This is a genomic window from Amycolatopsis sp. NPDC088138, assembly GCF_044741685.1.
Classification (GTDB): domain Bacteria; phylum Actinomycetota; class Actinomycetes; order Mycobacteriales; family Pseudonocardiaceae; genus Amycolatopsis.
Genome location: NZ_JBIUTB010000003.1, coordinates 669599 through 726529 on the forward strand (window position 1 = coordinate 669599; position 56931 = coordinate 726529).

The window sequence follows — 56931 nt, forward strand, 5'->3', positions numbered from 1 at the left end:
CCGTCGTAGGACTTGTCCGTGAGGCCGACGCCGAAGATGTACTCCGACGTCGACCGCGGGGCCTCGAGCAGCGCGTCCCACACCTTCGCGCGGCCGGTCAGGCTGGAGAAGTTGTCCGCGCTCTGGCCGCGGAGGAACCACGCCTGCAACGCCCCGGCCAGCACGATGCCGCCGACCCCGCCGATGCCCGCCGTCCAGGCGAACACCTTGCGGGCGCGGGCGCTGGTCAGCGCCATCGACAGGAACGCCACCAGGAGCCCGGCGATCAGGCCGAGCGTCGCCGTGCGGGTGTGCGTGAGCAGCAGCAACCCGAGCACCGGCACCACGATGACCAACGCGCTGCGCCACGTCGTGCGGCGGCCGAACCAGAGAAGGAGCGTGAGACCCGCGATGACCGCGGCATACTGGCCGATCTGCGGCGGGGTGAGCGGCCAGATCGCGCCCGAAAGCCGGCCGCCGTACTCCTCCGGCATCGCGTTGCCCGGCGAGACGACCAGGCCGATCGCGACCGACGCCAGCACGACCCCGTACGTCCGGATATGGGAGCGGACCAACGCGAACCCGCCGTCCCACCAGCGGGTCAGCAGCCAGAGCGTCGACACGAACACGGTCAGCCGGAAGCACCGGAAGAGCGCGCCCGCGCCCTCCTCCAGGTCGGCGCTGGCCAGGATGCTGGACAGCAGCAGCAACGTCAGCAGCAGCAGGTACGCGCTCGGCCGGATCCGCAGGTGCTTGTTCAGCGCCAGCGCGATCACGAAGGCCGTCATCAGCGAGCCCATCGTGACCAGCTGGCTGACCGAGCGCGGCAGCGGGATGACCGTCTTCGCGCCGGTCGAGCCGAGCGTGTTGATGATCAGCAGGGCCCACGCCACCGCCGCCCACTTCGGCGTCGCCGATCCGGGCTCCGTCACGGCCTCGCCGCGGATCCCCGCCGCCACTCCGGTGTGCGTCGCCATGTCAGCCCCCGCCCTGCGCGGTGAACGTGCTTCCGGTGTCCTGCGAGTACGGCGAACCTTCCCACTCGCCGATCTCGACGACGCGGTCGGTGGTGTAGGGGATGAACGTCCACGGCCCGGCGTAGCTGTTGTCGTGCCAGCGGTTGTCCTGCTTGTACGTGATCGCCTCCTGGACCACGTCACCCTTGTAGGGCGACCAGTCCGGGTAGGTGCCGAAGTTCGACAGCAGGGCCATCCGGCCGCACGAGGCCTGGCAGCCGACCACGGCCGGGTCCAGCACGAACTTGTTGTCGTGGATGTCGACGTGCTGGGTCTTCCAGCGGCAGTCGCTCAGCAGCGGCTCGGTGGTGATGGCCGGGGCCGCGCACGTCTTCACGTCGGGCACCAGCCGGGTGCAGTCGCCGGAGGAGGTGTTGGCCGGGCTGTTGCAGTACCGGTCGGCGTTCTCCCACAGGGTGATCCCGGACCAGTTGTTCTCCAGGTAGTTGCGGGAGATCTCGATCTTCGCGGTGCGCGCCTTGATCCGCGGCTCGCCGCCGGACTCGGAGATGTAGATCGCCGGCGTCGGGAAGTTGTCACCCTTGTCGGCGTACTTGTGGCCGTCGACCCAGTTGTTCTTCCGGATCGTGTTGTCGCGGATGATCGCGTTGTAGCTGATCTCGTAGATGATCGCGGCGCTGTCGTTGTTCTCGATGAGGTTGCCCTCGATGAGGAAGTCGTTGTTGTTGGTGTCGGCCCACAGCCCGGTGCCGTGGTTGTCGTGCACCCAGTTGCCGCGCACGTCGGCGCCGTTGACGTCCCAGAACTTGACGCCGCCGGTGCAGCCGCAGCCGTCGATCTTCGTTTCCCAGTCGCCCGTGTTGTTGCCGGCGATCTCGTTGCCTTCGACGACCAGCGCGGTGATCGGGGTGCTGCCGGAGAAGGCGTTGATCCCGTACTGGCCGTTGCGGCGCAGGCAGTTGCCGCGCACCTGCTGGCGCGCGCCCGCCATCAGCCCGGCTCCGTCGTTGTCCTGGATCGTGGAGTGCTCGATCAGCCAGCCGTCGCCCGAGTCGTGGTTGACGACGCCTTCGTCGCGGGGCGCCGCGAAGCCTTGCACGGTCAGGTAGGTGAGCTTGACGTTGTTCCCGTGCCCGGTGAACGCGTACTGGTTGATCTTCCGGCCGTCGAGGATCGCGCCGGGCGCGCCGACGTAGACGTCGTTGTCCTTCGGGGAGACCTGGTCGTACTTGTCGTCGCCGAGGACGTGCTTGCCCGGCTTGAGCCAGAACGTCGTGCCCGGGCCGGCCGCGCGGGTCTTCACGGCGAGGTCGTTCGGGACCGCCGGGTCGACGACCACCGCACCCGCCGGCGCCGCCGTCGGGCCGGCCGGCTCCTTGTCGCAGACCGCCGCGACCGACCCGCTGGGTGCCGACGTCGCCTGGGCCGGACCGCCGGTGTCGGGGCTGCTGGAACACGCCGCGAGCGTGAGCAGCACGCCGAGCAGCGGAGCGGCACGGCTGAGTCGGGAACGGCGGGCTGTCACGGGCGGGTCCTAACTGAAGCGGAGCAGGGTGGTCAGGTGTCCGGGGGTGCCGGAGCCGACCAGGGTGGTCGAGGGTTCCTTGCGGCCGAAGCCCGCCGAGTACCAGCCGAGCGGCGGGTCGAGCTCACCCCGGTGGGCCGTCCACGACAGCTCGGGCGGCAGTTCCAGCTCCGCGGTGTGCACCGGGGCCAAGGTACGGCCGTCGCCCGCCCAGCGCAGGTGCGCGACGTTGCCCTCGAGCGTGGCGGTGACGGCCGGGCCCAGGTGGAACGCCAGCCGCGCGGCCGGGCCGGTGTCGCCGAGCACCTCGTCGACGATCTTCAGCACGGCGCCGTCGAGCTCCACCGTGCGGCGGTGCACGGCCGGCGCGTAGCCGTCGTGGGCCGCCGACCAGCGGGACGCGCCGTCGTCCGGGGTGTGCACGCCGAGCACCTTCGTCACCGCGTGCCGGGTCCAGAGGAACGGGCCGCCGGACACGGACTGGTCGCTTCTGCCCAGCTCGAGGGTGTTGTGGCCGAGCGTGGACCGGAAGTACGACCGCCACTGCGGCTCGCCGTGGTAGCAGAAGGTGCCCGGGTCGGCGAGGACGTCGACACCGTCGTGGCGGACCTCCACCGACAGGGCGTCGGCGTGGGCGTGCGCGGCGATCGACAGGAAACCGTGCGGGCCACCGTCGCAGCGTGCCCAGACCTTGCCCGACCGCAGGATCGTCATCCCGGCGTCCCGCAGGTGGGCGGGGCGCCGGCCGGGGCGGACGCCGGTGACACGCGGCGTCCGGGCCGCGAGGGCGGCGAGCAGCGGGGTGCGGACGTCGTCGCCCGGCACCGGCCACCAGTCGAGGCGGCCGAACAGGGCTTCCCCGGTGGCCAGCAGCGACCCCCAGCGGCTGGTCTCGGAGCCGTCGACGATCAGGCCGAAGCCGTCGTCGGCGTCGCCCTGCCGCGGCGGCCGGAACCGGTTGTCCACAATGGACGCCAGGGCGTCGGTCATCCGGAGCAGGACGTCCCAGGTGGAGTCCGGCACCGGGGTACCCGCCGCGTCGGCTTCGAGCGCCGCCGCGAGCCCCAGCTCCAGCACCAGGCCGTGGTACTCGGACGCGAGTTCGGCGTTGAGCCCGGAGTCGAAGGTGTTGCGGCCCAGCTGGACGTCCAGCGAGCGGGTCGCCTCGGCCCTCCAGCGCGGCGACTCCGGGAACCAGCCGAACGCGCAGGCCGCGGCCAGCAGCCCGGCGTCCTCGGCGATGACGTGGTTGTTCGCCGACGAACCGTGGCTGTGCAGGGTCGCCAGCCAGTTCTGGTGGTACCACAGCTGCAGGTGGAAGTCCGGGTTCTCCTCGAACAACGCCGTGACGCCGGCCCAGCCGTCGAGCAGCCGGCGAACCCAGACCCACGACAGCAGCCGGATGCCCAGCTCGATGCCGCTCACCCAGTGCGGACCCTGCAGGGGCGGGTTCGCCGCCCACCAGGACCGCAGATGTGCGGCGACGCGCTCGGCGTAGGCCTCGGTGCCGGTCAGGGCGTACGCCGCGGCCAGCACGGTGAGGTGCTGGTGCCGCGACGGTTCCCAGATCTGCTTGATGTCGCCGACCGTGTCCTCCGACCGGTACGGCACGTCGAAGGCGTAGACGTCCAGCGGCGCGCGGCGGCCGGTCTTCGGGTCGAGCGCCCAGTCCGGGTCGGCCATGTCCTCGCGGAGGACACCGAAGTACTCGGCACGGCCGGCCATCAGGCTGTCGGCCGTGGCCAGCAGCCGCGTGACGGCCTCGCCGGAGACCTTGCCGAGAACGCCGTCCGGCAGCTGGGCGGTGAACCGTGGGTGTGACGGCCACTCGGGCGGCGTCGGCAGCGCCGAGCGCCACTGCCGCTGGACGACGGCGTGCCGAGCGCGGCCGACGACCTCCGCCGGCCCCATCCGGGACAGCCGGCGCAGGTACCAGCCGGGACCCATCATGCCGGGGCACCCGCCTTCCGCGGGAGCTCGATCCGGACCGGCGCCGAGTTCGCGACGCTGGTCTGCGCGGCGAGCGTGGCCAGCGTCGTCGCGGCCAGGGAGGCGACCGAGATCGGCATCGGGCCACCGGTGCGCACGGCTTCGAGGAAAGCGTCGACCTCGGCGGCCTGGCCCTTGTCGCGGCCCTTCGGGATCCGCGAACTGGCCCACTTCTTGCGGGAGTACACCGAGGCGCGGACGTAGTCGTCGAACTTCAGGACCTTGCCGTCGGCGGTGACGTCGAGGGTCTCCTTCGGGAAGCCCGACGAACCGCTCTCGGCGTAGGTGATGACCGCCGTGGAGCCGTCTCCGTAGCCGAGGGTGACCTGCAGGTCCGTGCCGCCGGTCGCGTACACCGAGACCGGGTCGGCGTCGAGCAGCCAGCTCACGGTGTCGATGAAGTGCCCGCCTTCACCGGCGAAGCGCGAGCCCTCGGTGGCGGTCTGGTTGTACCAGCTGCCGTGGTCGAGGCGGCCGGCGTTGACCAGGTACCGGACCGTCGCCGGGCCGACACGCGGGCCGAACTGGCCGCGGGCCTCGTGCAGCAGCGGCGCGAACCGGCGGTTGAAGCCGACCTGCAACCGGTCGTTGCCGGACTCCTCGATCGCGTCGAGCACCTTCTGCAGCTCGGCTTCCGACAGGGCGAGCGGCTTCTCGACGAACACCGTCTTGCCCGCGAGCAGCGCCTGGCGGGTCAGCTCGGCGTGCGAGCTGTGGCGGGTGACGACGAAGACGGCGTCGATCGAGTCGTCGCCGAGCACGTTGTCGATGTCGGTGGATGCTTCGGCGAAGCCGAACTTGCGCCGGGCGTTGGCACCGGACAGCGCCGACGTCGTCGCGACGTGCTCGAGGTGGACGTCCTCGCGCTCGGCGAGGTGCGGCAGCAGCATCGACGACGCGTAGTTGCCGGCGCCGATGAAGCCGAGGCGCACCGGCTGCCCGGCCGGGCGCGGCGCGGCCTTGTGCTCGACGAGCCCGACCCGCGCGGACGTCACGACCGGCTCGGTCTTCGCGACCGCGTCCGGGTAGCGGAACAGCACCGCGACGGCCTTCAGCTCGCCGTCGTTGAGCGCCTTGTACGTCTCGACGGCCTCGGAGAAGTCCGAGACGTGCGTGATCAGCGGCTCGACGTCGAGGCGGTCGCGGTCGATCAGGTCGATGACGCACTCGAGGTTGCGGCGCTCGGTCCAGCGGACCTGGCCGATCGGGTAGTCGCGGCCTTCGAGCTCGTACGACGGGTCGTAGCGGCCGGGGCCGTACGAGCGGGAGAACCGGACGTCCAGTTCCTTCTCGTAGTAGGCGTTCCACGGCAGGTCGAGCTTGCACTTGCCGATGTCGATCACGCGGCCGCGGTCGCGCGACAGCTTCGCGGCCAGCTCCACCGGGTCGTTCGTGTTGCCGCCGGCGGCGAGGTAGGTCTGGTCGACGCCCGCGCCGTGCGTCAGCTCGTCGACGGCGGTGTCGACCACGCCGGAACCCGGGTGGCTGCACACCAGCGCGCCCAGGCTCTCGGCGAGCTTGCAGCGGTCCGGGTCGGGGTCGACACCGAACACGCGCACGCCGGACGACACGAGCAGCTGCACCACGAGCTGGCCGATCAGGCCGAGCCCGATCACCAGGGCGACGTCGCCGATCTGCGGCTCGCCGCGGCGGACACCCTGCATCGCGATCGAGCCGACGGTGCCGAACGCGGCGTGCCGCGGGTCGACCCCGGCCGGGACGCGCGAGTAGAGGTTCTTGGGCACCCAGTTCAGTTCGGCGTGCAGCGCGTGCTCGTTGCCCGCGCAGGCCACGAGATCGCCGACCGCGACGTCGGTGATGCCGTCGCCGACCTGCTCGACGATGCCGCACAACGAGTAACCGAGGGGCGTGTATGAGTCCAGTTTGGACGTCACCTTGCGGTAGGTCGCCGAGAGGCCGTTGGTCGCCACGCTCTGGACGACCTTCGCGACCTGGTCCGGCCGGGCTCTCGCCTTGCCCACCAGCGACAGGCTCGCTTCGGACACCTTCATCATCTCGGTGCCGGTCGAGATCAGGGAGTACACCGTGCGGACGAGCACGCCGCCGGCCTTGCACGCCGGCTCCGGCACCTCGAGCAGTGCCAGTTCACCACTCTTGTAGTTCTGAACGACCTGCTTCACTTCGCTCCCGCCATCGCATTCCGGTACCAGTACTCAAGGGTCAAGATGTGCCAGAGGTGCTTGCCGCGGTCCTCCTGGCCGGCGGCGTCCTCGGCGACCATCCGCTGCAGCGCCTCGCGCTGCAGGAAGCCGGACTCGACGAGCACGCCCTCGTTCACGACTTCCCGCACCAGCGGCGCCAGGTCGCGGCTCATCCACGCCCGCAGCGGCGCGCTGAACAGGCCCTTCGGCCGGTGCACGATCTCGCTGGGCAGGATGTTCAGCGCCGCGTTCTTCAGCGCCACCTTGCCGGCGCGGCCGACGATCTTCTTGTCCCCCGGGATCCTGAACGCCGCCCGGACGACCTCGACGTCGACGAACGGCGTCCGCACCTCGGTGGACGCGGCCATCGTCGAGCGGTCGGTGTAGGTCAGGTTCAGGCCGGGCAGGAACAGCCGGGAGTCGGCCAGGCACATGCGGTTGACGAAGTCGTCGAGCGCCTGGTCGTTGTAGGTGTCGGCGTGCTCGGTGAGGACGTCGTCGACCGTCGGCGCGAGATCCGGGTTGAGCAGGCCGAGCAGCTCCGCCTGGTCGTACATCGTGTAGCTGCGCCGGAACGCCGTCTCCTCGGGCAGGCCGGCGAAGGAGAGGAACCGCTTCGCGAAGCGCACCGAGCGGTAGCCGCGCTTGGCCGACGCGACCGGCAGCCGGTCGACCAGGGACTCCACCGGACGCCGGACCGCGCCCGGCACCTTGTGGTAACGCAGGGCGATCAGGTTCGCGAGGTGCTTGCGGTAGCCGGCGAACAGCTCGTCGGCGCCCATGCCGGACAGCATCACCTTGACGCCGGCGTCCCGCGCGGCCGAGCAGATCAGGAACGAGTTGATCGCCGCCGGGTCGCCGATCGGCTCGTCGAGGTGGTAGGTCATCTTCGGCAGCAGGTCGAGCACCTGCGGCGCGATCTCGATCTCGTGCAGGTCGACGCCGAACTGCTGCGCCACGATCCGGGCGTACTTGAGGTCGTCCGGCATGGCCTCGAACTTGGCGTCCTCGGCGCGGAACCCGATGGTGTAGGCGGAGATCCCCGGCCGCGACCGCGCGGCCAGCGCCGTCAGGTAGCTGGAGTCCAGCCCGCCCGAGAGGAACGTCGCGACCGGGACGTCCGAGATCAGGTGCTTGGCGGTCGACTCGGAGATCACCTCGTGCAGGTCGACCTCGCCCTCGAAGGCCGCGCCCTCCTCGGCGACCTCCCGCAGCGACCAGTAGCGCCCGCGGTCGACCTGGCCGTCCGGCCGGCAGCGCAGCCACGTGCCCGGCTGCAGCTTCTCCGCGCCCTGGTAGGCGCAGCGGCTGTCCGGCACCCAGTAGTAGAGCAGCGACGCGACCAGCGCCGCGTTGTCGATCTGCAGCGACCCGCCCAGCTCACCGGCCAGCGCCTTCAGCTCGGACGCGAAGGCGACACCGCCGTTTCGCCGCACGAAGAAGAGCGGCTTGATGCCCAGCTGGTCGCGGACCAGGAACAGCTCGCCGGTGCCCTCCTCGAACAGCGCGAAGGCGAACATCCCGCGCAGCTTCGGCAGGCAGTCGGTGCCCCAGCGCCGCCACGCCTGCAGCAGCACCTCGGTGTCGGACGTGCCGCGGAAGCGCACGCCGGCGGCCTCCAGCTCGGTCCGCAGTTCCGGTGCGTTGTACAGCTCGCCGTTGTAGCTCAGCGCGAGGCCGTCGAGGACCATCGGCTGGGCGCCGGTCTCGGTCAGGTCGACGATCGAGAGGCGCCGGTGTCCCAAGTGGACTTCGCCGCCGCCGACGCCGTGGTCGTAGCGGCCGGAACCGTCCGGCCCGCGGTGGGCCAGCGTCTTCGTCAGCCGGTCGGTCAGCGGTCCGCCGTCCGGCCAGAGGTAGGTGCCTGCGATGCCGCACATCTCGAGTGGGTTCCCCTTCGTCGCGGCGCGCGGAGGTCAGGAGACCTCGGCGCTCTTTTCGGACTCGAGCTCGGCGTTCAGTTCGCCTTGGTGCGTCGGCTCGCCGTGGTCGCGCTTGAACGGCGTCGGCCGCGGCTTCGGCTTGACCGGAGCGAACTTCTTCGTCGGCGCGTCCGCGTGCGGGACGCTGACGGTGCCGGGTTCCGGGAGCTTCTGGCCCTGCTGCGGCTTGGCCTGCTGCGGCTTGGACTGCAGTGGCTTCGACTGCAACGGCTTGGCGACCGACGGGACCATCGGCCGGACCGGCGCGAACATGCGCGTCGGCGGATCCACCAGCGCGACGCGCTCGGCGACCCGGGCCGCCAGCTCGTCGATCCGGTCTTCGCGTTCGACGTCGACGCGCGGCGCCACGGGCGTCAGCCCGGCGCGGCCGCGCAGGGCGGTGTGCAGGCCGTCCCACAGCGTCCCGTCGGACTTGTCGCGCGGGTCCGGGTCGACCAGCACCACACCGAGGATCGGGATCTGCTGGTCGGCCAGCTGCCGCGCGACCGTGTGCAGCCACAGCGTGTTCGCGTGCCCGGCCTTGACGACCAGCACGGTCTCGGCGCCGAGGTGCTCCAGGTCGGTCCACGCGGTGCCCGGGGACACCGTGCCGACGCCGACCCGGCGTTCGCCGTCTTCGGCCTCCGGGTCGCCCGCGCCGAGCACGGTGACCTCGCTGCCGGTCTCGGTCGCCAGCCTGCGGACGTCCTCGCCCGGCAGATCGTCCACGACACTCGCGCGGCCATCCTCGCCGAGCTGCTCCACGACGTCGAGGGCGAGCGCGGCGGCGATCTTCGGCGCGCCGAGCTCCAGCAGCGACACCTCGGTGACGTCCTTCTGGATCGCGCGGACCAGTGTCGTGGCGACACGCCGGCGTTCCGAGACCGCGCGGGACCGCTGCCACAGCCGGGCCGGGCCGCGGCGCTTCGACGGCAGCTGGGCGATCACGGACGCGCCGAGGTGCGTCGAGATCTCGCGGCGCAGCACCGGCCGGTCACGCGAGACCGCGCCGATGGCGGCGAACGCGATCCCGAGGGCCAGGCCCAGCGCGAACCCGATGCCGGCGTTGGTCGCGGTCGTCTTGAGGAACGCCTTCGGCAGCGCGCGGGGCGCGTCGACGATCTGGGTACCGGCGGCGACCTGCGGGCTGCCGATGCCGGCCTGCTGCGCGCGGGAGTCGAAGTCCGAAACCTGCGACGCGAGCGCGGCGCGGCGGCCGTAGAGGCCTTCGAGGGTGCTCGCGTTCGCGTTGCGGCCCTTGCCGGTCTCGTCGGCGATCTGCGCGTCGACCTTCGTCAGCTCGTCCTGGGCGTTCTTGCGCTGGTCGAGGATGGCCTTCGACTGCGCGGCCGCGGCGGCCTGGCTGCGCTGCACGTGATCGGCGATGAAGGTGTCGGCCAGCGCCTTCGCCTGCGCGACAGCCTCTTCGTTGGTCTTGGCCTTGACGGTGATCTGCATGACGTTGTTCGTCACCGGCAGGCCCGAGTAGTTCTTCATGAACTCTTCGGGCGATTCGGTGCTGTTGAGCTTCTTCAGCGCGCCTTCGGCGATCTGGGTGGTCGAGAGCACCGCGACGTCGGTGCGCATCAGCGTGCCGCTGTCGGTCGGCGAGTCGTCCTGGTGGACCACGATCACCTTGGCGACGGCGGTCGGCGGGGCCGGCAGCAGGATCGCGACCAGCGCACCCGCGATCAGCCCGAGCAGCGCCGTGGCCAGCCAGAACCGCTTGCGGCGGCGGATGGCGACGAACACCCGCGCCAGGTCGACCAGCGGGGCGGCCGGGGTTTCCGATGTAGTCGTCACGCCGAACCTGCCAAGGCTTTCTCGGTGGTGTTTTCTGGGGCTTCCGCCGCGGGTTCGGCGACCGGCTCACGGGGCCGGACGGGATGGGTCAGGACCGCGCCGATGATCTCCCGCCCGGCTTCCGAACAGGCCTCGGCGAGCGCGACGAGCTCCCACGCGGTCCGGCTGGCCGTGCTGAGCACGACCAGCACGCCGGAGCTCGCCCCGGCGTCCGGGACGGTCGGGCGGCCGGGGGTGACTTCCTGGACGCGCAGCGGCAGCGACATCTCGTCGGCCAGTGCGGCCAGCTGCGTCGCGGCCAGCCGGGCCGTCTCGTCGTCGTCGGCCACCAGCACCAGGATGTCGGCGGGCCCGGTGGCCAGCCGGGCGAGCACCCGGCGGTACCGGATGCCGCGGTTGACGTCGTCGGCCGAGGTCGCCACCGGCGGGAGCACCCACGGCCGGTCGCCGCCGAGCAGGCGCCGCACCTTGCCGTACAGGCCGGTCGCCGGGAGGCGGTCGCCCTCCGGCGTCGGGACGTCCACGCCGGCGAGGATCGGCGAGCCGAGCGCGGACGCGATCTCCGGCTCGCCCCGCAGCCGCCGGTCGGCACGTGCGGTGAAGAGGTGCCCGAAGACCCCGATCAGGAAGAACAGCACGGCGCCACCGGCGGCCAGCTGCGTCATCGTCGGGGCGGCCGGGCCGGTCGGGCGCTCGGAGGGACCGAGCACCACGGTGTTGCCGATGCCGGTCGCGAGGTCGGCCTGGTTGAGGTCGTTGATGGCCTGCTCCAGCGACGTCCGCAGGCCTTCGAGCTGCGTGCGGACCTGGACGCTCTCGACGGTCAGGTCCCCGCCGACGGTCTTGGCGAGGTCGCTGATCTTCTGCGTCGTCAGCTGGACCTGCTGGCGCAGCGTCTCGCGCTGCTCCTGGGCCAGCTGCACCGAGGCGTCCGCCGAGTTGCTGGCCAGCTGCCCGGAGTACTTGACGAACTGCTGCGCGACCTGGTCGGCGAGCTGCTGGGCGTGCTCGGCGGTGTCCGCCGAGACGGTGACCGTGACGACGTTGCCGTTCGCCACCGACGCCGTGACCTGCTTCTTCAGGTCGGCACCACTCGGGTGCCACTGCAGCTGCGCGGCGGCGCGGTCGAGCACGACCGAGCTGGTCGCGACCTCGGCCTGGGTGAGCAGCTCGTCCGCCTGGCGCGGTCCTTGCAGCAGCACGCTGGACGAGGTCTGGTATCCGGGCGAGAAGAGCACCGAGGCGCCGGCGCCGACCGCCGCGCCCAGCACGGCGAGGGCCACCAGCAGCCGCCAGCGCCGGCGGAGAACCTGCCCGATGAGGCTCAGGCGCACCGTGTCGTCAGTCAACGGCGGGATCTCCATTCCTGGGGCGAGTACGCCGAACGGCTTCAGTGGATCGGCCGGTTACCCCAACCGTCGTCCGGCCGGGATCATTGGTTACACGTCCGGTGACTTCTTGACCGAACAGCGATCAGGAACCGAGTGCGTGCTCGTACGCGGCGATGAGTGCCTTCGCCGAGTTCTCCCAGGACAGCGGGCCCGCGACCCGGGCCTGGCCGAGCTTACCCATCCTGACCCGCTCCTCGGGGTCGTCGAGCAGGCGCGAGACCAGGGCCGCGAACTCCGTTTCGTCGTTCGCCGGGGCGTACACCGCGGCGTCGCCGGCGGAGACCCGCGCCTCCCGCAGCTCGAACGAGACGATCGGCTTGCTCATCGCCATGTACTCCATGACCTTGTTCATCGTGGAGACGTCGTTGAGCGGGTTGAGCGGGTCCGGCGACAGGCAGACGTCGGCGGTGGACAGGTAACGGACCAGGTCCTCGTCCGAGATCCGGCCGGTGAACTCGACCTGGTTGGCCAGCCCGAGCTTCGCCGAGAGGGCGACCATGTCGTCGAAGGCGTCACCGGAGCCGACGAACACGGCGTGCCAGTCGGTGCGGCCGACCTCGTCGCGCAGCTTCGCGAGCGCGCGCAGGGCGTAGTCGACGCCGTCCTGCGGGCCCATCACGCCGAGGTAGGCCAGCAGGTACGGCTTGCCCTTCTTCAGCTCGGGCTCGACGGGGACCTCGTGGAACCGCTCGACCACCGGGGCGCTGCGCACCACGAAGACGTCCTCGGGCCGCTTGCCGCCGCGGATCCGGGCGACCTGCTTGTAGCTCTCGTTCGTCGAGATGACGACGTCGGCGGCGCGGTAGGTGGCGCGCTCCAGCGCGCAGACCCCGCGGTACAGGAGGTCCTGCCCGCGGTCGAAGCGCGAGAGGTACAGCTCGGGGCAGAGGTCGTGCTGGTCGAAGATGAACTTCGCGCCCTGGCGCTTGAGCACCTTCGCCACCAAGTACAGCAGGTCCGGCGGGTTGCAGGCGTGCACGACGTCGACCGGGCCGATCTTCCGGGCCAGCCGCAGCGTGTGCCACAGCGCGCTGCCGTACTCCTGCAGGTACCCGGCCGGGCCGCCGGTCGCCGCCTTCAGCGGGTAGCGGTGGATGTGGACGCCGTCGATGACGGCTTCGGCCTCGGTGTCGCGTTTCGTGCCCTGCGGGCAGATCACGTGCACCTCCCACCCGGCGTCACGCAGGGTCGTGGACTCCTGCCAGACGCGCCGGTCGAACGGCACCGAAAGGTTTTCGACGAGGATGAGCGCTTTACCAGGCAAGGCCGGCGTATCCCTCTTCAAGGCGACGCTTCTCGGCGTCGGGCAGGCGGACGAGGTCGATCAGCACGCGGTCGCCGCCGTGCGGCAGGGCCGCCAGCACGTCCGGGTCCTTGCAGCCGACGATCACGACGTCGGCGTGGTCCATGACTTCCTGGACGGAGCCGGCGAGCAGTTGCCCGAGGTGCGGGAGCCGGCCCTCGATGTACTCGCGGTTCGCGCCCATCAGCCGCGAGAGGCTGACGTTCGCGTCGTAGATCTTGAGGTCGTAGCCCTTGCCGAGCAGCTTCTCGGCCAGCTCGACCAGCGGCGACTCGCGCAGGTCGTCGGTGCCGGGCTTGAACGACAGCCCGTACAGCCCGACCTTGCGCTTGCCGGTGCGCGCGACCAGGTCGAACGCCCGCTGCAGGTGCTCCTCGTTGGAGCTGAGCACGTGCGACAGGATCGGCACCTTCACGTCGGCGCGGTGCGCGGCGTAGACCAGCCCGCGCAGGTCCTTCGGCAGGCACGAGCCGCCGAACGCGAACCCGGGCTTCAGGTAGGCCGGGCTGATGTTGAGCTTGGTGTCGGCGAGGAAGACGTCGATCACCTGGTGCGAGTCGAGGCCGAGCGCGCGGCAGATCGAGCCGAGCTCGTTCGCGAACCCGATCTTCAGGCCGTGGAAGGAGTTGTCGGCGTACTTCGTCATCTCCGCGACCGGGATCGGCACCCGGAAGACCGGGCCGGGCAGGCCCTCGTAGAGCGCCGCGACGGCGTCACCACTGGTGGCGTCGATCTCGCCGATCACGGTCTTCGGCGGGTCGAAGAAGTCGCGGACGCTGGTGCCCTCGCGCAGGAACTCGGGGTTCACCGCGACGCCGAAGTCGACGCCGGCCGTGCGGCCCGACGCCTTCTCCAGGATGGGGACCAGCAGGTCCAGGCAGGTACCGGGCAGCATCGTGCTGCGGAAGACGACGGTGTGCCGCTCGGCCTTCTTCGCGATCGCCTCGCCGATCTCCTCGGCGACGCGCTCGAGGTAGACCGTGGAGAGGCTGCCGTTCGACGCCGACGGCGTGCCCACGCAGACCAGCGAGATCTCGCTGTCGGCGACGGCTTCCGCGACGTCGGTCGTGGCTCTCAGCGCCCCGCTCGCCACGACTTCGGCGGTCAGCTCGCCGATCCGCTCCTCGACCACCGGGGCCTTGCCCTGGGTGATGAGGTCGATCTTGACCGGGTTGACGTCCACGCCGACCACCCGGTGCCCCTGCCCCGCCAAGCACGCCGCGGAGACACATCCGACATAACCGAGCCCGAAGACACTGATCTTCACGCCAAAACCTCCGCTTTTCCCACGCGACCCATGAGTTGGTCGGCGGGCCCCCCTGGATCGTTACCGCGAGGGCCGCGAACGGGGTAATGCGTGAGACGGCCGTGAGGCGCAACAGTTTTCCGGTAAGAATCGCGTCTCGATTCGACCGGGAATTGCATCTTGCAGGTGGGCGGGCAACGCGTTCGGCGCGGTTCCGGTCAGCGTTCCCCGAGAAGGCGTTTCCGTTCCGGGGTGTATGTCCACCACGGCCGGGGCGGCGCCCCGTCAGCCTGGTCGACGGCCGACATGAAGGTGTCGAGCACGCACGGGTCGTGCCGGTGCCCGTCGGTCGCGCAGAGACGTTCGTACAGCTCGACGGGGTCGCGCCCGGCCAGCTGGGCGGGTTCGGTGATGCCGAGCCGGCTGAGGTCACGGACCATCGCCGGGCCGATGTTGGCCAGCTTCAGCAGTTCGCTCATGGGTCCAGCACAGCAGCCGGGGCCGACCCGTGTCTTGAACGGATCGGCCCCGGACACGCCAGTGTCAGTTGTTGTTCACGAAAGTCGTGGCGAGGCTTTCGCCCTTGCTGATCGCATTGGTGTGGTTCTCGATCGGCGAGACGGTCGAGTTCTTGAAGCAGATGTACGTCACACCGGAGTCGGTGCCACCGTTGGACGGGTCGGGGTTGATGCCGAGGTCCTTCGCCGTCGCGTAGGAGGCTTCACCGATGATCTGGGTCGGGCCGGTGTCGCCGATGACGGCGTACTCGATCTTGCCGTTGTAGACCACCGCGCAGGAGCCGCCGCCCTTCAGCTGCGACGAGGAGTACTTCCAGATGCTGCTCGAGCTCGGCACGACGATGTAGGGCAGCTTCGCGGCGCTGAGCGGCTTGCCGTCGGACTGGTGGAACGCCGTGTCGTCCTGGTAGCAGCAGTCGGTGTCCTCGTTGCACTGCGTCGTGCGCTGGCCGTCGCAGTCGATGTCCATGTCGGCCTTCCAGAAGACCGCACCGTTCGCGTCGCAGACGGCGACCGTCTTGGCCGAGACGTCCTCGTCGGTCTTGTACTTGCCGTTGGAGATCTGGTTGCAGCTGGTGGTCTTGGCCAGCAGCTGGGCCGCGGTCGGCCCCGCCTCGACGGAGGCCGGGGCTGCGGCGGGGGCCGGGGCTGCCGATGCGAGGGCCGAGGGCATCACGGCCGCGGCCAGCGCCATGGTCGCGAGCAGGATCAGTTTCCGCATTCCTGGTGCTCCCTTTAGTTAGGAAACTTTCCTTACGGCGGCGAGGCACACAGGATGCACCCGGACTGTGACGGGTTCAAGACCCAGAGGTACGAGAATTTCCCAGCATCCGGCGGGACTTGACGAAAACCCTGCTCACCGGACGCGGTCGCGCGGAAACCGTTCGCGACGTGTTCCGCCCATCGGGAAGTCCACTAACCGTCAGACCGCCGGAACAGCCGCCCCAGCCACCAGCCCTTGCGGCGGCCACCGGAGAGCACCTCGTCGAGCCAGGCGTCGTCGAGGTCGTGACGCAGCTCCGTGCGTGCCTGCAGCCAGCCGTCGCGGCTGGTTTCGCCGCCGTCGCTGGTGTAGACGCGGGTGGCGCCCGCCTGCTTGAGCCGCGTCAGCACCCGCCGGTCGTACGCGCCGAACGGCAGCGAATACCGCCGCACCGGTTTGCCGCACAGGTCGCCGAGCAGCTTCGGCGCCTCCGTCAGCTCTCGACGCGCGTGGCGGTCGTCGAGCCGGCGCCAGTCGCGGGGTTCCCAGCCGTGCGAGCCGATCTCCATCCCGGCGCGGGCGAGCTCGCGCAGGGCGTCGCGGTCGAGGTACCCGCGCTGCCCGAGACGGCCGGCGAGCGGGAAGAACTCCGCCGTCAGCCCGCGCTCGACGAGCCGGGGCAGGGCGATCTCGACGTCGGACTCGTTGCCGTCGTCGAAGGTGAGGTGCACGTCGACGCGGTCCTGGACCGCGTCGAGGATGGTCTCGAACTGCTCGACCGTCACCCAGCGCTCGTTCTCCCCCGGCTCGAGCTGGCGAGCCGGCCGGCCGATCCCGTGCATGGCGAGGTTCACCGCCACCGCTCCACCCCCTGCCACCGCGCGTAGTCGAGCTATTACCTCGATTAATCGCGGAAGCAAACGGGTGAGTTACACACTTTTTCGGGCAATCAGCCTTTCCGGATTTCCATCGTGCAGCACTTCGGTCCGCCGCCGGCTTTGCGCAGCTCAGAGATGTCGACGTAGACCGGCTCGTACCCCCGGGCGGCGAGCAGTTCACCCAGTCGTGTCGCCTCGACCGGAAGCACGACGTTCCGGCCGTCGGACACCCCGTTGAGCCCGAAGCACTCGGCGTCGGCCGCGGTCGCGAGCACGGCGTCCGGGAACAGCCGCTCCAGCACCCGGCGCGAGCCCGCGGAGAACGCCTCGGGGTAGTAGACGATCTGCGCGCGGGTCGTGTCGGTCGACTCGGCGAGCACGAACAGCGCCGTGTCGAGGTGGTAGTAGCGCGGGTCGACCAGGTTGAGCGAGACGACCGGGACGCCGAGCACCTCCTGCGCTTCGGCGTGCGCGGCCGGGTCGGTGCGGAAGCCGGTGCCGGCCAGCAGCAGGCTGCCGGTCCAGGCGAAGTCGCCCTCGGCTTCGTTGATCTTCTCCGGCATGGTGAGGTCGCGGTAGCCGTGCTCGACGAACCAGCGGCGGAAGTGCTCGGCCTCGGCGGAGCGCTGCGGTGCGCGGAACCGCGAGCCGAGGACGCGGCCGTCGACGACCGTGCCGGAGTTCGCGGCGAAGACCATGTCCGGCAGGCCGGGCTGGGGCTCGATCTCCTCGACGGTGTGGCCGAGGCGGCGGTAGGTGTCGCGCAGCTCGGTCCACTGCGCGACGGCGACGTCGGCGCTGACCGGCTGGGTCGGGTCCATCCAGGGGTTGATCACGTAGTCCACCGCGAAGAAGCGCGGCGGGCACATCAGGTATCGGCGGGTGGTCGGTACGCGAGCGGCCAAGGGCTGTGATCCCTGCATGATTGCAGGGTAAGGCTGCCCAAACTCGCAATCAATCGCTGTTCGCTGCGCATATCTGTGCTAGATGTTGCGTGTGAACACCATCGACCAGCGAATCGTTTCGTGTCTCGTGGCGAACGCGCGATCAAGCTACGCGGAGATCGGCAAGGTCGTCGGGCTGTCGGCGCCGGCGGTCAAGCGGCGGGTCGACCGGCTGCTCGAAACCGGCATCCTGCGCGGCTTCACGGCGGTCGTCGACCCGGAGGCGCTGGGCTGGGGCACGGAGGCGTTCGTCGAGGTCACGTGCCAGGGCAACATCACCCCGGCCCGGATCCGCGCGCGGCTGGAGCCGCTGCCGGAGGTGGTGGCGGCGTACACGGTGTCGGGCGCGGCCGACGCGATCGTCCACCTGCGCGCGGCCGACATCCATCACCTGGAGACGGCGCTGGAGCGGCTGCGCGGGCTGGAGATCGTGGACCGGACGGTGTCGACGGTCGTGCTCTCCCGGCTGCTCGAACGGCCGCCGACGCCGGAGGAGTGAGGCGCCGGAATCCGCCGTTCGCCGGGGCGGGGTCTCGGCCGCCGGTCGAGCGTCGCCCGCTGGTCGAGGGCGGAAATGTGAACGAGCGTGTGGCGGCGCCCCCCGCTTTCCAGCGTAGCGGCGGGTACCGACGGTTTCAGGTGCCGAGGGCTCGGAGGACCGCCGGGGCCTCGTCCGGGTGGAGGCGCAGCTCGGTGCGGCCCGCGTGGAACGTGATGGCCTGCTCGTCCACCGCCTGCATCGTCAGCTCGCCCGGCTCGAACGCCGCCGGTGGGCGGCCCGGGGCCAGCCAGCGGACGCGGCCGTCGCCCAGGAGGAGCCTTCCCTGCTGCTCGCGGCCGTCCGTCAGGTCCGGGTCGCGCAGCACGCACGGGATCTTCACCTGCTCGCCGCGGGCCAGCGCCTCCTGCCGCGCCTTGCGGCGGCGGGCGCCGAAGAACTCGGCCGTGTCGATCATCGTCAGGACGTTGCCCGCCAGCACGATGAACCCCCGTACCAGCGCTCCGACCAGTTCCCCCATACCTCCAGTCATACCCGAGCACGGCCTCCGCCGCCCCGTGCCACCCTTACCCCCATGACCGACAGCATCGTCAGCGAGCACGCGGGCGGCGTCGCCCTGCTGACCGTCGACGCGCCCGGCAGCCGCAACGCGCTCACGCTCGAGCTGTCCTCGCAGCTCGCGGCGGCCGTCGCGGCCGCGGAGCGGGACGAGTCGGTGCACGCCGTCGTGGTCACCGGCACCCCGCCGGCCTTCTGCGCCGGCGCCGACCTCTCCGCGCTGGGCGCGGCCGACGAGGCCGGCCTGCGCGCCATCTACGAAGGCTTCCTCGCCGTCGCGCGGTGCGCCCTGCCGACGATCGCGGCGGTCGGCGGCGCGGCCGTCGGCGCCGGGCTGAACCTCGCTCTCGCGGCGGACGTCCGGCTGGCCGGGCCGCACGCGAAGTTCGTCGCCCGGTTCCTGGAGCTCGGCCTGCACCCGGGCGGCGGGATGACGTGGATGACGCAGCGGCTGGCCGGCCCGCAGCAGGCCGCCGCGATGACGCTGTTCGGCCGGCCGCTCGACGCCGAGGCGGCGGTGCACGCCGGGCTGGCGCTGCGCGTGGTCGAGGGCGAGCACGACGAGCTCGTCGCCGCGGCACGCGAGCTGGCGGCCCCCGCGGTCGCCGCGCCGCGCGCGGCCCTGCTCGCCACCAAGCGCAGCCTCCGGGCGACCGCGTCGCTGGCCGCGCACGCCGACGCCGTCGACGTCGAGATCGAGCCCCAGCTCGCCTCGCTGGCGTCCCCGGAGTTCGCCGAACGGCTGGCGGCGATGCGGGCGCGGATCCGGGCGCGGCCGTGAGTCCCAGCAGATGGACGCGAGGCGCGAGACACGCGTCACAGCGACCGGCGGAAGATACCCGTTACCATCGGTTACAGGTATTTGTCGGACCAGCACAGAAGAACCACTAGCGCAGCAGAGAGGTCGTCCGGCTGCCGGGACACTGGGAACATCGTGGTCATGCGCGAGCTAACCTCGTGGTAGGGCCTGGTGCCCCGAATGTCACGACACCGGGCAAGAGCGACCGAAGGCCGCATCGTCGGGAGAGAGGGAATCCCTGACCCATGAGCACGAGTGCGAACGGCAACGGCGCTGGTCACGGCTCGCTCGCCGCGACCAGGCACACCGAGATCGCCAAGCTGGACCGGGTCGTCATCCGGTTCGCGGGCGACTCGGGTGACGGCATGCAGCTGACCGGCGACCGCTTCACCTCCGAAGCCGCCGCGTTCGGCAACGACCTGTCGACCATGCCGAACTTCCCCGCCGAGATCCGCGCCCCGCAGGGCACGATCCCGGGCGTCTCCTCGTTCCAGGTCCACTTCGCCGACTACGACATCCTCACCCCCGGCGACCGGCCGGACGTGCTGGTGGCGATGAACCCGGCCGCGCTCAAGGCGAACCTCGGCGACGTGCCGCGCGGCGGCACGATCATCCTCAACACCGACGACTTCATCAAGCGGAACCTGACCAAGGTCGGCTACGCCACGGACCCGCTGGACGACGACACGCTCACCCCGTTCCAGGTGCACCGGGTCGCCATGTCGACCCTCACCCAGGGCGCGCTCGCCGACACCGGCCTCGGCAAGAAGGACGCCGAGCGCTGCAAGAACATGTTCGCCCTCGGCCTGCTGTCGTGGATGTACCACCGGCCGACCGAAGGCACCGAGCGGTTCCTGCGCGAGAAGTTCGCGAAGAAGCCCGACATCGCCGAGGCCAACATCCTGGCCTTCCGCGCGGGCTGGAACTACGGCGAGACGACCGAGTCGTTCGCGACGACGTTCCAGGTCGCGCCGGCGAAGCTGAACCAGGGCACCTACCGGCAGATCACCGGCAACACCGCGCTCGCCTACGGCCTCGTCGCCGCCGGGCAGCAGTCCGGGCTGCAGATCCTGCTCGGCACCTACCCGATCACGCCGGCGTCGGACATCCTCCACGAGCTGTCCAAGCACAAGAACTTCGGCATCCTCACCTTCCAGGCCGAGGACGAGATCGCCGGCATCGGCGCCGCGCTCGGCGCGTCCTACGGCGGCGCCCTCGGCGTCACCTCGACCTCGGGTCCGGGTGTCGCGCTGAAGTCGGAGACCATCGGCCTCGGCGTGATGATGGAGCTGCCGCTGGTCGTCATCGACGTCCAGCGCGGCGGCCCGTCGACCGGCCTGCCGACCAAGACCGAGCAGGCCGACCTGCTGCAGGCGATGTTCGGCCGCAACGGCGAGTCGCCGGTGCCGATCGTCGCGCCGCTGTCGCCGGCGGACTGCTTCGACGCGGCCCTCGAGGCCACCCGGATCGCGCTGAAGTACCGCACGCCGGTGCTGCTGCTCTCGGACGGCGCGATCGCCAACGGGTCCGAGCCGTGGCTGATCCCGGACGTCACGACGCTGCCCGACCTGCGTGTCGAGTTCGCGACCGAACCCAACTCGGACAACGACTCCGGCGAGTTCTGGCCCTACGTCCGCGACCCGGAGACCCTCGCCCGCGCGTGGGCGATCCCGGGCACGCCCGGCCTGCAGCACCGCATCGGCGGGCTGGAGAAGGCCGACCGGACCGGGCACATCTCCTACGACCCGGACAACCACGACAAGATGGTCCGGCTGCGGCAGGCGAAGATCGACGGCATCGACGTCCCCGACGTCGTGGTCGACGACCCGTCCGGCGGCAAGGCCCGGGTGCTCGCGCTCGGCTGGGGCTCCAGCTTCGGCCCGATCGGCGCCGCGTGCCGGCGGGTGCGCAAGCTCGGCATGCCGATCGCCCAGGCCCACCTGCGCCACCTCAACCCGCTGCCGTCGAACCTGGGTGACGTGCTCCGCTCCTACGACAAGGTCGTGGTGCCGGAGATGAACCTCGGTCAGCTTTCCCTGCTGCTGCGCGCGAAGTACCTGGTGGACGTCCACTCGTACACCAAGGTCGCCGGGATGGCGTTCAAGGCCGAAGAGCTGCAGAACGTGTTCTCGGAGATCATCACCGGCATTACTACGGAGGCGGCGAAGTGACCGCAATCGACATCGGGCTCCCCACTCTCGGTGGCTTGGACCTTGTGCCCACCACCGACGAGCCGCAGAAGGCCAAGGACTACAAGTCGGACCAGGAGGTCCGCTGGTGCCCCGGCTGCGGCGACTACGTCGTGCTCAACGCGGTCCAGTCCTTCTTGCCCACGCTCGGGCTCAAGCGCGAGAACATCGTGTTCGTCTCCGGGATCGGCTGCTCGTCGCGGTTCCCGTACTACCTCAACACCTACGGCATGCACTCGATCCACGGCCGCGCGCCGGCGATCGCGACCGGCCTGGCGACCACGCGGCCGGACCTGTCGGTGTGGGTCGTCACCGGTGACGGCGACGCGCTGTCCATCGGCGGCAACCACCTGATCCACGCGCTGCGCCGCAACGTGAACATCAAGATCCTGCTGTTCAACAACCGGATCTACGGGCTGACCAAGGGCCAGTACTCCCCGACGTCGGGGCCGGGCATGGTCACCAAGTCGTCGCCGATGGGTTCGGTGGACACGCCGTTCAACCCGCTGTCGCTGGCCATCGGCGCCGAAGCCTCCTTCGTGGGCCGGGCGATGGACTCCGACCGCAAGGGCCTGACCGAGGTCCTGCAGGCCGCGGCGCAGCACCGGGGATCGGCGCTGGTGGAGATCTACCAGAACTGCCCGATCTTCAACGACGGCGCGTTCGACGTCCTCAAGGACGCCGACGAAGCCGCCACCCGGCTGATCCCGCTGCAGGCGGGTGCGCCGATCCGGTTCGGCCCGAACCAGGAGTTCGGCGTCAAGCGCAGCGACTGGGGCGGCCTGGACGTCGCCAAGGTCGCCGACATCGGCGAGGACAACCTCGTCGTGCACGACCCGTCGATCACCGACACGTCGTACGCGTTCGCGCTCTCGCGCCTCGGCGACCAGAACCTGAACCACGTCCCGACGGGCATCCTGCGCCAGGTCGAGCGCCCCACCTACGACGACGGCGCCCGCGCCCAGGTCGAGGAGGCCCGCGCAGCCCGCAAGCCGGACCTGCAGGGTCTGCTGCGCGGCAAGGACACCTGGACGGTCGCGTAACCCGAGAGGCCACCTCAGCACGAGGTGGCCTTTTTGGTGTTGCTTGATTGGGCCACTTGTCCTAAGTTTTAGGTCAAGCGACCTGAGGAGGTGGTGCGGGATGGCCGCACCGTTCGTGTTCTTCGACGTCCGGACGTCCGATGTGGACGGCAGCAAGCGGTTCTTCGCCGAACTGCTGGGCTGGCGGGCGAGCGGCCCGCTGCTCACCGAGGACGGCGCACCGTGGGGCGGCTTCACGGAACTGGCACCGGGCGACGAGCGCGCGCCGCAGTGGCTGCCCTACGCCGCGGTGTCCGATGTGGACACCGCGGCGGCGAAAGCGGTGGAGCTGGGCGGAAAGCTCGTGCGCGAACGCACGGACCTGCCGGTCGGCTCACTGGTCGTCGTCACCGACCCCGGTGGGGCCGCGATGGTGCTGTTCCAAGCGGCCTGAAAGCTCAGACGATCGGGCGGAACCCGACGCGCTCGGCGTCTTCGGCGGTGCGGAACCAGACCTCGGCCACCATCTTCGGGAACTGCTCGGATTCGTCGGTGCAGTACCGCAAAGCCGTGACGCTGGCCTTCACCTCGAAGGCGTCGCTGGGCCGGCCGCCGCCGGGGCGGGGCATGGCCGAACCGGGGCCGAACGGGCCGGGCGGGACCGAATCCTCGGCCGTCTCCCGCGCGGGCGGGGCCGGCGGCGGCTCCGGCGCGACGCCGACGGCCGTCTGGTTCGGCTGCACCGACGGCTCGAACAGCGAGCCGCTGTGCGCGCCGGACAGCTCGGGGTCGCGGCGCTCGACCGTGCGCATCGACGGCTGGATCGGCTGCGGGGCGTCGAAACCGCCCCGCACCGACCCCAAGCCGCGCGGCTGGCGCTTCGGCAGCACCTGCGTCGCCTCGGCCGGGGTCTCCGGCGGCACGTCCAGCTCACCGTCGGACGCCTCGTCGCCGGCGAAGGCGTACTGCGGCGTCTCGTCGTCCTCGGGCTCTTCCTTGCGGACCGAACCCGGGTGCGTGCTGATGTAGCGAGTGCGCTCCACCGGCTCTTCGAACGCCGATCGCTGCTCGGCCTGCTGGTGGTCGAACCAGTCCGGGTCCTGCGGCTGCGGCTCCGCGCCCGACGGCTGGAACAGCGACCCGGCGGTGTCCGGATCGAGCTGCTGCTCCAGCTGCGAAAGCGCCGGGGCGGCCTCGGGCTCGAAGTGCTCGTCGTCCTCCGGGCTCAGGTAATCGGACGCGGCCGCGCGGTACGGGTCGTCCTGCTCCGGCTCCGCGACCGGCGCCATGACCTGGGTCGCCGAGGCCGGGTAGGCGTCCTCGGGCGCCGGCTCGGGTTCCGGCCGGTAGTCCTTGACCGGCGGGGTCCGCGGCGGCACCTGCGAGTCCAGCTCGGCGAAGTCCTGGTCGATGTCGTCGTGGACGTCGTCACGGCTCACCGGCGACGCGACCAGCGTCCCCGGGTACGACGTCTCCTGCGGCCGGGCCTCTTCGTACGGGTTGTGCTCGTACCGGCTCTCGTCGTCGTCATAGGACGGCGCGGGTCGCGTGTAGACCTCGGTGCCCGGTGCGGCCAGCCCGGCGGCGTTCGCGGGGGTGCGCGCGGCGTCGGCGTGGGCCTGCGCCAGCGCGCTCTCCAGCTTGCGGACGCTCTTGCGCAGTGGCAGCACCAGCACCAGCCAGGTGAGCAGTACCCCGACGAAGAACGCCGCGAGGCTCCACAGCCAAACCTGTCCGAAAATGGACATCTATCCCTGCCCCTAGTTCAGTGCGTGCGCGCGACCAGGTAAGCGGCAACCGACTCGCAGGCGTCCCGTGCGGGGGACGCCGGCAGCGCGGTGAGCTCGGCACGCGCGCGCTGAGCGTAGTCGGAAAGGGTGACGCGCGCGCGTTCGAGTCCACTACTCGCGCGCAGCAGCTCCAGCGCTTCGGAGACGAGGTCGTCGTCGGCGATCGGCCCGGACAGCAGCTCGACCAGCCGGGGGTCGGTCCCGGGGTCGGCCAGCGCGTACAGCATCGGCAACGTCCGGACGCCTTCGCGCAGGTCGGTGCCCTGCGCCTTGCCGAGCTCGTCGGACGGCGAGGCGATGTCGATGATGTCGTCGGAGATCTGGAACGCGGTGCCGATGATGTCGCCGAACCGGCGCAGCGCCTCGATGTGCTCGTCGGCGGCGCCGGACATCATCCCGCCGAACCGGCCCGACGTCGCGATCAGCGAGCCGGTCTTCTGCGCGATCACGGTGAGGTAGTGCGCGACGGCGTCGTCACCCGGCCCGGGGCCGACGGTCTCGCGCATCTGCCCGGTGACCAGCTCGCCGAAGGTCTCGGCGATGATCCGCGCCGCGTCCGTGCCGAGGTCGGCGACCAGCCGCGAAGCGTGGGCGAAGAGGAAGTCGCCGGTCAGGATGGCGATGGTGTTGTCCCAGCGCGCGTTGACGCTCTCGGCGCCGCGGCGCATGTCCGCCTCGTCCATCACGTCGTCGTGGTAGAGCGTGGCCAGGTGCACCAGCTCGACCGCGGCGGCGGCGATCACGACGTGGTCATCCTGCTTCGGCCCGAACTGCGCGGACAGCAGGGTGAACAGCGGACGGAAGCGTTTGCCCCCCGCCTCCACCAGGTGCAACGCGGCGTCGTTGACGGCCTGGACGTCACTGCGGACGACCTCGCGCAGCAGCTTCTCGACGTCGGCCAGCCCGGCGGCGATCGAGCGCAGCAGGGACTCGTCGGCGATCTGCAGGCCAACCGACGAGCGCAGGTCCTCGAGGGCGCCACCCGGCGCAGCGGGGAGGGATCCCGCCCCGGGGGCTGGGGAAGGCACAGACACGTCGGCTCCGCTCTACTCGTGCACCGGTCGGGTTCTCCCCTGAGCGTAGTGGCTGCCCCGCGTCACCGTTTACCCGCTGTCCTGCGGAAACGGTGACGAACATGACACCTCAGCGGCGCTTGATCCTGACGTCGTCGAGGCAGGTCGAGCTGACCACCAGATCGCGGTACGGGTACCCCTCGCCCTCCAGCAGTTCCATGGCCATCAGCTCGGCCTGATCGTGTGCCCGCCGGGTCGCGTCGTCACCGGATGCGACGTCGACCTGAACGCGGAAGCTGAAGCCGCCGAGGTGGTGACTGTAGGTGAGCGTGCCTTCGGCGCTGAAGAGCTGGCCGGCGACGTCGTCGGAGGTCAGGCCGTCGAGCAGCTTTTCGCGGATGTCCTGCGCGGGCCGGTCGAACTTGCCCCGGACGAGCACACGGTAGGTCGGCATGGACGTCAACATACTGAGTCGTATCCGGATACCGAAGGGATTATCCACCGGGTGGTTCATGATCCACTAAGGGGTGATCAGCGGTTTCGGGCGCAACGAGCGGCTCGGACAGGCGGATATTCACGGCGTGGAAGAACTGCCGAACCCGACAGCTCTCCCGGTCAGCAAGGAGGACAGCGCTATGCGCACTATCGCGAGGCGAGCGGGGCTCGCCGGAACGCTGTTGGTGGCCGGACTCGCCGTGGCCGTGCCGGCTCAGGCCGCGCCGCAGCCGGGTGTGGCCCAGATCGGTTCGGCCGACTTCACGAAGGCCGGCTCGACGATCTCGGTGCCGGCGCAGGGCAAGTGCTCGGTGGCCGGCCCGAAGACCACGACGGCCCAGTCGGTGTCGAAGACGGGCATCACGTTCGGCGGCGGCACGTCGTCCTGCACAACGGCGGTGACGGACCCGAAGACGGACGCCACGACGACCACGTCCACGGCGACGGGCAAGAACTTCGAGCTGTCGGCCTTGGTGAGCGCGGGCGGCCCGCGGATCAAGCTGTCGACGTTCAAGGTGACCTGCACGGCCACCCACGCGCAGACGAACGCGGGCTGGACGTACGGCGGCATGAGCGGCATCCCGAACCCGCCGAGCCCGGTGCCGGTGGGCTACGTGGCCCCGCTCAAGAAGTCGAACGGCACGGTGCTGGCGAACGCGGTGTTCAACATCCAGAACCTCCCGGGCGACGGCAGCATCGGCCTGACGATGCTGCGCATCAACTTCCTCCCGGCGTCGGGCATCAGTGGCCAGGTGATCCTGGGCCACACCTCCTGCTCACCGACGCCTTAGCTCTCGTCGAGGGCCGTGGTCTAGCGGCCGCGGCCCTCGTGAGCAGCGGATTCTTCTCTGGCGGAACCTTGGTAGGCTACGAGCCGTCGGATACGCAGAGTGCTCGGGCCGGAGCACCCTGCAAGCTAGGGGAGAGCTGACGTGACGACGTTTGTGGTGAGCGGTCGTGGGTGAGGGGCCGGTTTACGAGCCTGGCGGGAACTGGCAGCTGCCGGGGCCCAATGGGGTACCTCGGGCCGGGTCTTATGGGGTTGAGGGCTCGGGTAGCGGTGGGCCGGGGTTCTCGTACGACGAGGCGACCCTTCGCGAACTGATGAAGGACTGGAACGACCTGGCCAACGACTTCCGTGACGACCAACAGCGCGCGGAACTGCTGGCACAGGCGAACGGCCCGGGAATCGAGTATGCGAGCGAGGGCAATGCCGACCAGGTACGAGGCTCCGGTCGAGCATTGCTGGAAACCCTCGACGAGCGAGAAAGATACTGCCGGGCGATGGCGAAGAAGTTCGAGACCGCCCTCGGCAAGTACGCCACGGCCGAGGACACTCACACCTCGGAGATCAAGCGCACCGGAGGCACCCTGTGAGGCGTCGAATGCTGGTTCTGTTCGGCGCGACTTTGCTGTTGTCTACGGCCTGCTCAAGCGAGACGAACGGCACCGCATCACCTTCCATATCCGATAGCAAGTCAGCGACCGCTCCATCATCGGACAGCGGCGTGCCCGGCCCGGGCGTACCGAAAGTCGACATCCCGATCGATGTCAGCCGCTTCCAACAAGCTCCTTGTGACTCCTTGACCCAAGCGCAGAGCAAAGAGCTCCTGGGGCCGGACGTCACGGTCAATCCGGCCGTCGACGACGAAGCTGGTCCGACGTGCCACTGGAACGTTCCCGCGGTTTCGCAAGCCGGCGTCGGAGTGACCTTCTTCAAGACCACCCAACTGGGCCTGACCGGGATCTACCAGGCGAAGGACAGCACCTACCGATTCTTCGCGCCTCTCGACCCGATCGACGGGTATCCGACTGTCGCATTCGGCACGGCCGACGACCGAAACACCAAAGGGCGCTGCCTGCTCGCGCTGGGGACGAGCGACACTCAGCAGGTGGACATCGCTATCTCGCTGTCGGAAGAGAACATCGGCAAAAAAGACCCCTGCACGGCCGCCCACGACGTAGCAGCGAAGGTGCTCGGCAACCTGCGTGGAGTGAATTGATGGTCGAAGAACGCCCACTGACAGCAGCAGAGATCTATGAGCAGGTCACCGGCGGCGGTGGGATCGATTCACTGGCTACCGCGCAGGATGGGGCCGGCCAGCTCACCAATCGGATGGTTGAGCGGGCTCAGCGGATCAGTGCGCTTCGGGCCAAGACCATGTCCGGGTGGCAGGGTGCCGCTGGGGATTCTGCTGCTGATGCCACCGTTCCGCTTGTTCGTGCCGCTGCTGATGATGCTGTTCATCTTGAAACGGCTCGGACGGCTGTTGGGGCTCAGATGGATGCCTTTGGGACGGCCAAGAATTCCGTGAAGCCCGTTGCGCCTCAGCCGCCTGTGATGACTTCGGATGATATTACCAAGTTGCTTGCCGGGGTTGGTCCGTCCTACAACACCAAGGTTGCCGGGTGGCAGGCCGATAGTCAGGCCAATATCGATGCCTTTGGCGCTTATCACTCCGCCAGTACCTCCAACGGCGGGCAGATGCCTGCTCAGTACGCGCAGATCGTGGACTCCGGGGCTCCTGTTTCCATGACCACCCCTGGGCAGGACACCCGCGGGCAGGACACTCGCGGGAGGACCACCACGCCTCCTACTTTTGCCACTGATACCGGTGAATGGGCGCGGAATCCGCGCCAGCCGGGTGTTTCCACGCAGGACCGGGCCTCTGGGCAGGAGCAGAACGTCCAGGCTGGACGCAACCAGGTCGAGCCCACCAACCAGCCGAGCAACCAGGTTGTGGCGCAGACGCCCGGAAGCGGGTCCTCCGACAGCACCCATGCCAATAACTACGTGCCCCAGCCGGTCAATCCCCCGGCTCCTCAGGGTGGGTATCAGTTCGGGCCCAGCGGCCAGCTTGTCAGCAACCTCGGCGGCGGCTCCGGGAACCAGCCGTACGGCGGCTTCGGGCCGGGCGCCGGAGGGTTTGGGCCGGGGACCGGGACCAGCACCGGAACCGGGCCGGGAAACAGCGCAGGCGGACGGTACGGCGGGCCGAACGCCGGCGTTGTCACCCCGCGCGGCCCAGGAAACGGAAGCGGACCAGGAAACGGTTCAGGTGCCCGCCTTCCCGACGAACGCCTCCCCGGGCAACCAGGCTCACGCGGCACCGCCGGCGCCCGAGGGGCCAACGGGATGCCCATGGGCACCGCCGCCGGTGGGCGGGGCGCCAAGGACGAAGACAAAGAGAAGAAGACCGCTCCCTACCTGAAGAACCCCGATCCTGACGAGACTTTCGGCGGGTTCGTCGAGAAGCCCATGCCGCCCGTCATCGGGGAGAACCGGCCGAAGTAGGAGGACTCGCACCAGTGGTGCTCAAGGCCGACATCTCGCTCGACACCCTGCTCACCGCCCTGCGCCAGGCCGGCTGCGGCGAACCGCACCCGGTTTTTGCCGGGGGGCTGCGGTACGTTCCGCCGTCCGCCGCACGAGAGACCAGCCGGGCGGCTTTTGAGGAGCTCAGCGGACACTGCTTCACCCAGGGGGACGGCTTCACGCCCGAATTCGATGACGTGCTTCACCTCCTCGACCGGCCCTCGACGGAGTTCTTCGCCTACGCTCGCGATCTCACCGAGCAGATCGGTGTTCTGGTCGCCGCACGAGGTCGGACTGCCGTCACCGCGGTGTGCCAGGGCTCGCGAGTGTGGCTCAAAGGGGTTCCGCCCGACACCCATCCCGTCGACGCGCTCATCGCGAACCTGCCGCCGTACCGGGCCGCGGACATCAGGCCGTTTTCCCTGCCGCAGCAGGACTTCCGGGAACAACCCGCCGGCGACGTCTTCGACGACGCCCCGGCTCGCAGCCGAGACGCGCAGAAACTCGATGACCTCGTGAGTCAACAGCACCACGGGATGGGGCAGTTCTACGCCGCCAAGCAGGTGGACGGGCAACGACAAGAAGCGCGGGACTCGCTCAGCTACCTCGACGTCGACGCCGGTCGGGTGGGCATCGGGCTCGCTGACGAGCACATCACCGTCATGCCTGGGGATCCCGTGGTGCTGGGACGGAAGGTCGCCGCCTTTCTGGACAACTGAAAGGGCCGCCACCCGGAACAGGTGGCGGCCCTCAGCGCGAAACACAACTCAGGAAGCGAAGCCGCCCGCACCCGCCCACGACAGGGCGAACGCCGGGACCAGACCCAGCACCAGCGTCACGGCCGTGCCCAGGAAGATCGCCGTTCCCGTGCCGAAGCCCGGGATCGTGACCGTGGGGCCGTCCGCGGCCGGCTCGGAGAAGTACATCAGCACGATCACGCGCAGGTAGAAGAACGCCGCCACCGCGCTGAACACCAGGGCGATCACCACCAGCGGGGCCATTCCGTCGGACAGGGCCGCCGAGAAGACCACGAACTTGCCGATGAAGCCCGACGTCAACGGGATGCCCGCCAAGGCCAGCAACAGGAACGTGAACACCGCGGCCACCAGTGGCGACCGTTTCGCCAGGCCCGCCCACGCCGAGAGGTGCGTCGCCTCGCCCGAGGAGTCGCGGACCAGGCTGATCACGCCGAACGCCGCCAGCGTCGTGAAGCCGTACGACAGCAGGTAGAACAGCGTGCTCGACAGGCCGTTCTCGGTGATCGAGATCGCGCCGATCAGCAGGAAGCCCGCGTGGGCGATCGACGAGTACGCGATCATGCGCTTGACGTCGGTCTGGGTCAGGCCCAGCACCGCGCCGATCAGCATCGAGATGATCGCGACGCCCCAGAGCACGCCGCGCCACTCCCAGCTCGTGGAGCCGAACGCCACCGACAGCACCCGCAGGATCCCGCCGAACGCGGCGACCTTCGTGCACGCCGCCATGAACGCCGTCACCGGAGTCGGCGCGCCCTGGTAGACGTCCGGGGTCCAGGTGTGGAACGGGCCGACCGAGCCCTTGAACAGCAGGCCGACGACCAGCAGGCCGAGGCCGGCGAACAGCAGCGTGTCCGAGCGGTCCGAACCGGCCGCCGCGGCGGCGATGTCGCCCAGCTTCACGGAGTTCGCGTAGCCGTACAGCAGCGCGAGGCCGTAGAGGAAGAACGCCGAGGAGAACGCACCGAGCAGGAAGTACTTGACCGCCGACTCCTGCGACAGCAACCGCCGGCGCCGCGCCAGGCCGCACATCAGGTACAGCGGCAGGGACAGCACTTCCAGCGCGATGAACATGGTGAGCAGGTCGTTCGACGCGGTGAACGCCATCATGCCGCCGAGCGCGAAGAGCGTCAGCGGGAAGACCTCGGTCTGCATGACGGTCGCCGTCTGCGCGCGGTCCTGGACCGTGCCCGGGCGGATGCCGGCCTGCGCGACGAGCGCGCCGCCCGGCTCGACGACGCGGTCCGAGATCAGCAGCACCGCGCCGACCGCCAGGGCGAGCAGCGTGCCCCAGAGGAACAGCGCCGGCTTGTCGATCGAGATCGCGCCGCTGAACGTCTTCACGCCGCCCGCGGGAGCGTCGCTGAGCGCGTACTTGATCAGCCAGCCGCCGGCCGCGAGGATCGCGATCAGGCTCAGCCCAACCTGCACACCGAACCGCGAGCGCTTCGAGGCGAACGCTTCCACCAGCACGCTGAGGCAGGCCGCGCCGAAGATGATCAGCACCGGCAGCACGGCGTTGTAGTCGACCGACGGCGTCGTGATCGGTGGCTCCGCCGCCTGGGTCAGGAGGATGTCGAGCACGGGTTACTTGCCTCCCTGAACCGCGGACAGCGTCTGCTGCACCGTCGGGGTGACTGTGTCGAGCACCGGCTTCGGGTAGAAGCCGAGGACGATGATCAGCACGACCAGCGGCGCGAGAAGTGCGATCTCGCGGCCGCTGAGGTCGCGGATGACCTTGGTCGCTCCCGGCTCGGTCACGGTCGCGGTGGCCACGGCGCCACCCGACTCCACGGTGGCCGGGGTGGCTCCGCCCTTCCCGGCGGGCGGCACCAGGGCGTCACCGCGAAGCGGGCCCTGCATCACACGCTGGTAGAGCCAGAGGACGTACGCCGCGGCCAGGACCATGCCGACCGTCGCGAGGATCGTGTACACCGGCTGGTCCACATAGGACCCGATGAGCACCAGGAACTCGGAGACGAACGAGTTGGTGCCCGGCAGCGACAGCGTCGACAGCCCGGCCAGCAGGAACAGGCCTGCGAGCAGCGGGGTCACCTTCGCCATGCCGCCGTAGTCGGAGATCTTCGTCGACCCGCCGCGCGCGACGACCAGGCCGATCACCACGATCAGCATGCCGGTCGCGAGGCTGTGGTTGAGCATGTACGTCGCCGAGCCGATCATCGCCTGCTCGTTGAACGCGAAGATGCCGAGCGAGATGAAGCCGAAGTGGGCGATCGAGACGTAGGCGATGAACCGCTTCATGTCCCGCTGCCCCGCGGCGAGGATCGAGCCGTACAGCACGCCGATCACCGAGAGCACCAGCACCAGCGGCGCCAGTGCCTTGCTCGCGTCCGGGAACATCGGCAGGCAGTAGCGCAGGAAGCCGAACGTGCCGACCTTGTCCAGCACACCGACCAGCAGGACGGCGACGCCGATCGGCGCCTCCCCCGCCGCGTCCGGCAGCCAGGTGTGGAACGGCACGAGCGGCGCCTTGATCGCGAACGCCAGGAAGAAGCCGAGGAACAGCCAGATCTGCGTGCTCAGCGGGGCGTCCCGGACGACCGTGACGAGCGTGGCCCAGTCGAACGTGCCGTGGCCGAGCTTCTTGTCCGCCAGCGAGTACGCCCCGATCGCCGAGGCCAGCATGATCAGGCCGCCGAGGAACGAGTAGAGGAAGAACTTCACCGCCGCGTACTGCCGGTTCGCGCCGCCGTAACCGCCGATGAGGAAGTACATCGGGATCAGCATGATCTCGAACAGCACGTAGAACAGGAAGACGTCCGTCGCGGCGAAGACGCCGATGGTGAGCGCCTCCTGCAGCAGGATCAGCGACAGGAACCCGCCGGCGCTGCGGCCGGGCGGGAGCTTGTCCATCGTGCCGAGCCCGCCGACGACGATCGGCACCAGCAGCGCGATCACCGCGATCATGATCAGCGAGATGCCGTCGGTGCCGAACGCGATGTGCACCCCGAAGCTCGGGATCCAGTCGAAGCTCGACGTCATCTGCAGCCGCGCGCCCGAAGGCGAGTAGCTGAGCCAGAACGGGATGATCAGCAGGAACTCGAGGATCGAGAAGGCGAGCGCGGCCAGCACCGCGGCACGGTCGTTCCCCTTGAGGAACGCCAGCACCAGGGAGCCGAGCAGCGGCACCAGGATGAGGATCAGCAACCAGGTCATCAGGAGAACCTCACCAGCAGGAGAGCCGCCAGAAGCAGGAACGTGCCGCCGAGCATCGACAGCGCGTAGGACCGGACGAACCCGGTCTGCAGCCGCCTCAGCCGGCCGGAGCCGCCGCCGAGACCGGCGGCGAGGCCGTTGACGGCGCCGTCGACGCCGCGGTTGTCGACGAACACCAGCGCCCGCGAGAGCCAGGTGCCCGGGCGGGCGACCAGCGTCTCGTTGAGCGCGTTGCCGTACAGGTCCTTGCGGGCGGCGCGGGTGACGAACGAGACCCGCTCCGGACGCTCGACCGGGACCGGCCGGCGGAAGATCAGGATCGCGATCAGCACGCCGAGCGCGGCGAACACGAGGGTCAGGATCGGCACGATGGCCGCCGGGATCGGGGTGTGCTCGGCCTCGTGGAACTCGCCGACCGTCGGGGCCAGCCAGTCGACGAACCGGTCACCGATCGCGAAGAACGCACCGGCGCCGACCGAACCGACCGCGAGGATCGCCATCGGGATCCACATGATCGGCTTCGACTCGTGCGGGTGGAACTCACGGCCGTCGGTCGACTTGATGTCCTTCCAGCGCTCCTTGCCGAAGAACGTCATCATCATCAGGCGGGTCATGTAGAACGCGGTCAGCCCGGCGCCGACGATCGTCGCGATGCCGAAGACCCAGCCACGCCAGCCTTCCTGGCCGAACGCCGCCTCGATGATGGCGTCCTTGGTGTAGTAGCCGGTGAGGAGCGGGAAGCCGATCAGCGCGAGGTACCCGAGCCCGAAGGTGACGAACGTGATCGGCATCTTCTTGCGGAGACCCCCGAACTTGCGCATGTCGACCTCGTCGTTCATGCCGTGCATGACCGAACCGGCCCCGAGGAACAGCCCGGCCTTGAAGAAGCCGTGCGCCACCAGGTGCATGATGCCCAGCGCGTAGATGCCGGGGCCGAGGCCGACCGCCAGCATCATGTAGCCGATCTGGCTGACCGTCGAGTACGCGAGGACCTTCTTGATGTCGTCGTACGCGCAGCCGATGATGCACCCGAGCAGGAGCGTGAACGCCCCGACCAGCGTGACGATCAGCCTGCCGTCCGGCGTGGCGTTGAAGATGTCGTGCGAGCGGGCCACCAGGTAGACGCCGGCGGTGACCATCGTCGCCGCGTGGATCAGGGCCGAGACCGGGGTCGGGCCCTCCATCGCGTCCGGGAGCCAGGCCTGCAGCGGGAACTGGCCGGACTTACCGCAGGCGCCCAGCAGGAGCAGGATCGCCATCGCGGTGATCGCGGCCGGCGGGAACTTGCCGGCGCCGACCGCGTCGAAGACCTGCGCGTAGCCGGTGGACCCGGCGTACTTGAACATCAGGAAGATCGCCAGCGCGAGCCCGACGTCACCGACGCGGTTCATCAGGAACGCCTTCTTCGCCGCGGTCGCGGCGGACGGGCGGCCCTGGTACCAGCCGATGAGCAGGTAGGACGCGAGACCCACGCCCTCCCAGCCCATGTAGAGCGTCACGAAGCTGTTGCCCAGCACCAGGATCAGCATCGAGGCGACGAAGAGGTTCAGGTACGCGAAGAAGCGGTACCGGCCGTCCTCGTGCTCCATGTAGCCGATCGAGTAGAAGTGGATCAGCATGCCGACGCCGGTGATGAGCAGCACGAACGTCAGCGACAGGGCGTCGACCCGGAGCCCGAAGTCGATCTGCAGCGCGCCGGCCGGGATCCACGAGTAGAGCTTGGTGTCCGTCGTGGCCTTGCCGTCAGCCGAGAAGAACAGGATCAGCCCGTAGACGAAGGCGAGGGTGACGGTGGCGGTGCCGAGCAGATGCCCCCACGCCTTCGCGCGCTTGCCCATGAGCAGCAGGACGAGCGCGCCGAAGGCAGGGAGGGCCACCAGCAGCCACGATGATGCGGTCACTCGGTGTCTCCTAGTACTTCAGCAGGTTGGTGTCGTCGACCGAGGCCGAGCGCCGGGTGCGGAAGATCGACATGATGATCGCCAGCCCGACCACGACCTCGGCGGCCGCGACGACCATCACGAAGAAGGCCATGATCTGGCCGTCGAGGCTGCCGTTGATCCGGGCGAACGTCACGAGCGAGAGGTTCACCGCGTTCAGCATCAGCTCGATGCACATGAACACGACGATCGCATTGCGGCGCACCAGGACGCCGACCGCGCCGATCGAGAACAGCAGCGCCGAGAGCAGCAGGTAGTACGTCGGGGTCATTCCTTCTCCCCTTCCGAAGCGACCAGCGCGTGCGCGTCCGGGTGCGGGCGGTCGTCCGCGACGAGCTTGCGTTCCTTCGCCAGCTCGATCGCCGAGGTGGACTCGATGATCGCCGACAGCGACTCCGGCGCGACCGAGCCGTCCGGCAGCAGCGCCGGGGTCGACACGGAGTTGGCGGTGGCGAAGACACCCGGGCCGGGCAGCGGCGAGGGCCGGTCGTGCTCGCCGCGGAAGCGCTCGACGACCAGTTCCTTCTGGGTCTTCTTGCCGCCCTTGGCGTGCCGGTCGGTGAAGGCCAGCACCATCGCGCCGACCGCGGCGGTGATGAGCAGCGCCGACGTCAGCTCGAACGGGAACAGGTAGTCGGTGAAGATCAGCCGGCCCAGGCCCTTGGGCCCGCCGCCGGCCGACGTCGCCGAGTCCAGCGGGACGGCCGGGGTGACGGTGTCCAGCGCCCGGTAGATGCCGGTGGCCAGCAGCGCGGCCAGGCCGATGCCCAGCACGGTCGCCGCGAGCCGCTGACCGCGCAGCACTTCGACGACCGAGTCGGAGCTTTCGCGGCCGACCAGCATCAGCACGAACAGGAACAGCATCATGATCGCGCCGGTGTAGACGATGATCTGCGTGAAGCCCAGGAACGGCGCCGACTGGATCATGTACAGCGCGCCCAGGCTCAGCATGGTCAGCACCAGCCACAGCGCCGAGTGCACGGCGTTGCGGGAGAAGATCATGCCGAGCGCGCCGAGCAGGCAGACCGGGCCGAGGATCCAGAACGCGATGGCCTCGCCGGTCGTCACGCCGGCGGCGGCGCCGGTGGGCGCCTGGGCCAGGAGGGCGGTGATCACGGCTTGACCTCCCCGCGCGCGAGCTCGGGGCCGTTCACGTAGTAGTCCTGCTCGTTCTCACCGAGCCGCATCGGGTGCGGCGGCTGCTCCATGCCGGACAGGAGCGGTGCGAGGAGGTCTTCCTTCGTGTAGATCAGCCGCTGGCGGTCGTCGTCGGCCAGCTCGTAGAAGTTGATCATCGTCAGCGACCGGGTCGGGCACGCCTCGATGCAGAGGCCGCAACCGATGCAGCGCAGGTAGTTGATCTGGTAGTCGGCGCCGTACCGCTCGCCCGGGGAGTACCGGGCTTCCTCGGTGTTGTCACCGCCCTCGACGAAGATCGCGTCCGCCGGGCACGCCCAGGCGCACAGCTCGCAGCCGACGCACTTCTCGAGGCCGTCCGGGTGGCGGTTCAGCTGGTGCCGGCCGTGGTAGCGCGGGGCGGCCGGCGCGCCGGCCTCCGGGTACTCCTCGGTGGCGACCTTCTTGAACATCATCCCGAAGGTGACGCCGAAGCCCTTGACGGGATCAAGAAACCCCATCTTGCGCTCCTTCCTGTGCGGTACCGACGGCTGCCGGCTTGCGCCGGGCCGCCTTCGCCTCGGCCTTGGCCAAAGCCTTCTGACGCGGGGTGGTCTGGGGGACCTTGAGGTCCAGCGGCGGGACCGGGAACCCGCCACCGGTCACCGGCACGACTTCGCTCTCCTCTTCACGGCCCGACGCGCGGACGTAGAAGAACAGCATGATCAGGATGGCGATCGCGATCGCGGCGATGATGATCGACAGCGGTGTCCAGTGGATGACCTTCGCGAAGGTCACCATGACGATCCACACCAGGTTCAGCGGGACCAGGACCTTCCAGCCCAGGCGCATGAACTGGTCGTAGCGCAGGCGGGGCAGGGTGCCGCGCAGCCAGATGAACCCGAACAGCAGGACGAACATCTTCACGAAGAACCACAGCACCGGCCACCAGCCGGTGTTGAGCACGTTGTTCCCGATCAGCGACAGCGGCCACGGGGCCATCCAGCCGCCGAGGAACAGCGTGGTGGCGAAGGCCGAGACGATCACCATGTTGACGTACTCGGCGAGGAAGAACATCGCGAACTTCATCGAGCTGTACTCGGTGTGGAAGCCGCCGACCAGCTCCGACTCGGCCTCGGGGAGGTCGAACGGGGCGCGGTTGGTCTCGCCGACCATCGAGATCAGGTAGATCACGAAGCTCGGCAGCAGGATGAGGAACCACCAGTGCTGCTGGGAGCCGACGATGTCGGCCAGGTCCAGCGAACCGGCCTGCAGGATCACCGCGACGATCGACAGGCCCATCGCGATCTCGTACGAGATCACCTGGGCGGCCGAGCGCATGCCGCCGAGCAGCGGGTACGGCGAACCGGACGCCCAGCCGGCGAGCACGATGCCGTAGACGCCGATCGAGGAGCAGGCGAGCACGACCAGCAGGCTGACCGGCAGGTCGAGCAGCTGGAGCACGGTCCGCTCGCCGAAGATCGAGACGACCGGGCCGAACGGGATGGCCGACAACGCGATCAGCGGCGGCACCACGCAGATGACCGGGGCGAGGAAGTACACCTTGCGGTCGGCGGTGTCCGGGATGATCTGTTCCTTGAACGGCAGCTTGAGCGCGTCCGCCAGGGACTGCAGGTAGCCGTTCGGGCCGACGCGGTTGGGGCCCGGCCGGTTCTGCATCCGGCCGACGGCCTTCCGCTCCCAGACGATCAGCAGGATCGTGAAGATCGGGCCGATCAGCAGGATGATCACGGACTTCAGCAGGATCATCCAGAACGGGTCGTCCGCCAGCAGCGCCGCACGCGTCGCCGCGTCCGGGACACTGCCCACGGCCGCTTCGGTCAGCAACGGTGTCACTGTTCACCCCCAGCGAGGTTCACCACGGCGCCGTGACCGGCACCGAGCGTCTTGGCCACGGCGGAGCCGTCGGAGTTGCCCGGCAGCCACACCACGCCGTCGGGCAGGTCGGCGACCTCGATCGGCAGCGTGATCGCGCCGCGTTCGGTGCTCACCTTGACGGACGCGCCCAGCCCCTCGGCGGTCTTCGCGGACAACCGCGCGACCGGCTTGCGCTGCGTGCCCTTGAGGTGCGGCTCGCCGTCCTGCAGGGACCCGTTGTCGATCAGCTGGCGCCAGGTCGACAGGACCGCCTGGCCGGCACCCGGGGCCTGGGAAGTCACCGCGACGCCAGCGGCCTCGACGTGACCCCAGCGCAGCGCCGAGGCCGGGCCGAGCTTCTCGTAGTCACCGCGTGCGGCGGCCGGCGTCTGCGTGAACAGGTCCGTGTCCATCTCGACGGCGAGGGTGTCGAGCACCCGGCAGTCCGGCAGCGAGCCGGTGCCCTCGATGGTGATGTCGAACGGGCGGGTGCGGCCCTCCCAGTTGAGGTAGCTGCCCGCCTTCTCGTCCGACGCGGCCACCGGGAGCACGACGTCCGCGCGCTCGGTCACCGCGCTGTGCCGCAGCTCGAGGCTGACCACAAACCCTGCGGCATCCAGCGCGCGCAGCGCGAGGTCCGGGTCCGGCAGGTCGTACGGGTCGACCCCGCCGACGACCAGGCCGCCGAGCTCGCGGCCCGATGCGGCCTTGAGGATCTCGGTCGCGTCGCGGCCGGGAGCGGACGGAAGCGGGACGCCCCAGGCGTTTTCGACAGCGACGCGGGCGGCGTCGTCACCGACGCGGCGGCCGCCCGGCAGCAGGCCCGGCACGCAGCCGACCTCCAGCGCGCCCCGGTCACCGGCGCGGCGCGGGATCCACGCGAGCCGGACGCCGGTGCGCTCCACCAGGTCGTGCAGCGCGGAGAACAGGCCTGGCACCGAAGCGGCGCGCTCGCCGACGAGGACAACGGCGTTCTCGCCGCTCAGCGCCTCGTCGAGGTCCGGCGCGTGCTTGCTGATGCCCTCGATCGCCGCGGCCTCCTGGCCGGGGACGCAGGCGAGCAGCTCACCGGAGGTCTTGCGCACCGACGACGTCGTCCACTGTCCCAGGTGGACGACCCGGGTGCGGTTTTTGCGGGCCGCCTTGCGCAGCCGCAGGAACACGATCGGCGCCTCGTCCTCGGGGTCGAAGGCCACGCACAGGACCGTACGGGCCCGCTCGATCTCGCCGAAGGTGACACCGGACTCCGGCGTCACGCCCACGACGTGCGAGGTGAGGAACGCGAGCTCCTCGGCCGAGTGCGCGCGGGCGCGGAAGTCGACGTCGTTGGTCTGCAGGGCGACGCGGGCGAACTTCGAGTACGCGTAGGCGTCCTCGACGGTCAGCCGGCCACCGGGCAGGACGCCGACGCCGCCGTTGCCGCGGGCCTCGGTGAGACCGGCGGCGGCGATGCGCAGCGCGTCGGTCCAGGACGCCTCTTCCAGCTCACCGGTCTCGCGGTTGCGGACCAGCGGACGCCGGATGCGGTCCTCGGCGCCGGTGTAGCGGAAGGCGAAGCGGCCCTTGTCGCAGATCCACTCTTCGTTGACCTCGGGGTCGTCGCCGGCCAGCTTGCGCTGGACCTTGCCGCGGCGGAAGTCGGTCCGCTCGGCGCAGCCGGACGAGCAGTGCTCGCAGACGCTCGGCGCGGACACCAGGTCGAACGGGCGGGAGCGGAACCGGTAGGCGGCGCTCGTCAGAGCACCGACCGGGCAGATCTGGATGACGTTGCCGGAGAAGTAGCTCTGGAACGGCTGGCCGGACGTCGTGCGCGAAGCCAGGTCCAGCACGTCCGCCGTCTCCGCGGTGCCGATCTGCTGGTGGGCGCCGCGTTCGAGGAGCTCGATGAACGGATCGCCGGCGATCTCGCGGGAGAACCGGGTGCAGCGCTGGCAGAGCACGCAGCGTTCCCGGTCCAGGAGCACCTGCGACGAGATCGGCAGCGGCTTCGGGAACGTCCGCTTGGTGTCCACGAACCGGGACTCCGTGCGGCCGTGGGCCAGCGCCTGGTTCTGCAGCGGGCATTCGCCGCCCTTGTCGCAGATCGGGCAGTCCAGCGGGTGGTTGATGAGCAGCAGCTCCATCACACCCTGCTGGGCCTTGTCGGCGACCGGCGACGTCAGCTGCGTCTTGACGACCATGCCGTCGGCGACGGTCATCGTGCAGGACGCCTGCGGCTTCGGCATCGGCCGGCCGCCCATCTCGACCTCGACCAGGCACTGGCGGCAGGCGCCCGCCGGGTCGAGGAGCGGGTGGTCGCAGAACCGCGGGATGACCGTGCCGAGGCGTTCGGCCGTGCGGATCAGCAGCTCACCCTTGGGGGCGATGACCTCTTCGCCGTCGATGACCAGCTTCACGTGGCCTTCGGGGACCGGCGTCTCCTGGGTCTCTGACTTGTCGGGGGCGATCGTCATGATGCCTGCGCTCCCACGAGTTCGGGCTTGGTCTGTTCGTGCCGGTTCTTCTCGCACAGCGCGAGGAATTCGTCGCGGAAGTACTTGATGCCGCTCTGGATCGGCGACACCGCGCCGTCACCGAGGGCGCAGAACGACCGGCCGAGGATGTTGTCGCAGACGTCGAGGAGGGTGTCGATGTCCTCTTCGGTGCCGTGGCCCTCGACCATGCGCTCGAGGATCTGCGCGAGCCAGTAGGTGCCCTCGCGGCACGGCGTGCACTTGCCGCAGGACTCGTGCTCGTAGAACTGCGTCCACTTCATCACGGCCCAGGGCACCGACACCGTCTCGTTGAAGACCTGCACGGCGGTCGTGCCCAGCATCGACCCGGCTTCCGCCGCGCCTTCGAAGTCCAGCGGAACGTCGAGGTGCTCGGCGGTGAACATCGGGGTGGACGAGCCGCCCGGGGTCCAGAACTTGAGCGGGACGCCGTCCTTCATGCCACCCGCCATGTCGAGCAGCTCGCGCAGCGTGGTGCCGAGCGGGCACTCGTACTGGCCGGGCTTCTCGACGTGGCCGGAGATCGAGTAGATCTTCGGGCCGGGCGACTTCTCGCGGCCCATCTCGCGGAACCAGCTCGACCCGCCGTTGACGATGAACGGCGCGCTCGCGATGGTCTCGACGTTGTTGACCGTGGTCGGCGCGGCGTAGAGACCCGCCGCGGCCGGGAACGGCGGCTTGAGCCGCGGCTGGCCACGACGGCCCTCCAGCGAGTCGAGCAGCGCCGTCTCCTCACCGCAGATGTACGCGCCGGCGCCGGCGTGCACGGTGATCTTGAGGTCGAAGCCGGAGCCGAGGATGTTCTCGCCCAGGTAGCCCGCGGCTTCGGCCTCGCGCACGGCCGCGTTGAGGCGGCGGATGCAGTGCAGCGCCTCGCCCCGGACGTAGATGAAGCAGTGGTTGGAGCGCATCGCGTACGAGGCGATGATGCAGCCTTCGATGAGCGAGTGCGGGTCCGCCATCATCAGCGGGATGTCCTTGCACGTCCCGGGCTCGCCCTCATCGGCGTTGATCACCAGGTAGTGCGGCTTGTCGAAGTTCGGCGGCATGAACGACCACTTGATGCCGGCCGGGAAGCCCGCGCCGCCGCGGCCGCGCAGGCCCGAGTCCTTGACCAGCTGGACGAGCTGCTCCGGCGTGCCGGCGAGCGCCTTGCGGACGGCCGTGTAGCCCTCCAGCGCCTCGTACGTGCCGATCTGCCAGGAGTTCGGCGACAGCCAGCGCTTCGTGAGGACCGGCGTAATGGGATCTGCCATTACTTCTTCTCCACTTCAGGGAGCGGGACGTCTTGCGCGACGGGCGCGACCCAGCCGCGCTCCTGCGCGATCTGCGCGCCCCGCAGGGTTTCGACGGCCTGCGACGGGCCGTCGACGTCCGTGCGGTACTGGCGCTCGTCCTCCGGGAAGAACCCGGCGAGCTGCAGCTCGGCGCCCTTGAAGCTGGTCAGCGGGGCACCGCGCGTCGGGGCCGGCTTCTTGCCGGCCTGCAGCGCGTCGACCAGCGCGACGGCCTTGTCCTCGGTCTGGTTGTCGAAGAACTCGTAGTTGACCTGGATGACCGGCGCGAGGTCGCAGGCCGCGAGGCACTCGGCGTGCTCGAGGGTGATCGAGCCCGGCTCGTTCGGCGTGCCCGCGGTCTCGTTCTGGCCCAGCGGTTCCGACTCGGACCCGAGGTGCGCCTGGAGCTTCTTGTAGATCGCGTCGCCGCCCATGGCCGCGCACAGCGTGTTCGTGCAGACGCTCACCAGGTGCTCACCGCACGGGCGGCGCTTGTACATCGTGTAGAACGTCGCGACCGCGCCGACCTCGGCGTCGGACAGCTCGAGCTGGTTCGCGCAGAACGCGATGCCCTCCTGGCTGACGTACCCCTGCACCGACTGCACGAGGTGCAGCATCGGCAGCAGCGCCGAGCGGGCCACCGGGTAGCGCGCGATGATCGCCTGCGCGCGGTCGACGACACCGGCGTCGAAGATGTCCTCGAGCGGCGTCTCGGCCAGGATCCCTTCGGCCACGGCGGGATCCGGCGCGATGGCGATCACGTCGACGTCACCGCCGGCGGCCGCGTGCGTCCGGTCCGCCGCGTTCGGTCCCGGTTCCGGGACTGCGGTAGAAGAACTCATCGGTCCACTCCCCCCATGACGGGGTCGATCGAGGCGACGGCGGCGATCACGTCCGCGACCAGGCCGCCTTCGGCCATTGCGGGCATCGACTGCAGGTTCACGAAGCTCGGTTCGCGCACGTGGACCCGCAGCGGCCGGGTGCCGCCGTCGGACACCAGGTGCGCGCTCAGCTCGCCGCGCGGCGACTCGACCGAGGTGTACACCTGCCCGGCCGGCACCTTGAAGCCCTCGGTGACCAGCTTGAAGTGGTGGATCAGGGACTCCATCGACTGGCCCATGATCTTCTTGACGTGCTCGAGCGAGTTGCCCATGCCGTCGCTGCCGATGGACAGCTGCGCCGGCCAGGCGACCTTCTTGTCCTCGACCATGACCGGGCCCGGCTCGAGCTTCTCCAGGCACTGCTCGATGATCTTGAGGCTCTCGTGCATCTCGTGCACCCGGATCAGGTAGCGCGACCAGCAGTCGGCGCCGTTGTCGACCGGGACGTCGAAGTCGAACTCCTCGTAGCAGGAGTACGGCTCGGTCTTGCGCAGGTCCCACGGCAGGCCCGCGGACCGCAGCACCGGGCCGGTGACGCCGAGCGCGAGGCACGCGTCGACCGGCAGGTACCCGACACCCTTGAGCCGGTTGCGCCAGATCGGCTGCCCGGTGAAGAGCTTGTCGTACAGCGGAAGGCGTTCCTTCATCGTCTGGACGAAGTCGGTGACCTTCTCGCGGTAGTCCTCGGGCATGTCCTGCGCGAGGCCGCCGGGGCGGATGAACGCGTGGTTCATCCGCAGGCCGGTGAGGTGCTCCAGCAGGTGCAGCACGATCTCGCGCTCGCGGAAGCCGAGCGTCATCGCGGTGGTGGCGCCGAGCTCCATGCCGCCGGTGGCGATGTAGACCAGGTGCGAGCCGATGCGGTTGATCTCCAGCAGCATCACGCGCAGCAGCTCCGCGCGCCGCGGCGCCCGGATGCCCAGCAGCTTCTCGACGCCGAGGCAGTACGCCATCTCCGTCGAAAGCGGGGCCAGGTAGTCCATGCGCGTCACGAACGTGACGCCCTGGGTCCAGGTCCGGTACTCGCAGTTCTTCTCGATGCCGGTGTGGAGGTAGCCGATGACCGACCGCAGCTGCGTGACGGTCTCGCCCTCCATCTCCAGCACGAGCCGGAGCACCCCGTGCGTCGACGGGTGCTGCGGGCCCATGTTGATGACCATGCGCTCGTCGTGCGCCGCGTCGGCGACGACGTCGTCCCAGTCACCGCCGGAGACCGAGTAGACGCGGCCTTCAGTGGTGTCGCGGCTGTCGGCTTCGGGAACTTCGGTGGTGTCTTCGTTAATCGTCACGAGTACGACCTCCGCTGGTCCGGCGGCGGGATCTCCGCGCCCTTGTATTCGACCGGGATCCCGCCGAGCGGGTAGTCCTTGCGCTGGGGGTGGCCGTCCCAGTCGTCCGGCATGAGGATGCGGGTGAGCGCGGGGTGGCCGTCGTAGACGATGCCGAACATGTCCCAGGCTTCCCGCTCCTGCCAGTCGGCGGTCGGGTAGATCCCGACCAGCGACGGCACGTGCGCGTCCTCGATGTCGAGGCTGACCTCGAGCCGGATGCGGCGGCGGTAGGTCAGGGACGTGAAGTGGTACACCGAGTGCAGCCGCTGCGGGACGTTGACGCCGTAGTCCACCCCGGACACCGAGCTGAGCAGCTCGAAGCGCAGGCCGCCGTCGTCGCGCAGGACCTTCGCGATCGCGGGCAGCTGCTCGCGGGCGACGTAGAAGGTGATCTCGCCGCGGTCGACCGTGGTCTGCAGGATCGCGTCGGCCGGGATCTTGTTGTCCGACAGGGCGGCGTAGAACTCGTCGGCGAACTGGTCGAACCAGCCGCCGTACGGACGCTCGGCCGGCGCCGGGTTGTAGGCCGGGAGCCGGACACCGCCGTAGCCCGAGGTGTCACCGGTGCCGTGCACGCCGAACATGCCCTGGCGTTCGCGGCCGGTGACGACGGGTTCGGCGGGCCGGGTGCCGCGCGGCTCGAGGCCGTCTTCGGTGGGGCGATCGGCGCTGGACTGCTCGCCGCCGGGTTCTGGGGTCTCAGTCATCGCTCTACTTCTTCGCGTACTTGATCGACGACGCGACGAGCTCGGTGCGGGCGCCGCTGGCGGCGCGGATCGCGGCCCGGCGGGCGTTGATCGGCTCGTCCTGGATCTTGGCGTGCAGCTTGAGGATCGCGTCCAGCAGCATCTCCGGCCGCGGCGGGCAGCCGGGCAGGTACATGTCGACCGGCACGATGTGGTCGACGCCCTGGACCACGGCGTAGTTGTTGAACATGCCGCCGGAGGAGGCGCAGACGCCCATGGCGAGGACCCACTTGGGCTCGGCCATCTGGTCGTAGATCTGGCGCAGGACCGGGGCCATCTTCTGGGTGACCCGGCCGGCGACGATCATCAGGTCGGCCTGGCGCGGCGTCGCGCTGAAGCGCTCCATGCCGAACCGGGCGATGTCGTAGCGGGAACCGCCGACCGTCATCATCTCGATCGCGCAGCAGGCCAGCCCGAAGGTGGCGGGCCACATCGAGTTCTTCCGCGCCCAGTTGACGAGGCCTTCGAGGCTGGCCAGCAGGATGCCGTTGGGGAGTTTCTCTTCGAGGCCCATGGGTCTAGTTCCAATCCAGGCCGCCGCGCCGCCACACGTAGGCGTACGCGAAGCCGACCGTCGCGATGAACAGCAGGATCTCCACCAGGCCGAACGTGCCCAGCGCGTCCGCCTGCACGGCGAACGGGTAGAGGAAGACCATCTCGATGTCGAACAGGATGAACAGCATCGCGGTGATGTAGTAAGCCACCGGCATCCGGCCACCGCCGACGAGCGGCTGCGGGGACGGTTCGATGCCGCATTCGTAGGCCTCGAGCTTGGCCTTGTTGTAGCGGCTGGGACCGACCAGCGGGCCCAGCAGCACCGACAGCACGGCGAACGCCAGCGCCAGCACGAACAGAAGGACCAGGGGCAGGTAGGGCTTCAGGCTCGGGGCCTGCTGCGCCAGGTTCACTGCGTCCGTTTGGGTCAGCACGGGCAACATCAGCACGGGGTCTTCGCCATCCTTTCCGCGCCGCTGCGGTTTTGCTTGTGGTGGGAACCGCTCAGCCTCGTCGGCACCCTAAGGGACCTGGGTCACACCGCCGAGGGTCAGGGTCTCCTTACGGCCCGTGGCGGTACACGGGCGTGCTTGTGAAATAGTTCACAAGCCACTCGTCGTGGATGTGAAGCGATTCACAAAGCATGGGGGGAGTGTAGGACGCGACTCACATTCTTGTCCCTAGACCCCCGTGTTATAAGGGTGCCCTAAGTTCCGGCGCCATCGTTGTCACGGCGCGGCAACGGCGCGCGTGCGACCTGCGCGAAGGCGTTTCATGATCACGCCACGACCGGACAAACAGGGCGCTGACCTGTGACCTATCCCACTGGCCGCACGGCCAACTTGTTACGCCGGTCGAGTGTCCGCGCGCGAGCAAGGGCGGCACTTTCACGGGAAAGTGCCGCCCTCGACCGGAGATTGAGGGCTAGCGCGGGGAGGGGGCCGCCTTGGCGAGGGCCGAGATCAGGCGGTCGACGCCGTCGCCGCCCTTGGCGTCGTAGCAGCCCGACAGGCCCTTGTAGACCAGCGGGAGGATCTTGTTGATGCGCAGCCCGTACTTGGTGCACGCGTGCATGATCTTCGGCTTGCCGATGATCTTCGCGAAGACGTTCCCCAGCTGGTAGTAGCCGCCCATCAGCTCGCGGACCGCGCGCGGGTACGCCTCCAGCGCGCGCTCGCGTGACGGGCCTTCCCGCCGGGCCAGGGCCTGCACCACGACCTCCGCCGCGATCTGGGCGGACTCCATCGCCGCCGAGATGCCCTCGCCGTTGAACGGGCTGACCATGCCGCCCGCGTCGCCGAGGAGCAGGAGGCCGTCCCGGTAGTGCGGGGTGCGGTTGAAGCCCATCGGGAGGCCGGCGCCGCCGACCTTGCCGATCGCGTTCTCCTCGCGGTAGCCCCACTCCTCCGGCGTCCCGTCGAGCCACTGGCGCAGCAGCGCGCGGTAGTCGGTGTTCCGGAACGACGCCGACGTCGAGAGCATGCCGAGGCCGACGTTCACCGTGCCGTCGCCGAGCGGGAACGCCCAGCCGTAGCCCGGCAGCAGCTTCGGGTCGCGCGGGTCCGACCGGTCCCACAGCTCGAGGTGGCCCTCGATGAACGGGTCGTCGTGGCGCGGGCTCTTGTAGTACTGGCGCACCGCGACGCCCATCGGGCGCTTCTCGTTCTTCTGGATGCCGACGCTCAGCGCGAGCCGCGCGGACACGCCGTCGCAGGCCAGCACCAGCGGCGCGTAGTACTTCACCGGCGTCCGCTCCGGGCCGACCTTCGCCTCGACGCCGACCACGCGCCCGGTCGGGCCGGTGATCGCGCTCGTGACGGTGGTGCGCTCGTAGAGCCGCGCGCCCGCCTTCACCGCGAGCTTCGCCAGCAGGTCGTCGAAGTCGTGCCGGGTGCGGGAAACGCCGTACGGCGGGTAGCTCGTGAGGTCCGGCCAGTCGAGCTCCAGCGTCAGGTCGCCGGTGAGGATCCGCAGGCCGCGGCTCTGCACCCAGCCGGCTTCCTCGCTGGTGTCGATGCCCAGGTCGATCAGCTGCTTGACGCCGCGCGGGGTCAAGCCGTCGCCGCATACCTTCTCGCGGGGGAACTCGGTCTTCTCCAGCAGCAGGACGTCGACGCCCGACCGGGCGAGGTAGGTCGCGACGGTGGACCCGGCCGGTCCGGCGCCGACGACGATGACTTCGGCGTCCTGGTCAGGGCTACGACGGCTCATGGCCGCAGTTTATGCGGGCTTTCGGGCGCGGTGGATCGCGACGACGCCGAATGTGAGGTTCAACCACTCGACGTCGGCCCAGCCCGCGCTCGCGATGATCTCGCCGAGCGTGCGCTGGTCCGGCCAGGCCAGCATCGATTCGGCCAGGTAGGAGTAGGCCTCCGGGTTGGACGACGTCCGCTTGCCGACCCACGTGAGCAGCTTCAGCATGAACCGCCGGTGGACGAACCGGATCGGCGGGAACGGCGGCGTCGAGACCTCGCAGATCACCAGGCGGCCGCCCGGCTTGACCACGCGGGCGATCTCGGTGAGCGCGGCCTTCGTGTCGACGAAGTTCCGCAGCGCCAGCGAGATCGTCACCGCGTCGAAGCTCTCGTCGGCGAACGGCAGGTTCAGCGCGTCGGCCGCCACCATCGGGACGTTGCGGTGCAGCCCGGCCCGGAGCATGCCGAACGAGAAGTCCGCGGCCAGGCACCAGGCGCCACCGCGGGCGTACTCGACGGTGGACACCCCGGTGCCGGCGGCCAGGTCCAGGACCTTCTCGCCGCGGCGGGCGTCGAGCACGCGGGCGGTCGTGGTGCGCCAGCGCCGGTCGAAGCCGAAGGTCATGAACGAGTTCGCCCGGTCGTACCCGTCCGCGACACCGTCGAACATGGCGGCGACTTCGTGCGGGTCCTTGTCCAGGCTGGCGCGTGACATGGCTTGAATCTAGTCGTCGCTCTTGCGGAAGGTGACGAGCACCAGCCAGATGAGCCCACCGAAGCGGCCTACCGGGATCAACGGGTAGAGCACCGAAGTCAGCATGCCGAACGCCGACAGCGCGGCGAGCGCGGCGATCACGTAACCGGTGACCGCCAGCCAGCGCGGTGTCGTCCGCGCCACGGCGGCGATGAGCAGCGCGAGCGGCACCGCGAAGCCGAACGCCCCGGCCGCGAACGACAGCGACGTGAAGGGCCGGGCGAACTCGGGGTTCTGCGCGGCCGTCCAGGTCGCGAGGCCGCTCAGCAGCAGGCTCCCCGAAGCGAGGAGACCACCGGCGAAGCCCAGCCTCGGCGGTCTCGCCGCCGCGGTCCAGATCGCGAGCGACAACCCGGCGGCGAAGACGGCCAGCGCCAGCAGCCGGATCAGGCCTTGGTGGCTCGCGTCGTAGGCGGCGACTTCGGCCGCGGACGAGTCCGGGCGGGTGCCGGTGGCGCCGAGGACTCCCCCGGCGACGGTGAACAGGCCGTAAGCGATGATCGCAATTCGTTTCATGGCGTTAACGATTACACTGGTGTAATGAATTGTCAACGACTATCGTTCCGGCCATGGAAGCGAAAAGACCGCGGCTGGGCAGCGCGTTCCTGCTCGCACAGGTCGGCGCGCACGCGGCCCAGCGGTTCACCGAACGCATCGCGGAACTGGACCTGACCCCGGCGCAGGTCGGGCTGCTGCGGCTCGTCGCGATGCGGCCGGGCCAGAGCCAGCAGACCCTCGCCAAGCAGCTCGGCACCCCGGCGACCCGGCTGGTCCCGCTGGTCGACGGGCTGGAGAAGCGCGGCCTGATCGAGCGGCGCCGCAACCAGGAGGACCGGCGGCTCTACGCGGTCGAGCTGAGCGAGGACGGGCGCGCGCTGATGGGCCGCGTCGCCCAGGCCGGCGCGGCGCACGAGCGGTCGATGACGGCGGTACTGACCGACGACGAACGCGACGTCCTGCACGGCCTGCTGAGCAAGATCGCCGAGGACCAGGGGCTCACGCCGGGCGTCCACCCCGGCTACGCGCGCGGCCGGCTGTCCTGATCAGCGGAAGGTGGCCAGCATCCCGGCCACCGCGGCCGGCCAGGTGAACTCCTCGGCCCGCGCCCGGGCCGCCGCGCGGCGCAGGTCTTCCGGGCTGTCCAGGAGGTTCGTGACGGCCGAGGCGAACGCGGGCGCGTGGTCGTCGACCGCCGCGCCGCAGCCCGGCCGGACGATCTCCCGCAGCGCCGACGACGCCGAGACCACCACCGGCGTCCCGGACGCAAGGGCCTCCAGCGCGGCCAGGCCGAACGTCTCGTGCGGGCCCGGCGCGAGGGAGACGTCCGCGCTGGCCAGCAGCCGCGCGACGTCACCGCGGCCGGACAGGAACCCCAGGAACGTCACCGGCAGGCCGCGCGCCCGGCGTTCCAGAGCGCGGCGTCGCGGGCCGTCCCCGGCGACGACCAGCCGCACCCGCGCACCCGCCTCCGTCAGCTCGGCGACGGTGTCCACGCTGCGCTCCACGTGCTTCTCCGGCGACAGCCGTCCACAGTGGACGAGCAGGGCGTCCGCTCCCCCGGCCAGGTCGGTGCGCCAGCCGTCGTCGCGCATGGCGGGCCGGAACGTCGCCAGGTCGACACCGAGGGGCACCCGGCGGACGTTCGGCGCGGCGATCCGGTCGAACTCCGCCCGCGCGAAGGCCGTCGTGCAGACGACCGTGTCGTAGCTCGCGGCCATCCGGCGGTTGGCGACGTCGGCGACGCGGCGCGCGACGACCTCGGGCAGCAGGAACTGCTCCAGCAGCCGGTCGAGGCGCTCGTGGGAGATCACCGTGCTGGGGACGCCGTGGCGCCGCGCCCAGCCGCCCATCCCCCGCAGCGTCAGCCGGTCGGACACCTCGAGGCGGTCCGGTTCGAGCCTGCGCAGCACCGTGCGGACGCGGTGCGGGTCGACGGCGCGGTAGCCGCCGGTGCCCGGGATCTTCGGCGCCGGCAGGGAGAACCGGCGGACGCCGGTGGGCAGCACCTCGTCGGCGTAGCGGGTGCCGGGCACCACCAGCGTCACCTCGTGCCCGCTGGCGACGTACCCGGCGCCGAGGTGGTGCAGCGCCGTGCGCAGCCCGCCCGAGCGTGGCCCGTAGAAGTTCGCGAGCTGGACGATGTGCATGCTCAAGCCGCGCGTGCGACTCGGCCCTGCACCGCTTCGTAGTGCCCCACCAGCTCGTGGCACACGGCGGGCCAGGTCCGCCCGAGCACGACCTTGCGCGCCTTCTCGCCGAGCCGCGCCCGGAGCGCGGCGTCACGCAGGGCGTCGATCTTCTCCAGCAGCGCCGGGCCGAACAGCTCGCGGTCCGCGGGCAGCAGGTAGCCGGTGCGGCCGGGCAGGACGAGGTCCTTCGGGCCGCCGGCGTCGGGCGCGAGCACCGGCAGGCCGGACGCCATCGCCTCCTGCACCGCCTGGCAGAACGTCTCGTGCGGGCCGGTGTGCACGAAGACGTCGAAGCTCGCGTACGCCGCGGAGAGCTCGTCGCCGTACTTCGCGCCGAGGAACGCCGCGTCGGGCAGCTGCGCCCTCAGGCTTTCGAGTTCGGGCCCGTCGCCGACGACGACCACGCGAATGCCCGGGACGCCGGCCAGCGCGGCCAGCCGGTCGACCTCCTTCTCGGGCGCCAGCCGGCCGACGAAGCCGACCAGCAGCTCGCCGTTCGGCGCCAGCTCGGCCCGCAGCGCGGCGTCGGCGTGCGCCGGGGAGAAGCGGTCGATGTCGACCCCCCGGGCCCAGCGGTGCACCCGCGGCACGCCGTGCAGCCGCAGCTGCTCGACGGAGTCGGTGGACGGCGCCAGCGTCCGGTCGGCCCGCGAGTGCAGCCGCCGCACCCAGCGCCAGGCGGCGCGGGCGGCGAGGCCGAAGCCGTACGCGGAGGCGAACCCGGCGATGTCGGTCTGGTAGACGGCGATCGACGGCACCCGCAGCCGTCTCGCGGCGGCGAGGCCGCGCGCGCCGACCACGAACGGCGACGCGAGGTGCACGACGTCCGGCCCGAACGCGGCCAGCGCCGTCAGCACCGTGCGCGTCGGCACGCCGATCGGCAGCGAGTTGACGCCGGGGAAGTCGAGCGCCGGGATCCGGATGACCGGGGCGCCGCGGTAGGAGTCCGGGCCGGGGCCGGGCGCGATGATCAGCACGTCGTGGCGGCGTTCCCGGAGGTGCTCGACGACCCGCAGGACGGAGTTGGTCACGCCGTTCACCTGGGGCAGGAAACTTTCGGTGACTATCGCGACTCGCACCAATCGACCATCGCACCCGATCCTGGCGACCGCGTGACACCTCGGCCAACGGTGTCGGAACTCTGGGACCACCGGAAGATCGGCCACGACATGTCATCTCAAGGTCGTGTCCCGGAAACCAGCGGGGCCCAGACTAAGCAGGCATGACCCTCTTGTCCTCCAGGCCGCCGCGGCCCGTGGAGCCCGGCCTGCTGTCGAGGGCCCTCGAAGTGGCCGGGCGCCTGGCCAACGACGCGACCGACGTGATCACCGCGACCGCCGGCCGCGGCGCCCACCCGTCCACACTGGACTCCCCGTTCGACTGGGTCACCGACACCGACCGGATCCTCGAGCGGCACACGCGGCGCGTGCTGACCGCCGAGTTCCCGGGCATCCCGGTGGTGGGCCACGAGTTCGGCGCGGACCACGGCGCCGACGTCGCGGAGTACCGCTGGGTCGTCGACTCGGTGGACGGCACGGCGAACTACGTGGCGGGGGTGCCGTGGTGCGCCTACAGCCTGGCGCTGGTCGACGCGGCCGGACCGGTGGTCGGGGTGGTGGCGGACCCGTACCGGGCCCAGATCTACGCCGCGGCGCGCGGACGAGGGGCCCGCGCGAACGGCAAACCGGTGCGCCTGACGGACCGCTGCGTCACGGCGGGCGCGATCGTCTGCACGGAGCTGGCCCGCAAGGGCCCGTGGCCGGGCATGGGCGGCTTCATCGAGCGAGCGGCGGCGGCCCACGCGGGCGTCCGGGTCCTGGGCTCGGCGGCGCTGTCGATCGCGCAGGTGGCCCTGGGCCACGCTGCGGCGGCGGTGCTGCACAGCTACCACGAATGGGACGTCGCGGGTTCGGTGGCGATGGCCATCGAGGCGGGCGCGGTGGTGCTGGACAGGCACGGCGAGGACACGGCCCTCCCGACGGACGGCCTGCTGGTGGCCGCCCCGGGCGTGGCGGACGAGGTGCTGGGCTGGTGGCAGGAGACGGCCCACGCGGGCTGAAACGAGGTGCGCCCGCTGTGGCCCACCCTCCACACCGCGCGACTGACACTCGTCCCCTTGGCCGACGAGCACCTGGAGCTGGACTCCGACCCGGAGGTGATGCGCTACCTGACGGGTCGGGCCTCGACGCGCGCCGAGGTCGAGGCCGCGCACCGCCGCCGGATGGCGGTGTCGCCCGGGTTCGGCTTCTGGATGGGTTTTGCTTCCAGTGATTTCGTCGGCTGGTGGATCCTGCGGCCACCGCACGGCCCGGACCAGCCGTTCGTCGAGGGCGAGGCCGAGCTGGGGTACCGGCTGTTGCGGCGGCATTGGCGTCGGGGTTACGCCAGCGAGGGCTCTCGCGAGCTGCCGCGGTACGGCTTCGCTGAGCGAACACCCGGGGCACCGAAGGACCGAGGAACAACCCCACTCGAAAGCGAAACGGCTGGTCAGGCCGCGGCCGGAACCTCGGCGACCGCTCGCTTGTTCAGCCGCCGGATCCACCACAGCAGCGGCCCCGCCACCAGCCACGTGAAGAACACGAAACTGCCCAGCGGCAGCAGCGTCAGCGTCGCCGAGCGGCCGGCGACCCGGGCCAGTTCCGGGTCCGTCGCGTCGTACTCGATGCGGACCAGCTGGCCCGCGGCCAGGCCGTCCGGGTACAGGACTCCGTTGGCCGGGCTGTGGACGATGCCGTCCGGGGTCTCGAAGTGGATGATCGTGCGGTCGAAGGCCACCGAATCCACCGTGGCCGTCGCGGTGCCGAGCTGCCCGGAGATCGAGCGGTCGTTGCGGATCGCCGCGAACAGGAGGCACACGCACATCACGGTGAGGAGCGAGGCGACGGCGAGGGTTATCCACCACCCGACGCGCCTCGCCCGCTCACCTCTCGTGCTCACGCCGCGAGCGTAGCGGTACTGCTCAGTGCTTGTGCTCCGCGGCGAGATTCCGGTGGTTGGCCTGGATCTGGTCGAACGACTGCGGCTTCACCGAGGCGGCACGCGCCGTGAAAGCCGCGGGCGAAGCGCCGTTCGGGCCCACCGCCGGCTTGCCCGCCGTGTACAGCCACGTCTGGAACAGGTCGTACAGCGGCTTGCCCGAAACCTTCTCGGCCAGCGCGACGAAATCCTGGATCCGGCCGTTCGACCCGCCCTTCTGGACCTGCCACGCCTGCAGGATCTTGAAGAACGCCTCGTCACCGACGGCCGTGCGCAGCGCCTGCAGCGTCAGCGCGCCGCGGTCGTAGACGGCGTTGTCGAACTGGTTGTCCGCACCCGGGTCGGCCGGGACGAGCTTCCACAGCGCGGCGTCGGCCGCGTTGGAGTCGTAGGTGTACTGCGCCAGCTCGGCGACCGTGCCCTCGCCCTCGTGCTCCGACCACAGCCACTCGGCGTAGGACGCGAAGCCCTCGTTCAGCCAGATGTCGCTCCAGCGACCGAGCGAGACGTTGTCGCCGAACCACTGGTGGGCGTTCTCGTGCGCGATCAGCGTCGTGTTGGAGCCCGCGATGAAGTTGCGCGCGCCGTAGGTCGGCCGGGTCTGGTTCTCCAGCGAGAACGTGATGCCGCTGGTGACGACGCCGCCCTCGGCCTCGAACGGGTACGGGCCGAACTTCGTCGCCAGGAACGCGTCGATCTCCGGCGTCCGCTCGACGCTGGCCTTCGCCGCGTAGAGCGAGTCGCCGAGGTCGCTGCCGTACGCCGAGATGAACGGCTTGCCGTCCGGCGTCGTCGCCTGGTTGAGCTCGTACTTGCCGACGATGAACGACGTCAGGTACGTGGCCTGCTGCTTCGTGCTGCGCCACTGCCAGCGGGTCCAGCCGGCGCGGCTCTTCGTGGTGCGGACGAGCGTGCCGTTGGTGACGGCAACGTTGTCATCCGGAGCCTCGATGGAGACGTCGTAGGTCGCCTTGTCCGTCGGGTGGTCGTTGGCCGGGAACCACCACGCGGAGCTCTGCGGCTCGTCGACGCCCAGTGCGCCGAACGCGCCCTTCTTCCACGCGTTGAGCCCGTCGACCTTCTCCGTGGACGGCGTGTCCGAGTAGGCGACGACGACCGTGGCGGTCTGGCCCTTGAGCAGCGGCTGCGCCGGCGTGACGACGAGCTCGCCGTTGCCGTTCTGGTTCGCGAACTGGGCCGGGCGGTTGTTCACCAGCACGCTCGACGCCTTCAGGGCGAAGTCGAGGTCGAACCGCGACAGGTCCTGGGTCGCGGTGAGCAGCAGCGTCGTCGTGCCGGACAGCACGTCGGTCGCGGGCTGGTAGGTCAGGCGGATGTCGTAGTGCAGCACGTCCGTCCCGCCGTTGCCGGCGTTCGGGTAGTACGAGTCACCGACGCCGGGCGCACCGGGCGTCGGGGCCGCACTGGCGGTACCGGCGAGCAGCACCGAGGCGACCCCGGCCGCGAGCACACCAAGGCCGGTGCGAGTTCTTGCACGCATTCGAATCCCTCCAACGGGTGAGGATCAGCGCGCTCGAACGTAGCCAGCCAGGAAGCACCCAGGAACAGCCGAAGGGAGGATCTTGCCTGCTGGGATCACACCCGGAAAGCGGTTGACCAACCCGGTCAGACGGCGGAGGCCGTGGAAAGCGACCGTGCGTGCAGGTCGCGGTGCAGCGAGCGGTCCGCCCGCACCTCGCCACAGCACGATCGGCGTACCCAGGCGGTCAGCTCGCGTACCCGGAGGGTCGGCTCGCCCGGGCAGCGGCACCGGATCCGGCCGTCGCCTGCGGAATCCGGCGGGTCAGACGGCGGAGACGGCTGTGGATACCGCGGCGCGCAACCGTGCGTGCAGGTCGCGGTGCCGGGAACGGTCCACCCTGACCTCCACCACCCGCAGGCCCGGTGCGGGCCGTAGCGCCGCCTGGAACTCCGTCAGCGTCTCGGCCACGACGTGCGGGACGCGGTAGCCCGCGCAGAGCGCGCCCAGGTCGGCGCCGTGCGGGGTGCCGAAGACGCGCTCGAAGCTCGCCGAATGCTCCGGTGCGCCCTGCTCCAGCAGGGAAAAGATGCCGCCGCCGTCGTCGTTGCAGACCACGATCGTCAGGTCCGGGCGCTGTTCCGCGGGCCCGGTCAGCAGCCCGGACGCGTCGTGCAGGAACGTCAGGTCGCCCAGCAGCGCGTACGACGGGCCGCGGTGGACGTGCGCCGCGCCGATCGCCGTCGAAACCGTGCCGTCGATGCCCGCCACACCGCGGTTGCGGTGGACCAGGACGTCCGGGCGCAGGCGGCCGGCCAGGGCGACGTCGCGGGTCGGGTTGGACGAGCCCACCACCAGCAGCGAGTCCGGCGGCAGCGCGTCCACCAGCTCCGACGCCAGGCGCAACCCCGAAGGCCACGGCTCCGCGTCCAGCACCGACGTGACCGCCGCGGACGCCGCCGCGTCGGCCCGGCGCCAGCTGGCCAGCCACTCCGGGTCGGCGGGCTTGGTCGGCTCGTCGAACCACTGCCCGACCTGGCGGACGTTGTGCGCGGGCGCCGGCCAGTCCGAGTCCGGCCGGACCAGCAGCACCTCGACCGAGGCGTCCGAGAGCACCTTCTGGATCTGCCGGAACACCGTCGGACGGCCCAGGCAGAGCACCTGCTCCGGTTTGTGCCGCGTGATGAAGTCCTCGACACCGAGCAGCCACGCGCCGGACGAGATCGCCGTGCCGCCGGACAGCCCGAGACCGCCGGTCTCCGAGATCACCGGCCAGCCGTGCTGCTCGGCCCATTCACTGGCCGCCTGCACGCCGGTGTCGCACGCGATGACCAGGCCGTGGCGCGCCGAAGGCACCACGAACGACGGCAGCGCGCCGAAGTCCGGCAGCTCGGTCCAGCGCTCGCCGTCAGGACGGCCTTCGAGCGATTCGTACCATTCACCGTCATCGTCCAGGTCCGGCACGAGCGGCTCGCGGAACGGGATGTTCAGGTGCACCGGCCCGCAGCGCCACTCGCCGTACGCGGCGTTCCAGGCCCTGCAGATCTGGCTGCGCCAGTACGAGTTCTGCCCGGCCCGCCGCTCAGCGACGGCCAGCTCGTCGAAGTAGCGGATGGCGTTGCCGAAGAGCCGGTGCTGGTCGATGACCTGCGACGCACCCGCCGCGCGCAGCTCGGGCGGCCGGTCGGCGGTCAGCACGATCAGCGGGACGCCGGCCCGGTCGGCCTCCAGCACGGCCGGGTGGAAGTTCGCGGCCGCGGTGCCGGACGTGCAGAGCACGGCCACCGGGCGGCCGGTGCGCGCGGCGATGCCGAGGGCGAGGAACCCGGCGCCGCGCTCGTCGATCCGGACGTGGAGCTGGAGCTTCCCGGCCGCGGCCGCGTCGTAGAGCGCGATCGACAGCGGCGCGTTGCGGGAGCCCGGGCACAGGACGACGTGCGAAACGGTGTTGCGGACTAGCTCGTCGACGATGACCCTGGCCTGCGCGGTGGAAGGGTTCACCGGCAGGCTCCGAACAGATCACAGATGTCCACAGGTCCTATTCTCCCAAACGTGGATGACGCCCGAGTTTCCGAGCTGTTCGACCCGGCCGCGTGGACCGAGGTCGAAGGTTTCGCCTTCACCGACATCACCTACCACCGCTCCGCTGAGAACCGTGGCGGCAAACGCGTGGTGCGCATCGCGTTCGACCGTCCGGAGGTCCGCAACGCCTTCCGCCCGCACACCGT

Annotated in this window: 52 protein-coding genes and 1 pseudogene (2 of these 53 only partly in view); 14 read left to right on the top strand and 39 right to left on the bottom strand. The window is 70.2% G+C overall.

Annotation, left to right across the window (positions count from 1 at the left end):
• The 13 genes from ACIOD2_RS18195 to ddaH all read right to left on the bottom strand — a co-directional run.
• A protein-coding gene (locus ACIOD2_RS18195; protein ID WP_400539180.1) for an O-antigen ligase domain-containing protein crosses the window boundary here: on the bottom strand, nt 1-956 show its 5' portion. 316 nt of this gene lie to the left of the window's left edge; the window shows 956 of its 1272 coding nt (coding positions 1-956); its start codon is at nt 954-956; its stop codon lies off the left edge, out of view.
• Nucleotide 957: 1 nt separating this feature from the next.
• Nucleotides 958-2481, bottom strand: a complete 1524-nt coding sequence (locus tag ACIOD2_RS18200; RefSeq protein ID WP_400539182.1) for a right-handed parallel beta-helix repeat-containing protein — start codon at nt 2479-2481, stop codon at nt 958-960.
• A gap of 9 nt (nt 2482-2490) precedes the next feature.
• On the bottom strand, nt 2491-4431 hold the full coding sequence (locus tag ACIOD2_RS18205) for an alginate lyase family protein (protein WP_400539184.1): 1941 nt from the start codon (nt 4429-4431) through the stop codon (nt 2491-2493).
• Entirely contained in the window at nt 4428-6611 is a 2184-nt protein-coding gene (locus tag ACIOD2_RS18210; protein WP_400539186.1) for a bi-domain-containing oxidoreductase, read from the bottom strand. The genes ACIOD2_RS18205 and ACIOD2_RS18210 overlap by 4 nt, the downstream gene beginning before the upstream one ends.
• Nucleotides 6608-8512: an asparagine synthase (glutamine-hydrolyzing) gene (asnB, locus tag ACIOD2_RS18215; protein WP_400539188.1), complete on the bottom strand. Its 1905-nt coding sequence runs from the start codon at nt 8510-8512 to the stop codon at nt 6608-6610. Before asnB ends, ACIOD2_RS18210 begins: the two co-directional genes overlap by 4 nt.
• Before the next feature lie 36 nt (nt 8513-8548).
• Nucleotides 8549-10357 carry a Wzz/FepE/Etk N-terminal domain-containing protein gene (locus ACIOD2_RS18220; RefSeq protein WP_400539190.1) on the bottom strand — a complete coding sequence of 603 codons (1809 nt, stop codon included), beginning with the start codon at nt 10355-10357 and terminating at the stop codon, nt 8549-8551.
• Nucleotides 10354-11721 (bottom strand): exopolysaccharide biosynthesis protein, encoded by a 1368-nt coding sequence (locus ACIOD2_RS18225; RefSeq protein ID WP_400539192.1) that lies wholly within the window; start codon nt 11719-11721, stop codon nt 10354-10356. The genes ACIOD2_RS18220 and ACIOD2_RS18225 overlap by 4 nt, the downstream gene beginning before the upstream one ends.
• 109 nt (nt 11722-11830) lie before the next feature.
• On the bottom strand, nt 11831-13012 hold the full coding sequence (locus ACIOD2_RS18230; RefSeq protein ID WP_400539194.1) for a glycosyltransferase family 4 protein: 1182 nt from the start codon (nt 13010-13012) through the stop codon (nt 11831-11833).
• Nucleotides 13002-14318 (bottom strand): nucleotide sugar dehydrogenase, encoded by a 1317-nt coding sequence (locus ACIOD2_RS18235; protein WP_400539196.1) that lies wholly within the window; start codon nt 14316-14318, stop codon nt 13002-13004. Before ACIOD2_RS18235 ends, ACIOD2_RS18230 begins: the two co-directional genes overlap by 11 nt.
• 197 nt (nt 14319-14515) lie before the next feature.
• A complete protein-coding gene (locus ACIOD2_RS18240; protein ID WP_400539198.1) occupies nt 14516-14776 on the bottom strand; it encodes a helix-hairpin-helix domain-containing protein in 261 nt (86 codons plus the stop codon).
• Nucleotides 14777-14840: 64 nt separating this feature from the next.
• Nucleotides 14841-15536, bottom strand: coding sequence for a glycoside hydrolase family 75 protein (locus ACIOD2_RS18245; RefSeq protein ID WP_400539200.1), 696 nt, complete (start codon nt 15534-15536; stop codon nt 14841-14843).
• 194 nt (nt 15537-15730) lie between these two features.
• Complete coding sequence (locus tag ACIOD2_RS18250) at nt 15731-16360, bottom strand: polysaccharide deacetylase family protein (protein ID WP_400540389.1); 630 nt, start codon at nt 16358-16360, stop codon at nt 15731-15733.
• 107 nt (nt 16361-16467) lie between these two features.
• Nucleotides 16468-17319, bottom strand: coding sequence for a dimethylargininase (gene ddaH / locus ACIOD2_RS18255; protein ID WP_400539202.1), 852 nt, complete (start codon nt 17317-17319; stop codon nt 16468-16470).
• Between the two features lie 73 nt (nt 17320-17392).
• Here ddaH and ACIOD2_RS18260 point away from each other — a divergent pair, with 73 nt between their 5' ends.
• The gene (locus ACIOD2_RS18260; protein WP_026468878.1) at nt 17393-17839 is read left to right on the top strand and encodes an Lrp/AsnC family transcriptional regulator; all 447 of its coding nucleotides are present in this window, start codon (nt 17393-17395) and stop codon (nt 17837-17839) included.
• A 136-nt stretch (nt 17840-17975) separates the two neighbouring features.
• On the opposite strand, the gene ACIOD2_RS18265 is transcribed toward ACIOD2_RS18260, so the two are convergent.
• Nucleotides 17976-18359: a hypothetical protein gene (locus tag ACIOD2_RS18265; protein ID WP_400539204.1), complete on the bottom strand. Its 384-nt coding sequence runs from the start codon at nt 18357-18359 to the stop codon at nt 17976-17978.
• Nucleotides 18360-18413: 54 nt separating this feature from the next.
• Between ACIOD2_RS18265 and ACIOD2_RS18270 the strand changes: the two genes are divergently transcribed.
• The 4 genes from ACIOD2_RS18270 to ACIOD2_RS18285 all read left to right on the top strand — a co-directional run bounded on the left by ACIOD2_RS18270 (nt 18414) and on the right by ACIOD2_RS18285 (nt 22861).
• Nucleotides 18414-19178, top strand: coding sequence for an enoyl-CoA hydratase (locus ACIOD2_RS18270; protein ID WP_400539206.1), 765 nt, complete (start codon nt 18414-18416; stop codon nt 19176-19178).
• A gap of 263 nt (nt 19179-19441) precedes the next feature.
• Nucleotides 19442-21367 carry a 2-oxoacid:acceptor oxidoreductase subunit alpha gene (locus tag ACIOD2_RS18275; protein ID WP_400539208.1) on the top strand — a complete coding sequence of 642 codons (1926 nt, stop codon included), beginning with the start codon at nt 19442-19444 and terminating at the stop codon, nt 21365-21367.
• Nucleotides 21364-22428, top strand: a complete 1065-nt coding sequence (locus ACIOD2_RS18280; RefSeq protein ID WP_400539210.1) for a 2-oxoacid:ferredoxin oxidoreductase subunit beta — start codon at nt 21364-21366, stop codon at nt 22426-22428. The genes ACIOD2_RS18275 and ACIOD2_RS18280 overlap by 4 nt, the downstream gene beginning before the upstream one ends.
• A gap of 100 nt (nt 22429-22528) precedes the next feature.
• Nucleotides 22529-22861 carry a VOC family protein gene (locus tag ACIOD2_RS18285; RefSeq protein WP_400539212.1) on the top strand — a complete coding sequence of 111 codons (333 nt, stop codon included), beginning with the start codon at nt 22529-22531 and terminating at the stop codon, nt 22859-22861.
• A gap of 4 nt (nt 22862-22865) precedes the next feature.
• Here the strand turns inward: ACIOD2_RS18285 and ACIOD2_RS18290 are convergent, their stop codons facing one another.
• The 3 genes from ACIOD2_RS18290 to ACIOD2_RS18300 all read right to left on the bottom strand — a co-directional run bounded on the left by ACIOD2_RS18290 (nt 22866) and on the right by ACIOD2_RS18300 (nt 25664).
• Nucleotides 22866-24155 (bottom strand): hypothetical protein, encoded by a 1290-nt coding sequence (locus tag ACIOD2_RS18290; RefSeq protein ID WP_400539214.1) that lies wholly within the window; start codon nt 24153-24155, stop codon nt 22866-22868.
• Nucleotides 24156-24172: 17 nt separating this feature from the next.
• Nucleotides 24173-25225: a polyprenyl synthetase family protein gene (locus tag ACIOD2_RS18295; protein WP_400540392.1), complete on the bottom strand. Its 1053-nt coding sequence runs from the start codon at nt 25223-25225 to the stop codon at nt 24173-24175.
• A 115-nt stretch (nt 25226-25340) separates the two neighbouring features.
• Nucleotides 25341-25664 carry a DUF6204 family protein gene (locus ACIOD2_RS18300; RefSeq protein ID WP_400539216.1) on the bottom strand — a complete coding sequence of 108 codons (324 nt, stop codon included), beginning with the start codon at nt 25662-25664 and terminating at the stop codon, nt 25341-25343.
• Between the two features lie 181 nt (nt 25665-25845).
• On the opposite strand from ACIOD2_RS18300, the gene ACIOD2_RS18305 reads away from it, so the two are divergent.
• The 5 genes from ACIOD2_RS18305 (at nt 25846) to ACIOD2_RS18325 (ending at nt 29740) form a co-directional block, all read left to right on the top strand.
• Nucleotides 25846-26496 (top strand): hypothetical protein, encoded by a 651-nt coding sequence (locus ACIOD2_RS18305; protein ID WP_400539218.1) that lies wholly within the window; start codon nt 25846-25848, stop codon nt 26494-26496.
• A gap of 313 nt (nt 26497-26809) precedes the next feature.
• Nucleotides 26810-27082 (top strand): hypothetical protein, encoded by a 273-nt coding sequence (locus ACIOD2_RS18310; protein WP_400539220.1) that lies wholly within the window; start codon nt 26810-26812, stop codon nt 27080-27082.
• Nucleotides 27083-27090: 8 nt separating this feature from the next.
• A complete protein-coding gene (locus ACIOD2_RS18315; RefSeq protein ID WP_400539222.1) occupies nt 27091-27708 on the top strand; it encodes a DUF3558 domain-containing protein in 618 nt (205 codons plus the stop codon).
• On the top strand, nt 27708-29000 hold the full coding sequence (locus ACIOD2_RS18320; protein WP_400539224.1) for a hypothetical protein: 1293 nt from the start codon (nt 27708-27710) through the stop codon (nt 28998-29000). The genes ACIOD2_RS18315 and ACIOD2_RS18320 overlap by 1 nt, the downstream gene beginning before the upstream one ends.
• Before the next feature lie 14 nt (nt 29001-29014).
• Entirely contained in the window at nt 29015-29740 is a 726-nt protein-coding gene (locus ACIOD2_RS18325; RefSeq protein ID WP_400539226.1) for an ESX secretion-associated protein EspG, read from the top strand.
• Between the two features lie 48 nt (nt 29741-29788).
• Here the strand turns inward: ACIOD2_RS18325 and nuoN are convergent, their stop codons facing one another.
• From nuoN to ACIOD2_RS18410, 17 genes are all read right to left on the bottom strand, one after another.
• Nucleotides 29789-31360: an NADH-quinone oxidoreductase subunit NuoN gene (gene nuoN / locus ACIOD2_RS18330; RefSeq protein ID WP_400539228.1), complete on the bottom strand. Its 1572-nt coding sequence runs from the start codon at nt 31358-31360 to the stop codon at nt 29789-29791.
• Between the two features lie 3 nt (nt 31361-31363).
• Nucleotides 31364-32953, bottom strand: coding sequence for an NADH-quinone oxidoreductase subunit M (locus ACIOD2_RS18335; RefSeq protein WP_400539230.1), 1590 nt, complete (start codon nt 32951-32953; stop codon nt 31364-31366).
• Nucleotides 32953-34854 (bottom strand): NADH-quinone oxidoreductase subunit L, encoded by a 1902-nt coding sequence (nuoL, locus tag ACIOD2_RS18340; RefSeq protein WP_400539232.1) that lies wholly within the window; start codon nt 34852-34854, stop codon nt 32953-32955. The genes ACIOD2_RS18335 and nuoL overlap by 1 nt, the downstream gene beginning before the upstream one ends.
• 10 nt (nt 34855-34864) lie before the next feature.
• Nucleotides 34865-35164, bottom strand: coding sequence for an NADH-quinone oxidoreductase subunit NuoK (gene nuoK, locus ACIOD2_RS18345; RefSeq protein WP_392758305.1), 300 nt, complete (start codon nt 35162-35164; stop codon nt 34865-34867).
• Nucleotides 35161-36009 carry an NADH-quinone oxidoreductase subunit J gene (locus ACIOD2_RS18350; protein WP_400539234.1) on the bottom strand — a complete coding sequence of 283 codons (849 nt, stop codon included), beginning with the start codon at nt 36007-36009 and terminating at the stop codon, nt 35161-35163. The genes nuoK and ACIOD2_RS18350 overlap by 4 nt, the downstream gene beginning before the upstream one ends.
• The gene (nuoI, locus tag ACIOD2_RS18355; RefSeq protein ID WP_323329409.1) at nt 36006-36530 is read right to left on the bottom strand and encodes an NADH-quinone oxidoreductase subunit NuoI; all 525 of its coding nucleotides are present in this window, start codon (nt 36528-36530) and stop codon (nt 36006-36008) included. Before nuoI ends, ACIOD2_RS18350 begins: the two co-directional genes overlap by 4 nt.
• Nucleotides 36517-37866: an NADH-quinone oxidoreductase subunit NuoH gene (gene nuoH / locus ACIOD2_RS18360; protein ID WP_400539236.1), complete on the bottom strand. Its 1350-nt coding sequence runs from the start codon at nt 37864-37866 to the stop codon at nt 36517-36519. The genes nuoI and nuoH overlap by 14 nt, the downstream gene beginning before the upstream one ends.
• A complete protein-coding gene (locus ACIOD2_RS18365; RefSeq protein WP_400539238.1) occupies nt 37863-40340 on the bottom strand; it encodes an NADH-quinone oxidoreductase subunit G in 2478 nt (825 codons plus the stop codon). Before ACIOD2_RS18365 ends, nuoH begins: the two co-directional genes overlap by 4 nt.
• Nucleotides 40337-41635: an NADH-quinone oxidoreductase subunit NuoF gene (nuoF, locus tag ACIOD2_RS18370; RefSeq protein ID WP_323329406.1), complete on the bottom strand. Its 1299-nt coding sequence runs from the start codon at nt 41633-41635 to the stop codon at nt 40337-40339. Before nuoF ends, ACIOD2_RS18365 begins: the two co-directional genes overlap by 4 nt.
• Entirely contained in the window at nt 41635-42498 is an 864-nt protein-coding gene (gene nuoE, locus ACIOD2_RS18375; RefSeq protein WP_400539240.1) for an NADH-quinone oxidoreductase subunit NuoE, read from the bottom strand. The genes nuoF and nuoE overlap by 1 nt, the downstream gene beginning before the upstream one ends.
• Entirely contained in the window at nt 42495-43826 is a 1332-nt protein-coding gene (locus ACIOD2_RS18380) for an NADH-quinone oxidoreductase subunit D (RefSeq protein ID WP_400539242.1), read from the bottom strand. Before ACIOD2_RS18380 ends, nuoE begins: the two co-directional genes overlap by 4 nt.
• Nucleotides 43823-44575 (bottom strand): NADH-quinone oxidoreductase subunit C, encoded by a 753-nt coding sequence (locus ACIOD2_RS18385; RefSeq protein ID WP_400539244.1) that lies wholly within the window; start codon nt 44573-44575, stop codon nt 43823-43825. The genes ACIOD2_RS18380 and ACIOD2_RS18385 overlap by 4 nt, the downstream gene beginning before the upstream one ends.
• A 4-nt stretch (nt 44576-44579) precedes the next feature.
• Nucleotides 44580-45128 (bottom strand): NADH-quinone oxidoreductase subunit B family protein, encoded by a 549-nt coding sequence (locus ACIOD2_RS18390; RefSeq protein WP_086863694.1) that lies wholly within the window; start codon nt 45126-45128, stop codon nt 44580-44582.
• A 4-nt stretch (nt 45129-45132) separates the two neighbouring features.
• A complete protein-coding gene (locus ACIOD2_RS18395) occupies nt 45133-45552 on the bottom strand; it encodes an NADH-quinone oxidoreductase subunit A (RefSeq protein WP_247063898.1) in 420 nt (139 codons plus the stop codon).
• A gap of 481 nt (nt 45553-46033) precedes the next feature.
• Nucleotides 46034-47320, bottom strand: coding sequence for a geranylgeranyl reductase family protein (locus tag ACIOD2_RS18400; RefSeq protein ID WP_400539247.1), 1287 nt, complete (start codon nt 47318-47320; stop codon nt 46034-46036).
• Between the two features lie 9 nt (nt 47321-47329).
• On the bottom strand, nt 47330-48019 hold the full coding sequence (locus tag ACIOD2_RS18405; RefSeq protein WP_400539249.1) for a demethylmenaquinone methyltransferase: 690 nt from the start codon (nt 48017-48019) through the stop codon (nt 47330-47332).
• Nucleotides 48020-48028: 9 nt separating this feature from the next.
• A complete protein-coding gene (locus ACIOD2_RS18410; protein ID WP_400539251.1) occupies nt 48029-48574 on the bottom strand; it encodes a DUF4386 domain-containing protein in 546 nt (181 codons plus the stop codon).
• 53 nt (nt 48575-48627) lie between these two features.
• Between ACIOD2_RS18410 and ACIOD2_RS18415 the strand changes: the two genes are divergently transcribed.
• Nucleotides 48628-49101 (top strand): MarR family winged helix-turn-helix transcriptional regulator, encoded by a 474-nt coding sequence (locus ACIOD2_RS18415; RefSeq protein ID WP_400539252.1) that lies wholly within the window; start codon nt 48628-48630, stop codon nt 49099-49101.
• Here the strand turns inward: ACIOD2_RS18415 and ACIOD2_RS18420 are convergent, their stop codons facing one another.
• Together ACIOD2_RS18420 and ACIOD2_RS18425 are read right to left on the bottom strand one after the other, a co-directional pair.
• Nucleotides 49102-50205 (bottom strand): glycosyltransferase family 4 protein, encoded by a 1104-nt coding sequence (locus ACIOD2_RS18420; RefSeq protein ID WP_400540395.1) that lies wholly within the window; start codon nt 50203-50205, stop codon nt 49102-49104.
• Between the two features lie 2 nt (nt 50206-50207).
• Nucleotides 50208-51278, bottom strand: a complete 1071-nt coding sequence (locus ACIOD2_RS18425) for a glycosyltransferase family 4 protein (protein ID WP_400539254.1) — start codon at nt 51276-51278, stop codon at nt 50208-50210.
• A 191-nt stretch (nt 51279-51469) separates the two neighbouring features.
• Here ACIOD2_RS18425 and ACIOD2_RS18430 point away from each other — a divergent pair, with 191 nt between their 5' ends.
• The gene (locus tag ACIOD2_RS18430; protein WP_400539256.1) at nt 51470-52306 is read left to right on the top strand and encodes an inositol monophosphatase family protein; all 837 of its coding nucleotides are present in this window, start codon (nt 51470-51472) and stop codon (nt 52304-52306) included.
• Between the two features lie 6 nt (nt 52307-52312).
• Nucleotides 52313-52666, top strand: a pseudogene (locus ACIOD2_RS18435) (GNAT family N-acetyltransferase); the annotation flags it as partial.
• 68 nt (nt 52667-52734) lie between these two features.
• Here the strand turns inward: ACIOD2_RS18435 and ACIOD2_RS18440 are convergent.
• The 3 genes from ACIOD2_RS18440 to menD all read right to left on the bottom strand — a co-directional run bounded on the left by ACIOD2_RS18440 (nt 52735) and on the right by menD (nt 56704).
• Nucleotides 52735-53184 (bottom strand): DUF3592 domain-containing protein, encoded by a 450-nt coding sequence (locus ACIOD2_RS18440; protein ID WP_400539258.1) that lies wholly within the window; start codon nt 53182-53184, stop codon nt 52735-52737.
• A 22-nt stretch (nt 53185-53206) separates the two neighbouring features.
• Nucleotides 53207-54724 carry a M1 family metallopeptidase gene (locus tag ACIOD2_RS18445; RefSeq protein ID WP_400539260.1) on the bottom strand — a complete coding sequence of 506 codons (1518 nt, stop codon included), beginning with the start codon at nt 54722-54724 and terminating at the stop codon, nt 53207-53209.
• A 303-nt stretch (nt 54725-55027) separates the two neighbouring features.
• On the bottom strand, nt 55028-56704 hold the full coding sequence (gene menD / locus ACIOD2_RS18450) for a 2-succinyl-5-enolpyruvyl-6-hydroxy-3-cyclohexene-1-carboxylic-acid synthase (protein ID WP_400539262.1): 1677 nt from the start codon (nt 56702-56704) through the stop codon (nt 55028-55030).
• Nucleotides 56705-56755: 51 nt separating this feature from the next.
• On the opposite strand from menD, the gene ACIOD2_RS18455 reads away from it, so the two are divergent.
• A protein-coding gene (locus tag ACIOD2_RS18455; RefSeq protein ID WP_400539264.1) for a 1,4-dihydroxy-2-naphthoyl-CoA synthase crosses the window boundary here: on the top strand, nt 56756-56931 show its beginning. Its footprint extends 748 nt past the window's final position; the window shows 176 of its 924 coding nt (coding positions 1-176); its start codon is at nt 56756-56758; the stop codon falls past the right edge of the window.

Bases quoted from the DNA above. Each gene is read 5' to 3' on its own strand.
- ACIOD2_RS18365 (WP_400539238.1), bottom strand. From the start codon at position 40,340: ATGACGATCGCCCCCGACAAGTCAGAGACCCAGGAGACGCCGGTCCCC.
- ACIOD2_RS18275 (WP_400539208.1), top strand. From the start codon at position 19,442: ATGAGCACGAGTGCGAACGGCAACGGCGCTGGTCACGGCTCGCTCGCC.
- ACIOD2_RS18245 (WP_400539200.1), bottom strand. From the start codon at position 15,536: ATGCGGAAACTGATCCTGCTCGCGACCATGGCGCTGGCCGCGGCCGTG.
- ACIOD2_RS18315 (WP_400539222.1), top strand. From the start codon at position 27,091: ATGCTGGTTCTGTTCGGCGCGACTTTGCTGTTGTCTACGGCCTGCTCA.
- nuoE (WP_400539240.1), bottom strand. From the start codon at position 42,498: ATGAGTTCTTCTACCGCAGTCCCGGAACCGGGACCGAACGCGGCGGAC.
- ACIOD2_RS18390 (WP_086863694.1), bottom strand. From the start codon at position 45,128: ATGGGCCTCGAAGAGAAACTCCCCAACGGCATCCTGCTGGCCAGCCTC.
- ACIOD2_RS18300 (WP_400539216.1), bottom strand. From the start codon at position 25,664: ATGCCGACCTACCGTGTGCTCGTCCGGGGCAAGTTCGACCGGCCCGCG.
- ACIOD2_RS18405 (WP_400539249.1), bottom strand. From the start codon at position 48,019: ATGTCACGCGCCAGCCTGGACAAGGACCCGCACGAAGTCGCCGCCATG.
- asnB (WP_400539188.1), bottom strand. From the start codon at position 8,512: ATGTGCGGCATCGCAGGCACCTACCTCTGGCCGGACGGCGGACCGCTG.
- ACIOD2_RS18225 (WP_400539192.1), bottom strand. From the start codon at position 11,721: ATGGAGATCCCGCCGTTGACTGACGACACGGTGCGCCTGAGCCTCATC.
- ACIOD2_RS18250 (WP_400540389.1), bottom strand. From the start codon at position 16,360: ATGCACGGGATCGGCCGGCCGGCTCGCCAGCTCGAGCCGGGGGAGAAC.
- ACIOD2_RS18445 (WP_400539260.1), bottom strand. From the start codon at position 54,724: ATGCGTGCAAGAACTCGCACCGGCCTTGGTGTGCTCGCGGCCGGGGTC.
- ACIOD2_RS18385 (WP_400539244.1), bottom strand. From the start codon at position 44,575: ATGACTGAGACCCCAGAACCCGGCGGCGAGCAGTCCAGCGCCGATCGC.
- ACIOD2_RS18205 (WP_400539184.1), bottom strand. From the start codon at position 4,431: ATGATGGGTCCCGGCTGGTACCTGCGCCGGCTGTCCCGGATGGGGCCG.
- ACIOD2_RS18410 (WP_400539251.1), bottom strand. From the start codon at position 48,574: ATGAAACGAATTGCGATCATCGCTTACGGCCTGTTCACCGTCGCCGGG.
- ACIOD2_RS18270 (WP_400539206.1), top strand. From the start codon at position 18,414: ATGACCGACAGCATCGTCAGCGAGCACGCGGGCGGCGTCGCCCTGCTG.
- nuoI (WP_323329409.1), bottom strand. From the start codon at position 36,530: ATGGGGTTTCTTGATCCCGTCAAGGGCTTCGGCGTCACCTTCGGGATG.
- ACIOD2_RS18290 (WP_400539214.1), bottom strand. From the start codon at position 24,155: ATGTCCATTTTCGGACAGGTTTGGCTGTGGAGCCTCGCGGCGTTCTTC.
- ACIOD2_RS18285 (WP_400539212.1), top strand. From the start codon at position 22,529: ATGGCCGCACCGTTCGTGTTCTTCGACGTCCGGACGTCCGATGTGGAC.
- ACIOD2_RS18420 (WP_400540395.1), bottom strand. From the start codon at position 50,205: ATGCACATCGTCCAGCTCGCGAACTTCTACGGGCCACGCTCGGGCGGG.
- ACIOD2_RS18335 (WP_400539230.1), bottom strand. From the start codon at position 32,953: ATGACCTGGTTGCTGATCCTCATCCTGGTGCCGCTGCTCGGCTCCCTG.
- ACIOD2_RS18265 (WP_400539204.1), bottom strand. From the start codon at position 18,359: ATGGGGGAACTGGTCGGAGCGCTGGTACGGGGGTTCATCGTGCTGGCG.
- ACIOD2_RS18415 (WP_400539252.1), top strand. From the start codon at position 48,628: ATGGAAGCGAAAAGACCGCGGCTGGGCAGCGCGTTCCTGCTCGCACAG.
- ACIOD2_RS18395 (WP_247063898.1), bottom strand. From the start codon at position 45,552: ATGTTGCCCGTGCTGACCCAAACGGACGCAGTGAACCTGGCGCAGCAG.
- nuoK (WP_392758305.1), bottom strand. From the start codon at position 35,164: ATGACCCCGACGTACTACCTGCTGCTCTCGGCGCTGCTGTTCTCGATC.
- ACIOD2_RS18310 (WP_400539220.1), top strand. From the start codon at position 26,810: ATGAAGGACTGGAACGACCTGGCCAACGACTTCCGTGACGACCAACAG.
- nuoF (WP_323329406.1), bottom strand. From the start codon at position 41,635: ATGGCAGATCCCATTACGCCGGTCCTCACGAAGCGCTGGCTGTCGCCG.
- ACIOD2_RS18400 (WP_400539247.1), bottom strand. From the start codon at position 47,320: ATGAGCCGTCGTAGCCCTGACCAGGACGCCGAAGTCATCGTCGTCGGC.
- ddaH (WP_400539202.1), bottom strand. From the start codon at position 17,319: ATGCAGGGATCACAGCCCTTGGCCGCTCGCGTACCGACCACCCGCCGA.
- ACIOD2_RS18320 (WP_400539224.1), top strand. From the start codon at position 27,708: ATGGTCGAAGAACGCCCACTGACAGCAGCAGAGATCTATGAGCAGGTC.
- ACIOD2_RS18430 (WP_400539256.1), top strand. From the start codon at position 51,470: ATGACCCTCTTGTCCTCCAGGCCGCCGCGGCCCGTGGAGCCCGGCCTG.
- ACIOD2_RS18240 (WP_400539198.1), bottom strand. From the start codon at position 14,776: ATGAGCGAACTGCTGAAGCTGGCCAACATCGGCCCGGCGATGGTCCGT.
- ACIOD2_RS18305 (WP_400539218.1), top strand. From the start codon at position 25,846: ATGCGCACTATCGCGAGGCGAGCGGGGCTCGCCGGAACGCTGTTGGTG.